The 56896-nt window shown below is 67.3% G+C and carries 55 protein-coding genes and 1 tRNA gene (2 of these 56 running past the window's edge); 21 read left to right on the forward strand and 35 right to left on the reverse strand.

All coding sequences use genetic code 11. The annotated features are described in order from the left end of the window. From AC5W7N_RS01880 to AC5W7N_RS01925, 10 genes are all read right to left on the reverse strand, one after another. Nucleotides 1-1212, reverse strand: the 5' portion of a protein-coding gene (locus AC5W7N_RS01880; RefSeq protein ID WP_495923139.1) for a dipeptidase. Its footprint begins 147 nt before the window's first position; only the first 1212 of its 1359 coding nucleotides appear in the window; its start codon is at nucleotides 1210-1212; the stop codon falls past the left edge of the window. A gap of 7 nt (nucleotides 1213-1219) precedes the next feature. Then, a complete protein-coding gene (locus AC5W7N_RS01885; protein WP_163814031.1) occupies nucleotides 1220-1666 on the reverse strand; it encodes a hypothetical protein in 447 nt (148 codons plus the stop codon). Then, entirely contained in the window at nucleotides 1663-3081 is a 1419-nt protein-coding gene (gene gadC / locus AC5W7N_RS01890) for a glutamate/gamma-aminobutyrate antiporter GadC (RefSeq protein WP_280212820.1), read from the reverse strand. Before gadC ends, AC5W7N_RS01885 begins: the two co-directional genes overlap by 4 nt. 196 nt (nucleotides 3082-3277) lie before the next feature. Then, complete coding sequence (locus AC5W7N_RS01895) at nucleotides 3278-3979, reverse strand: DUF2334 domain-containing protein (RefSeq protein WP_280213095.1); 702 nt, start codon at nucleotides 3977-3979, stop codon at nucleotides 3278-3280. Nucleotides 3980-4129: 150 nt separating this feature from the next. Then, a complete protein-coding gene (locus tag AC5W7N_RS01900; RefSeq protein WP_194990358.1) occupies nucleotides 4130-6316 on the reverse strand; it encodes a S9 family peptidase in 2187 nt (728 codons plus the stop codon). A 162-nt stretch (nucleotides 6317-6478) separates the two neighbouring features. After that, nucleotides 6479-7438 (reverse strand): alpha/beta hydrolase, encoded by a 960-nt coding sequence (locus AC5W7N_RS01905; RefSeq protein ID WP_163814027.1) that lies wholly within the window; start codon nucleotides 7436-7438, stop codon nucleotides 6479-6481. A gap of 144 nt (nucleotides 7439-7582) precedes the next feature. Further along, nucleotides 7583-8005 (reverse strand): HIT family protein, encoded by a 423-nt coding sequence (locus tag AC5W7N_RS01910; protein WP_163814055.1) that lies wholly within the window; start codon nucleotides 8003-8005, stop codon nucleotides 7583-7585. 93 nt (nucleotides 8006-8098) lie between these two features. Then, nucleotides 8099-9520: an adenylosuccinate lyase gene (purB, locus tag AC5W7N_RS01915; RefSeq protein ID WP_163814026.1), complete on the reverse strand. Its 1422-nt coding sequence runs from the start codon at nucleotides 9518-9520 to the stop codon at nucleotides 8099-8101. A gap of 6 nt (nucleotides 9521-9526) precedes the next feature. Further along, nucleotides 9527-10165, reverse strand: coding sequence for a TetR/AcrR family transcriptional regulator (locus AC5W7N_RS01920; protein WP_163814025.1), 639 nt, complete (start codon nucleotides 10163-10165; stop codon nucleotides 9527-9529). Between the two features lie 148 nt (nucleotides 10166-10313). After that, nucleotides 10314-11471: a pyridoxal phosphate-dependent aminotransferase gene (locus AC5W7N_RS01925; RefSeq protein ID WP_195006933.1), complete on the reverse strand. Its 1158-nt coding sequence runs from the start codon at nucleotides 11469-11471 to the stop codon at nucleotides 10314-10316. A gap of 54 nt (nucleotides 11472-11525) precedes the next feature. Here AC5W7N_RS01925 and AC5W7N_RS01930 point away from each other — a divergent pair, with 54 nt between their 5' ends. After that, on the forward strand, nucleotides 11526-12950 hold the full coding sequence (locus tag AC5W7N_RS01930; RefSeq protein WP_495923142.1) for a peptidoglycan DD-metalloendopeptidase family protein: 1425 nt from the start codon (nucleotides 11526-11528) through the stop codon (nucleotides 12948-12950). A gap of 223 nt (nucleotides 12951-13173) precedes the next feature. Here the strand turns inward: AC5W7N_RS01930 and purD are convergent, their stop codons facing one another. After that, on the reverse strand, nucleotides 13174-14445 hold the full coding sequence (purD, locus tag AC5W7N_RS01935) for a phosphoribosylamine--glycine ligase (protein ID WP_194990359.1): 1272 nt from the start codon (nucleotides 14443-14445) through the stop codon (nucleotides 13174-13176). A 213-nt stretch (nucleotides 14446-14658) separates the two neighbouring features. On the opposite strand from purD, the gene AC5W7N_RS01940 reads away from it, so the two are divergent. From AC5W7N_RS01940 to AC5W7N_RS01950, 3 genes are all read left to right on the forward strand, one after another. Continuing rightward, a complete protein-coding gene (locus AC5W7N_RS01940; RefSeq protein WP_163814053.1) occupies nucleotides 14659-15036 on the forward strand; it encodes a PH domain-containing protein in 378 nt (125 codons plus the stop codon). Nucleotides 15037-15098: 62 nt separating this feature from the next. Continuing rightward, a complete protein-coding gene (locus AC5W7N_RS01945; protein WP_163814022.1) occupies nucleotides 15099-15524 on the forward strand; it encodes an HIT family protein in 426 nt (141 codons plus the stop codon). A gap of 193 nt (nucleotides 15525-15717) precedes the next feature. Next, nucleotides 15718-16800, forward strand: coding sequence for a class I SAM-dependent methyltransferase (locus tag AC5W7N_RS01950; protein ID WP_195020553.1), 1083 nt, complete (start codon nucleotides 15718-15720; stop codon nucleotides 16798-16800). A gap of 67 nt (nucleotides 16801-16867) precedes the next feature. Here the strand turns inward: AC5W7N_RS01950 and AC5W7N_RS01955 are convergent. From AC5W7N_RS01955 to AC5W7N_RS01965, 3 genes are all read right to left on the reverse strand, one after another. Beyond that, nucleotides 16868-16939: transfer RNA gene (locus tag AC5W7N_RS01955), tRNA-Thr, on the reverse strand. Nucleotides 16940-17051: 112 nt separating this feature from the next. Continuing rightward, nucleotides 17052-17294 carry an MbtH family protein gene (locus AC5W7N_RS01960; RefSeq protein WP_011207082.1) on the reverse strand — a complete coding sequence of 81 codons (243 nt, stop codon included), beginning with the start codon at nucleotides 17292-17294 and terminating at the stop codon, nucleotides 17052-17054. A gap of 152 nt (nucleotides 17295-17446) precedes the next feature. Beyond that, nucleotides 17447-18280, reverse strand: coding sequence for an alpha/beta fold hydrolase (locus AC5W7N_RS01965; protein WP_014348852.1), 834 nt, complete (start codon nucleotides 18278-18280; stop codon nucleotides 17447-17449). Nucleotides 18281-18441: 161 nt separating this feature from the next. On the opposite strand from AC5W7N_RS01965, the gene AC5W7N_RS01970 reads away from it, so the two are divergent. The 4 genes from AC5W7N_RS01970 to AC5W7N_RS01985 all read left to right on the forward strand — a co-directional run bounded on the left by AC5W7N_RS01970 (nucleotide 18442) and on the right by AC5W7N_RS01985 (nucleotide 22801). Beyond that, nucleotides 18442-18612: a hypothetical protein gene (locus AC5W7N_RS01970; RefSeq protein WP_014348853.1), complete on the forward strand. Its 171-nt coding sequence runs from the start codon at nucleotides 18442-18444 to the stop codon at nucleotides 18610-18612. 162 nt (nucleotides 18613-18774) lie between these two features. Then, a complete protein-coding gene (locus AC5W7N_RS01975; protein ID WP_178127958.1) occupies nucleotides 18775-20424 on the forward strand; it encodes an alpha,alpha-trehalose-phosphate synthase (UDP-forming) in 1650 nt (549 codons plus the stop codon). A gap of 68 nt (nucleotides 20425-20492) precedes the next feature. Continuing rightward, a complete protein-coding gene (locus AC5W7N_RS01980; protein WP_194991931.1) occupies nucleotides 20493-21221 on the forward strand; it encodes a response regulator transcription factor in 729 nt (242 codons plus the stop codon). A gap of 59 nt (nucleotides 21222-21280) precedes the next feature. After that, on the forward strand, nucleotides 21281-22801 hold the full coding sequence (locus AC5W7N_RS01985; protein WP_195020923.1) for a sensor histidine kinase: 1521 nt from the start codon (nucleotides 21281-21283) through the stop codon (nucleotides 22799-22801). Here AC5W7N_RS01985 and AC5W7N_RS01990 read toward each other — a convergent pair. After that, nucleotides 22728-23045, reverse strand: a complete 318-nt coding sequence (locus tag AC5W7N_RS01990) for a hypothetical protein (protein ID WP_228806874.1) — start codon at nucleotides 23043-23045, stop codon at nucleotides 22728-22730. The genes AC5W7N_RS01985 and AC5W7N_RS01990 overlap by 74 nt on opposite strands. A gap of 136 nt (nucleotides 23046-23181) precedes the next feature. Between AC5W7N_RS01990 and AC5W7N_RS01995 the strand changes: the two genes are divergently transcribed. After that, nucleotides 23182-24369: a helix-turn-helix domain-containing protein gene (locus AC5W7N_RS01995; RefSeq protein ID WP_195020552.1), complete on the forward strand. Its 1188-nt coding sequence runs from the start codon at nucleotides 23182-23184 to the stop codon at nucleotides 24367-24369. A 70-nt stretch (nucleotides 24370-24439) separates the two neighbouring features. Here AC5W7N_RS01995 and AC5W7N_RS02000 read toward each other — a convergent pair whose 3' ends face one another. The 12 genes from AC5W7N_RS02000 to AC5W7N_RS02055 form a co-directional block, all read right to left on the reverse strand. Continuing rightward, a complete protein-coding gene (locus AC5W7N_RS02000; RefSeq protein ID WP_194991929.1) occupies nucleotides 24440-24934 on the reverse strand; it encodes a h domain protein in 495 nt (164 codons plus the stop codon). Next, a complete protein-coding gene (locus AC5W7N_RS02005; RefSeq protein WP_195020551.1) occupies nucleotides 24931-25860 on the reverse strand; it encodes an Rv1363c family protein in 930 nt (309 codons plus the stop codon). Before AC5W7N_RS02005 ends, AC5W7N_RS02000 begins: the two co-directional genes overlap by 4 nt. Next, nucleotides 25857-27293 (reverse strand): MCE family protein, encoded by a 1437-nt coding sequence (locus AC5W7N_RS02010; protein WP_495923145.1) that lies wholly within the window; start codon nucleotides 27291-27293, stop codon nucleotides 25857-25859. The genes AC5W7N_RS02005 and AC5W7N_RS02010 overlap by 4 nt, the downstream gene beginning before the upstream one ends. After that, the gene (locus tag AC5W7N_RS02015) at nucleotides 27290-28555 is read right to left on the reverse strand and encodes an MCE family protein (protein WP_228815950.1); all 1266 of its coding nucleotides are present in this window, start codon (nucleotides 28553-28555) and stop codon (nucleotides 27290-27292) included. Before AC5W7N_RS02015 ends, AC5W7N_RS02010 begins: the two co-directional genes overlap by 4 nt. Next, the gene (locus AC5W7N_RS02020) at nucleotides 28555-29826 is read right to left on the reverse strand and encodes an MCE family protein (protein ID WP_228806037.1); all 1272 of its coding nucleotides are present in this window, start codon (nucleotides 29824-29826) and stop codon (nucleotides 28555-28557) included. Before AC5W7N_RS02020 ends, AC5W7N_RS02015 begins: the two co-directional genes overlap by 1 nt. A gap of 17 nt (nucleotides 29827-29843) precedes the next feature. After that, the gene (locus AC5W7N_RS02025) at nucleotides 29844-30905 is read right to left on the reverse strand and encodes an MCE family protein (RefSeq protein WP_194989713.1); all 1062 of its coding nucleotides are present in this window, start codon (nucleotides 30903-30905) and stop codon (nucleotides 29844-29846) included. Beyond that, nucleotides 30902-31927, reverse strand: coding sequence for an MCE family protein (locus AC5W7N_RS02030; protein WP_495923146.1), 1026 nt, complete (start codon nucleotides 31925-31927; stop codon nucleotides 30902-30904). The genes AC5W7N_RS02025 and AC5W7N_RS02030 overlap by 4 nt, the downstream gene beginning before the upstream one ends. Beyond that, nucleotides 31924-33144, reverse strand: coding sequence for an MCE family protein (locus AC5W7N_RS02035; protein WP_495923148.1), 1221 nt, complete (start codon nucleotides 33142-33144; stop codon nucleotides 31924-31926). Before AC5W7N_RS02035 ends, AC5W7N_RS02030 begins: the two co-directional genes overlap by 4 nt. 4 nt (nucleotides 33145-33148) lie before the next feature. After that, nucleotides 33149-34000: an MlaE family ABC transporter permease gene (locus tag AC5W7N_RS02040; RefSeq protein WP_163814011.1), complete on the reverse strand. Its 852-nt coding sequence runs from the start codon at nucleotides 33998-34000 to the stop codon at nucleotides 33149-33151. 4 nt (nucleotides 34001-34004) lie between these two features. Further along, nucleotides 34005-34769: an MlaE family ABC transporter permease gene (locus AC5W7N_RS02045; protein WP_163814010.1), complete on the reverse strand. Its 765-nt coding sequence runs from the start codon at nucleotides 34767-34769 to the stop codon at nucleotides 34005-34007. 300 nt (nucleotides 34770-35069) lie between these two features. After that, nucleotides 35070-35975, reverse strand: a complete 906-nt coding sequence (locus AC5W7N_RS02050) for a 3-oxoacyl-ACP reductase (RefSeq protein WP_194989712.1) — start codon at nucleotides 35973-35975, stop codon at nucleotides 35070-35072. A 43-nt stretch (nucleotides 35976-36018) separates the two neighbouring features. After that, the gene (locus AC5W7N_RS02055; RefSeq protein ID WP_081597139.1) at nucleotides 36019-36207 is read right to left on the reverse strand and encodes a ferredoxin; all 189 of its coding nucleotides are present in this window, start codon (nucleotides 36205-36207) and stop codon (nucleotides 36019-36021) included. 181 nt (nucleotides 36208-36388) lie between these two features. Between AC5W7N_RS02055 and AC5W7N_RS02060 the strand changes: the two genes are divergently transcribed. The 4 genes from AC5W7N_RS02060 to AC5W7N_RS02075 all read left to right on the forward strand — a co-directional run bounded on the left by AC5W7N_RS02060 (nucleotide 36389) and on the right by AC5W7N_RS02075 (nucleotide 39669). Continuing rightward, nucleotides 36389-37582: an acyl-CoA dehydrogenase family protein gene (locus tag AC5W7N_RS02060; RefSeq protein WP_014348835.1), complete on the forward strand. Its 1194-nt coding sequence runs from the start codon at nucleotides 36389-36391 to the stop codon at nucleotides 37580-37582. 28 nt (nucleotides 37583-37610) lie between these two features. After that, on the forward strand, nucleotides 37611-38717 hold the full coding sequence (locus tag AC5W7N_RS02065; protein WP_495923150.1) for an acyl-CoA dehydrogenase family protein: 1107 nt from the start codon (nucleotides 37611-37613) through the stop codon (nucleotides 38715-38717). Nucleotides 38718-39049: 332 nt separating this feature from the next. Next, the gene (locus tag AC5W7N_RS02070; RefSeq protein WP_495923151.1) at nucleotides 39050-39274 is read left to right on the forward strand and encodes a type II toxin-antitoxin system prevent-host-death family antitoxin; all 225 of its coding nucleotides are present in this window, start codon (nucleotides 39050-39052) and stop codon (nucleotides 39272-39274) included. Continuing rightward, nucleotides 39271-39669, forward strand: a complete 399-nt coding sequence (locus tag AC5W7N_RS02075) for a type II toxin-antitoxin system death-on-curing family toxin (RefSeq protein ID WP_495923153.1) — start codon at nucleotides 39271-39273, stop codon at nucleotides 39667-39669. Before AC5W7N_RS02070 ends, AC5W7N_RS02075 begins: the two co-directional genes overlap by 4 nt. A 69-nt stretch (nucleotides 39670-39738) precedes the next feature. Here AC5W7N_RS02075 and AC5W7N_RS02080 read toward each other — a convergent pair whose 3' ends face one another. Further along, the gene (locus AC5W7N_RS02080) at nucleotides 39739-41388 is read right to left on the reverse strand and encodes an acyl-CoA synthetase (protein ID WP_163814006.1); all 1650 of its coding nucleotides are present in this window, start codon (nucleotides 41386-41388) and stop codon (nucleotides 39739-39741) included. Nucleotides 41389-41468: 80 nt separating this feature from the next. Here AC5W7N_RS02080 and AC5W7N_RS02085 point away from each other — a divergent pair, with 80 nt between their 5' ends. After that, complete coding sequence (locus AC5W7N_RS02085; RefSeq protein WP_051016139.1) at nucleotides 41469-42251, forward strand: crotonase/enoyl-CoA hydratase family protein; 783 nt, start codon at nucleotides 41469-41471, stop codon at nucleotides 42249-42251. 82 nt (nucleotides 42252-42333) lie between these two features. Here AC5W7N_RS02085 and AC5W7N_RS02090 read toward each other — a convergent pair whose 3' ends face one another. Next, nucleotides 42334-42753: a VOC family protein gene (locus tag AC5W7N_RS02090; protein ID WP_163814005.1), complete on the reverse strand. Its 420-nt coding sequence runs from the start codon at nucleotides 42751-42753 to the stop codon at nucleotides 42334-42336. Between the two features lie 218 nt (nucleotides 42754-42971). On the opposite strand from AC5W7N_RS02090, the gene AC5W7N_RS02095 reads away from it, so the two are divergent. After that, on the forward strand, nucleotides 42972-43961 hold the full coding sequence (locus AC5W7N_RS02095; RefSeq protein WP_163814004.1) for a sigma-70 family RNA polymerase sigma factor: 990 nt from the start codon (nucleotides 42972-42974) through the stop codon (nucleotides 43959-43961). Nucleotides 43962-43968: 7 nt separating this feature from the next. Here the strand turns inward: AC5W7N_RS02095 and AC5W7N_RS02100 are convergent, their stop codons facing one another. Then, nucleotides 43969-44949 (reverse strand): AMP-binding protein, encoded by a 981-nt coding sequence (locus tag AC5W7N_RS02100; RefSeq protein ID WP_228806035.1) that lies wholly within the window; start codon nucleotides 44947-44949, stop codon nucleotides 43969-43971. 119 nt (nucleotides 44950-45068) lie between these two features. Here AC5W7N_RS02100 and AC5W7N_RS02105 point away from each other — a divergent pair, with 119 nt between their 5' ends. Continuing rightward, a complete protein-coding gene (locus AC5W7N_RS02105; RefSeq protein ID WP_194989705.1) occupies nucleotides 45069-45929 on the forward strand; it encodes a hypothetical protein in 861 nt (286 codons plus the stop codon). Nucleotides 45930-45946: 17 nt separating this feature from the next. Here the strand turns inward: AC5W7N_RS02105 and AC5W7N_RS02110 are convergent, their stop codons facing one another. From AC5W7N_RS02110 to AC5W7N_RS02125, 4 genes are all read right to left on the reverse strand, one after another. Beyond that, entirely contained in the window at nucleotides 45947-47353 is a 1407-nt protein-coding gene (locus AC5W7N_RS02110; RefSeq protein ID WP_163814001.1) for a hypothetical protein, read from the reverse strand. Next, nucleotides 47354-48559 carry a YcaO-like family protein gene (locus tag AC5W7N_RS02115; protein ID WP_495923156.1) on the reverse strand — a complete coding sequence of 402 codons (1206 nt, stop codon included), beginning with the start codon at nucleotides 48557-48559 and terminating at the stop codon, nucleotides 47354-47356. Further along, the gene (locus AC5W7N_RS02120; RefSeq protein WP_163813999.1) at nucleotides 48534-49733 is read right to left on the reverse strand and encodes a TfuA-like protein; all 1200 of its coding nucleotides are present in this window, start codon (nucleotides 49731-49733) and stop codon (nucleotides 48534-48536) included. The genes AC5W7N_RS02115 and AC5W7N_RS02120 overlap by 26 nt, the downstream gene beginning before the upstream one ends. Before the next feature lie 129 nt (nucleotides 49734-49862). Next, complete coding sequence (locus AC5W7N_RS02125) at nucleotides 49863-49985, reverse strand: hypothetical protein (protein WP_256673307.1); 123 nt, start codon at nucleotides 49983-49985, stop codon at nucleotides 49863-49865. A gap of 437 nt (nucleotides 49986-50422) precedes the next feature. Here AC5W7N_RS02125 and AC5W7N_RS02130 point away from each other — a divergent pair, with 437 nt between their 5' ends. Both AC5W7N_RS02130 and AC5W7N_RS02135 read left to right on the forward strand, forming a co-directional pair. After that, entirely contained in the window at nucleotides 50423-51874 is a 1452-nt protein-coding gene (locus tag AC5W7N_RS02130) for a DUF4135 domain-containing protein (RefSeq protein ID WP_195020548.1), read from the forward strand. Next, on the forward strand, nucleotides 51874-53139 hold the full coding sequence (locus AC5W7N_RS02135; protein WP_163813997.1) for an MFS transporter: 1266 nt from the start codon (nucleotides 51874-51876) through the stop codon (nucleotides 53137-53139). Before AC5W7N_RS02130 ends, AC5W7N_RS02135 begins: the two co-directional genes overlap by 1 nt. Before the next feature lie 66 nt (nucleotides 53140-53205). Here the strand turns inward: AC5W7N_RS02135 and AC5W7N_RS02140 are convergent, their stop codons facing one another. Next, a complete protein-coding gene (locus tag AC5W7N_RS02140) occupies nucleotides 53206-54243 on the reverse strand; it encodes an LLM class F420-dependent oxidoreductase (RefSeq protein WP_195020547.1) in 1038 nt (345 codons plus the stop codon). 61 nt (nucleotides 54244-54304) lie between these two features. Between AC5W7N_RS02140 and AC5W7N_RS02145 the strand changes: the two genes are divergently transcribed. The 3 genes in view from AC5W7N_RS02145 to AC5W7N_RS02155 are tightly spaced (at most 12 nt apart) and all read left to right on the forward strand, a layout consistent with a single transcriptional unit that may run on beyond the window. Then, nucleotides 54305-55321, forward strand: a complete 1017-nt coding sequence (locus tag AC5W7N_RS02145; RefSeq protein ID WP_416383080.1) for a Zn-ribbon domain-containing OB-fold protein — start codon at nucleotides 54305-54307, stop codon at nucleotides 55319-55321. 12 nt (nucleotides 55322-55333) lie between these two features. Beyond that, complete coding sequence (locus tag AC5W7N_RS02150) at nucleotides 55334-56401, forward strand: thiolase family protein (RefSeq protein ID WP_175585903.1); 1068 nt, start codon at nucleotides 55334-55336, stop codon at nucleotides 56399-56401. After that, nucleotides 56398-56896: the start of a thiolase family protein gene (locus AC5W7N_RS02155; protein WP_163813995.1), read on the forward strand. Its footprint extends 671 nt past the window's final position; the window shows 499 of its 1170 coding nt (coding positions 1-499); its start codon is at nucleotides 56398-56400; its stop codon lies beyond the right edge, outside the window. The genes AC5W7N_RS02150 and AC5W7N_RS02155 overlap by 4 nt, the downstream gene beginning before the upstream one ends.

Below are 56896 nucleotides of genomic sequence, written 5' to 3' on the forward strand. Positions count from 1 at the left end.
GGCGAAGACGTTGCACAGCGGGATCGAACCGCCCTGGCCCTGGGTGGTGGCGGGGCGGCCGTAGGCGGCGGCGAGGGCGGATTCCATGGCGGTGCGGGCGGGCCCGCCGCTGCCGGAGCGGAACGGAGCACCGGTGGCTTCCAGCTCGACGGTGAGTTTCGCCTGCCACGGGATGTGCGCTTCGAGATGCGCGACCAGTGCCCGGTGGGCCTGATCCGGGTCGGTGCCCGGTGGGATGCGCAGGTTGAGGCGGGCGCGGGCGATGGGCTGGACGGCAGCCGAGGAGCCGACCACCTTGGGCGCGTCGATACCGAGCACCGTGAGCGCCGGGCGGGCCCAGAGCATGTCGGCCACCGTGCCGTCGCCGAGCAGGCCGACGCCGGAGAGCACGCCGGCATCGGTACGGAACTGATCCTCGGGATACTGCACGCCGGCCCAGGTTTCGTCATTGGGCAGACCGTCGACGGTGGTGTTGCCGTGTTCGTCGCGCAGTGAATCCAGCAGGCGGATCAATGCCGCCAGCGCATCCGGTGCCGGCCCGCCGAACATGCCCGAATGCACCGGCCCGGCCAGGGTTTCCACCGTCACCACCACGTTGACGTTGCCGCGCAGCGTTTCGGTGAACGTCGGCACTCCGACCGCGAAATTCCCGCTGTCGCACACCAGGATCGCATCCGCCCGCAGCAGCTCCGGATTCGCCTCCACGAACCGCTCCAGCCCGCCGGTCCCCTGTTCTTCCGAGCCCTCCGCGACCAGCGTGACCCCCACCGGCAGCTCGGTGCCCAGGGCCCGCAACGCCGTCAGGTGCATGACGATATTGCCCTTGCAGTCGGCGGCACCGCGCCCGTACCAGCGCCCGTCCTTCTCGGTGAGCTCCCACACCGGCGTGCGCCAGGCCGCATCGTCGAGCGGCGGCTGCACGTCGTAGTGGCAGTACAGCAGCACCGTCGGCGCACCGGGCGGGGCCGGCCGCGAGGCGATCACCGCCTTGCTGCCGTCGGGTGTTTCGTGCAGACCGACCCGGGTGAGCCCGGCCGCGGCGAACGCGTCGGCCACCCAGTGCGCGGCGCGGTCGCATTCCTCGGCCGGGAACTGCCGCGGATCGGCCACCGATTTGAACGCCACCAGCTGCGCGAGATCGGTGCGCGCCTGCGGCATCTGCTCGGCGACACGTTTACGCAGTTCGGTGACGCGGGCTTGGTCGGAAGTCATCGTCTTCTCACTTCGTTGTTTCGTCGAACTTCATGTCCCCCACGTGCTTTCGATACTCGTCGAGATGCTCTGGACAATAGGTGGCGATGGCGAGTTCGACCGCACGCACCACCTCGCCGGAACCGATCACCGGCCGCTGCCCGGGTCCACCCGCGCCAGTGCTGATGGCCTGCTGGTACCTGGCCCGGATCAGCGGCGAGGACGGGTCCTGGCAGACGATGCCGCCGTCGCGCCCGAGCGAATTCGCGATGACCTGCGGGTCGGGCGCGGGCAGGCCGGCGGCGACCAGTTCGTCGTGCAGCTGCCCGGCCAGCACGTCGGCCTGGTGATCGTCGCGAATCCGGTCGAACTGGGCGAGCCCGAACAGGGCGAACGTGCACAACAGCACCACCGCGGTGATGTAGATGATGCGGCGCTTGCGGTCGGGCGCGTCCCCGGTCTCCGGCCCGTTCATGCCGTCACCTCCGGCGCCGCGATCTTCCAGCTCTCCCGCCGGAATCGGTAGAACAGGTACGGGATCAGCAGGCCGACGATCCCGAGCCCGCCGGCGACGATCAGCACATAGACGAAGGTGTTACCGCCGCCGAACTGCGAGGGCGGCACGAACCCGATGACGAACGCCGCCACCGACGACACCGCCCCCAGCACGCACAGCCCGACCAGGCCCGGCGCGCGATACCCGCGCGGATGATCCGGCTGCGTGCGCCGCAATCGGACGGCTGCCGCGAACATCAGCACATACATGATCAGATACACCTGCGTGGTGATGACCGACAGAATCCAGTAGGCGCTCGACACATTAGGGATGAACGCGTACAGCAGCGCGATCAAGGTGGTGAACACGCCCTGCGCGACGAGCATGTTCTGTTGCACCCCATGAGCATTCGTTCTGGTGAGGATCGGCGGCAGATAGCCCTCGGACCGCCCGATGAGCAACAGTCCCTTCGACGGGCCGGCCAGCCACGTCAGCATCCCGCCGAGCGCCGCGGCCACCAGCGCGATGCCGACGATCGGGGTCAGGAAGTCGATCCCGAAATGCCCGAAGAATCCGTCGAAGGCCTGCATCACGCCGGCGGTCAGGCTCAGGTTCGCCGCGGGCACCACCCAGCTGATCGCCAGGGCGGGCAGGATGAAGATCAGCAGCACCAGCCCCGACGCCAGGAACATCGCCCGCGGGAATTCCCGTCCGGGATTGCGCAGGCTGGACACGTGCACCGCGTTCATTTCCATCCCGGCATAGCTGAGGAAGTTGTTCACGATCAGCACCAGGCTGGCCAGCCCCGCCCATGCGGGTAGCAGATGCCCGCCGTCCATCGGCGCGGCGGAAGCATTGCCCTGCGCGAGGAACACCAATCCCAGCAGCACGAGCACGGTCCCGGGAATCAGAGTCCCGATCACCAGGCCCATGCTCGACAGCCCCGCCACCGTTTTGGTGCCCTGCGAGGAGATGTAGACCCCGGCCCAGTACACGGTGATGATGACGATCGCGACGTACACACCGTTGGATGCCAGCGACGGATGGATGATGTAGGCGAAAGTGCTTGCCACATAGGCCAGCAGGCTCGGGTAGTAGAAGATCGTCATCGCGAACTGGCACCACACCGCGAGGAAGCCCAGCGGCTTGGACAGCCCGTCGCCGACCCAGCGGTACACCCCGCCCTGCCAGCCCGAGGCGAGTTCGGCCGCCACCAGCGAGGTCGGCAGTAGGAACAGCAGCGCGGGAACGAGATAGAGGAAAACGCAGGCCAGCCCGTAGACGGCCATGGTGGGCGCCGACCGCAGGCTGGCCACCGAGCTGGTGGTCATCAGCGCCAGGGTCACCCAGGTGATGTATTTGGTGGTGGTAGCGCCTGTGGTGGTAGCGGTCACCGCTCCCTCCTGCCTGCTCGGTACGTCCGATCCAGCAATCGAGAAGCGGCCGCCGGCTCGCCGCCGTGACCACTGTGGCATGAAACCGTGCGGCTATCGGTAGGTTTCGGGCTATCGACGCGCAACCATCACCCAAATCGTGACCAGGGGCGAAGACGTCGCCGCCCCTCGATCGCCGAACCGGGGCGGCGACGTCTCATGCCGCCCGCGCCGCGGTGAACGGTTGCCAGCGATACACCTCGCTGACCGCACCGTGGTACAGGGCGAGGTCGACGGCGTCGAGCATGGCCTGACGTGGACCCGGACGGCTCAGCTGCGCGCCCGAAACGGCCAGGCGCAGCACACCGCCGCGACGCGCGGTACGTGCGGCGCCCATCACCAGCGCCCGGCACCACCACGGTTCGGCCCGGAAACCCTCACCGATCCCGTACACCCTGGCCTTCTGCGCGATATCGCGTTCCAGGTCGAGCATGGTCGTCAGGCCGAGCGCGAGCCGGAAACCCACCTGCGGCAGCGCCGCGATGGCACCGGCCGAGGCATCCCAGCGCGGCGCGGCGAACAACCGGGTACGCAGGCCGACCTGCTCGAGCACCCGGTCGGCGGCGGTCAACCGCAGCAATGCCTCGTGTTTGGGCAGGGTCGCGAATTCCGCGCGCCTGCGTTTGGTGGCGGCCTGGTCGTACCCGTGCAGCACGATGGCATCGCCCTCGGCGCGCCTGCCACGCAGCCAGGCCTGCGTGGCCGGGTCGCTCACCAGGCGGTATTTGCCCTTCAACCGGGGCGCCACCAGCAGCGACAGCCGCACGTCACGCCGATCCATTTCCGCGGCGAACTCGATCGCCGCATCCCGGGTGGTGTCCCGGATACCGGAAACCGACACGATCAGCTCAGCGTTCATGAACCCACGGTGGCAGCCGCAGATGTATTCGGCGTGCTGTGCGGATGACCGCCCGACGAACTGTCTACCTGGTCATTCGGCTGTATCCGATCGCGACTGATCCGAGCCCTGCGTGGTGACGCTGCGCTACCGCCTCCGGGCCTGACCGGATCAGCCGCCCAAACCGACGGTGTCGAGCACCCAGGCGTACTCGAACGCCACTTCCTTCCACTTCTCGTACCGTCCGCTGACGCCGCCGTGGCCCGCGCTCATCTCCGTCTTGAGCAGGATCGGCGCGTCGCCGGTCGCCGTGGCACGCAGCTTGGCGACCCATTTCGCCGGCTCCACATACAGCACGCGGGTGTCGTTGATGCTGGTGATCGCCAGGATGGCCGGATAGTCCTTGGCCTCGACGTTCTCATACGGCGAGTAGGACTTCATGTAGTCGTAGACGTCCTTGTCGGCCAGCGGGTTGCCCCATTCGTCCCATTCGATGACGGTGAGCGGCAGCGACGGATCGAGGATCGAGGTCAGCGGGTCGACGAAGGGCACATTCGCGAGGATGCCCGCGAACAGCTCCGGCGCCAGATTCGCCACCGCGCCCACCAGCAGCCCGCCGGCGCTGCCGCCGTCGGCGATCATCCGATCGGCGGCGGTAACGCCCTTGTCGATGAGATGACGGGCGCAGGCCACGAAGTCGGTGAAGGTGTTCTTCTTGGTGAGGGTCTTGCCGTTCTCGTACCAGAGCCGGCCCATCTCGCCGCCGCCGCGCACATGCGCGACCGCGAACACCATGCCCCGGTCCAGCAGCGACAGCCGGGAGACCGAGAACGACGGATCCATGCTGGCCTCGTAGGAGCCGTAGCCGTACAGCAGCAGCGGCTTCGGCGCGGTGACGTCGAGATCCTTGCGCTTGATCACCGAGATCGGGATGCGGGTGCCGTCCTCGGCCACCGCCCAATCCCGGTGCTGCTCATAATCGTCCGGGTCGTAGCCGCCGAGCACCGGCTGCTCCTTGCGCAGCAGCAGCTCGCCGGTGGCGGGCACGTAGTCGAACACCTGCATCGGTGTGATGAACGAGGTGACGCCGAGGCGCAGCGTCGGCTGCGTCCACTCCGGGCTGGCGCCGACACCGGCGGCGAACAGTTCCAGCCCGAAGTCGAGCTCGCGCAGTTCGCCGTAGCCGTGGGGGCCGAGCGGCCAGACCGCGACCCGGCTCAGCGCCTCGCGCCGGTAGCTGAGCACGAGGTGCCCGGCGAAAGCATCGACGTCTTCCAGGCGCACATCGTCGCGGTGGTCGATGAGCACGGTCATCTCCGCCGGATCGTCCACCGGGGCCTCGGCGAGGACGAAGTTCTCGGCCTTGCGGCCCGCGCCCGGCTTGCCCTCAGGAATAACGTCGTTGTGCAGGATCAGGAACCGGTCGCGGCCCGCGATCACCGCATGTTCGGCGGAGTACTCCACGCCCTCACGACGCGGCAGCAGCACCCGGAATTCGCCCTCCGGGTCGTCCGATTCCAGCACCCAGCCCTCGGTGGTGATCTTGGAGCCGACCCAGATCATCAGGTACTTCTCCGAGCGGGTGGCCCCGACGCTGACCCAGTAGCGCTCGTCGGGCTCGTGGAAGACCTTCACATCGGCGTCGGTGGCGGTGCCGAGGCGGTGCCGCCAGACGGTGTCGGGGCGCCAGGATTCGTCGACGGTCTGATAGAAGACGTGCGTGCCGTCCAGCGACCAGGTGGCGCCGGGCGCGGTGCGCGGAATCTCGTCCCCGAGCAGCTCACCGGTGCGCAGATCCTTGATCCGCAGGGTGTAACGCTCGTCGCCCTGGGTGTCCACCGAGAACGCCAGCAGGTTGCCGTCGTAGCTGAGCGAGAAGGCGCCGAGGGCGAAGAAGTCGTGCCCTTCGGCGAGGGCGTTGCTGTCCAGCAACACCTGTTCGCCCTCGATCTCGGTGCCGGCCTCGAGCTTCGGCGGGGTCCAGGCGTCGATGCCCGTCGCGGCGGCGTCGATCGGACAGCGGCAGTGCACCCCGTACTGCTTGCCCTCGAAGCTGCGCGAGTAGTACCAGTAGTCGCCGACGCGGGTGGGCACCGACAGGTCGGTCTCCAGCGTTCTGGCCTTGATCTCGTCGAAGATCTTGTCCCGCAGCGGGCGCAGATGCGCCGTCTGGGCCTCGGTGTAGGCGTTCTCCGCCTCGAGATAGGCGATGACCTCGGGGTTGTCCTTGTCCCGCAGCCATTCGTAGTCGTCGACGAAGACGTCGCCGTGATGCACCCGCTCGGTGGGTACCGTCTTGGCGATCGGCGCCGCCACCGCCTGGTCGGTTGTCGATCCGCTACCACTGTCGAGAGCCATGCGCACCACCGTAGCCGGGACCGCCGGTGCACCGCCCGCCCGGATTCGGCGCGGACTCGGCGTCCGGCCCGGATCTCGGCTCCGAGCCCGGCGCGGATCGGCGCCCGTACATCAGACGACCGGCCCGCCACTCATGAGCAGCGGACCGGTCGGATGCGAGGCTCAGGCGCCGAGAGCGGGCCCGATCGTCGACCACGAGGCGTGCAGCGTGTCCTGCCAGTACGACCAGGAGTGTGTGCCGACGGGGCTGTAGTCGATGCGCGCCGGGATGCGCGCGGCACGCAACTTCTGTTCGAACGCGACCGTGCACAGGTTCACACCCAGCTCGACCGGGCCACCGAGGAAGATGTTCTCCGCCAGCTGCGGCTTGATCTCGGCTTCGTGCGGCCCGGGGATGCCGGTGCCGGTGGACAGGTAGAGCGTTTTGCCGCGCAGCCGCTCCAGCATCAGCGCGGGATCGTGTTCGGCCCAGGCCGGGCTGCCGGGCGGGCCCCACATGTTCAGCGGATTGCCGCCGCGATTGGCGATGGAGAACATCACCGCACCCTGCGCCATGGCGGTGTCGGGGCAGGCGCTGTACCCGGCAACGGCGCGATACAGCCCGGGATGACGCGCGGCGATGATGTAGGCGGCGTTACCGCCCATGGACAGGCCGCCGATACCGTTGACGCCGTTGCCGTTGAACTGGGCGTCGATGATCGGCGGCAGCTCCTGGGTCAGGAAGGTCTCCCACTTGTACCGGCCGAAACGCGGGTCGTCGGTGATCCAGTCGGTGTAGTAGCTGGCCTGCCCACCGACCGGAAGCACCACGTTGACGTTGCGGCCGGCGAAGAAGCGTTCGGCGTCGGTGGCATTGGTCCAGGTGCTCTGGCCGACGCCGGGGTCGAGCCCGTCGAGCAGGTAGTACGAGCCGCGCGAACCGCCACCGGCCGGGTGCAACACCTGCACCTGGATGGTGCGGCCCATCGCGGCGGAGTCGATGAAGATCGCCGATCGGGTGGGGCTCAGCTCGTCGACGCGGACCAGTCGGGCCGCCGACGCCGGCGCGGGCTGCACCACCGCCGGGCCGATCAGTGCCGCCGCGAACGCCAGCACCACGGCAGCAATTCTTGCTCTACGCACTTCCCCTCCTGCATCAGCGCATGACAATGGGCTTCTAAACTAACCCAGGGTCGAGTTGCGAGTGATCATTTGAAGATTCGGCGTTTCGACAGCAAACTGCCCGGTACGTAACTGCTGTCACGCACGTAACAGCGGATGCGCGGATCAGCGCCCGAGCACACCCCTGATCGACGCAGCGAGATAGTCCAGATCCTCCCGATGCGGAGAGGTGGGCCTGGCCTGCAAGCCGAAACCGTCGCCGATGGTGCGCGGGATGACGTGCAGATGCACATGGAACACCTCTTGACCAGCGGCGACACCATCGGCCAGGAAGAAGTTCACCCCTTCGCAGGCCACCTCGCTGGCCCGCAGCGCGGCCGCCAGCTTCTGCCCCACCTGGAACAGCTTGCCGCCGATCTCCGGATCGAGTTCCTCCAGGCTGCGCGCCACCACCTTGGGCACCACCAGCAGATGTCCCGGCGTCAGCGGGCGGATATCCATGAAGGCGATGACGTCATCGTCCTCGTAGACGCGGCTGGCGGGCTCCTTGCCCGCGATGATGTCGGCGAAGATCGTGTAGGGATTCACCCGCCCACTATCGCTGCCGCCCGCCATCGAAATCCACCGGAACGTCGGCAACAGCCGCGCGGTCGGCGCGATCACCGCACGGTCAGCGAGATCTCAGAGAATCGGCGACGGCGTGTACCGGGCGGCCTCGGGATAGGCGGCGACGAGCTTGTCCACCTGCGCCACCACATCGCCGACCTGTGCGCCGGCGGCCCCGATGAACGCCGACTTGTCCGCCAGTGCGGCATCGAGCGCCGCCCGGTCCAGCGGCAGCCGGGAGTCGGCGGCGAGACGGTCGAGCAGATCGGGTTCGCGGCCCTGTTCCCGCATGGCCAGCGCCACGGCCACCGCGTGTTCCTTGATCACCTCGTGCGCGGTCTCCCGGCCGACCCCGCTGCGCACGGCCGCCATCAGGATGCGGGTGGTGGCCAGGAACGGCAGGTAGCGGTCCAGTTCGCGGGAGATGACGGCCGGGTAGGCGCCGAATTCGGCGAGCACCGTCAGGAAGGTTTCCATCATGCCGTCGATGGCGAAGAAGGCGTCCGGCAGCGCGACCCGGCGCACCACCGAGCAGAACACGTCACCCTCGTTCCACTGCGCACCGGCGAGCTCGGCGGCCATCGACGCGTAACCGCGCAGCACCACCTGCAATCCGTTGACGCGCTCGCAGGAGCGGGTGTTCATCTTGTGCGGCATGGCCGAGGAGCCCACCTGGCCGGGCTGGAAGCCCTCGGTGACCAGCTCGTGGCCCGCCATCAGCCGGATGGTGTGCGCGAACGACGACGGCCCCGCACCCACCTGGACCAGCGCGGAGAGCACATCGTGGTCCAGCGAGCGCGGATACACCTGACCGACGCTGGTCAGCACGTTCGCGAAGCCGAGGTGGCGCGCCACCTGCTGTTCCAGCGTGGCCAGCTTGGCCGCGTCGCCGCCGAGTAGATCGAGCATGTCCTGGGCCGTCCCCATCGGGCCCTTGATGCCGCGCAGCGGGTAGCGGTCGATCAGTTCGCGCAGCCGGGTCAGCGCGATCAGCAGTTCGTCGGCGGCGGAGGCGAACCGCTTGCCCAGCGTGGTGGCCTGCGCGGCGACGTTGTGCGAGCGGCCCGCCATCACCAGCACCTGGTATTCGGCGGCACGTTCGGCCAGCCGGGCCGCGATGGCGACGCCGTGGGCGTGCACATGCTCGAGCGAGAGCCGGATCTGCAACTGCTCGACGTTCTCGGTGAGGTCGCGGCTGGTCATGCCCTTGTGCACGTGCTCGTGCCCGGCCAGCGCGTTGAACTCCTCGATCCTGGCCTTCACATCGTGGCGGGTGACGCGCTCACGCTCGGCGATGGAGGCCAGGTTCACCTGGTCGATGACGCGCTCGTAATCGGCGAGGACGCCGTCGGGCACGTCGATGCCGAGCTCGGACTGCGCCCGCAGCACCTCCAGCCACAGCCGCCGCTCGAGCACGATCTTGTTCTCGGGGGACCACAGGTGCACCAACTCGGGGCTGGCGTAGCGGGTGGCTAGGACGTTCGGGACGAGGCTCACGTCCGGTCAGTCTAGTGCTCGGAACCGGTCGACCTGCTGCGGCGTCGGCGGAGCGACGATGTCGATCACTTCGAGCAGCGCCCCGCGGGCCATCCGCCGCGGTTGCGGATCGCGTTCGGTGAGCGCCGCGACCACCGCGCCGTCGACCACCGCGACGACCCTGCGCAGCTGTTCGGTCCGCACCACCCGGTCGGAGCGGCGCAGCACGTCGGCGAGCAGTTCGTCGAGCTGGGCACGTAGTCGCTGTTGCACTTCCCGCAGTTCGGGGTGGCGCGCGGAGGCGACGGTGCGCTCGTAGCGGGCGATCAACTGCCCGCGCGCACCCTCGTCCTGACCGTCGGGGCCGATCAACAGGTCCAGTACCAGTTCGACGGTGGCTTCGGCGCCGCGCCTGCGGTGGCTCACCTCGCCGATCCGCCTGCGCATCGCTTCCAACTCGGCATTACCGCTGAACTCGACCGCCCGCGCGATCAGATCCTCCAGCGATTCGAAGTAGTAGGTGGTGGACGCCAGCGGCAGCTCTGCCCGGGTCGCGACGGAGCGATGCCGCACTGCATCGAACCCACCTTCGAGTAGGAGCTCGGCAGCGGCCGCTACCAGAGCTTGGCGACGCCGTTCGCCTTTCGGGGTCGTCGCGGTTATCACCGTGCCATCGTGCCAGTCATCATCAGTTCATCCGTGCGGAATCGGAAGGAATTAGCAGCCACCGATGTTTTTACCGCATCCGCGCGGCGATGGGGTCGTACTGTGCAAAGTTGTTGCCGGACACTATGTTCGACCGCCTGGTTAGTGCTCAGCGTCGCAGAAACCGGTCGAGCCGTTCCAGCGCGGCTTCGATGTCTGCGGTGGCTCCGGCGAACGAGAAGCGCACGGTGTGATTGCCGGCGACGGTGTCGAAATCCAGTCCGGGCGCCAGTGCGACCCCGGTATGTTCGAGCACCTCGGCGCACCAGGCGCGGGAATCGCCGGTGAGGTGGGCGATGTCGGCGTAGGCGTAGAAGGCGCCGTCGGCGGGCGCCAGATCGGTGATGCCCAGCTCGGCCAGGCCGTCCAGCAGCAGTTTTCGATTGGTCGCGTAGCGGCGGACGTGGCCGTCGAGTTCGGCTTTGGCCTCGGCGCCGAACGCGTGCAGTGCCGCGTACTGCGAGATGGCGGGCGGGCAGACGGTCATATTCGAGGCAAGTCGCTGCAAGGCGGGCCGCATATCCGTCGGCGCCAGCATCCAGCCCAGCCGCCAGCCGGTCATCGAGAAGTACTTCGAGACCGAGCCGATCACCACCGCTTCGCGGGAGGTCTCCCACGCCGACGCGGTGCGTTCGCCGCCGTAGGTGATGCCGTGATAGATCTCGTCGGAGATGAGCACGGTGCCGTTGGCCTCGCACCAGCGGGCGAGCGCGGCCAGCTCGTCGGGGTCGATCATGGTGCCGGTCGGGTTGGCCGGGCTGGCCACCACCAGGCCCTTCGGCGGCTGCGGCAGCGCCTCGAGCATGGCGACGGTGGGCTGGAAGCGGGTCTCGGCGCCGCAGTCGAGCTCCACCACCCGGCAGCCGAGCGCGGTCAAGGTGTTGCGGTAGGCCGGATAGCCGGGGCGGGCCACCACCACGGTGTCGCCGGGGTCGAAGGCGGCGAGGAAGACGAGGGTGAAGGCGCCGGAGGAACCGGTCGTCACCACTACGTCGTCGGGGTCGACCGGGTAGCCGTAGGTGCGGCGGTGGTGTTCGGCGATCGCGGCGCGCAGCGGGAGGATGCCGAAAGTTTCGGTGTAGCCGAGCAATTCGGCGTCGATGGCGATCTTGGTCGCGCGCAATACCGGCGCGGGCGCGGGCGTCGATGGCTGCCCGGCCGCGAGCACCAGCACATCACCGTGCGTCCTGGCTCGTTCCGCTGCGGCTTTCCAGACATCCATCACGTAAAAAGGTGGAATGGTCGACCGCCGAGATTCTGTGAACACCCGACAGACGGTAGAGCACACGCTCACCGCCGTCGGGCGATATGGTCGCACCTGATGCTCGAGAAGGCCCCCCGGTCGCCCCTCGACCAGGACTCCGCCGAAGAGCCCGCCACCGACGGCAACAAAGCCGGCGGCGCCGGGCTCGATGAACAGCGCCGAACGGACATCGCACCAGCAGCTCGGGAAGGCGCGCCCGCCGGCCGCACCTTCCGGCTCCCCCGATGGCGACGCCGGACTGCCGCGGCCACACCCGTCGCCGTGGCCGTGGACTCCCGAGGCGACGTCGAGACGCCCGCCGACGCACCCGTTGACACCGGGGCCACGGACGCACCCGCCGACGATGCGCCACCACGCGGCCCAGGCAACGCTGCGCCCGCCGACACCGCTGCTGTCGACGAACCCGCCGACAACCCGGCCGACAACGAACCCACCGACAACCCGGCCGACGAGGAGCACCCCGACGCGTCGGACCGTCTGCAAGACGTGCGCATGGTCGGCGGAGTCGTGCTCGCATCGGATTGGCGGACCCGCGAGAAAACGCAACGGCGCGGTCTGCGCGGCTTGTTCGCGTCGCGGATCGCACAGGCTCGGCAGCTGGCCGAGCGGTGGCCCTCCCGTGCGGATGTCGGGGCGCTGCTGGCCGAGCGCCCCACCCGCGAGGACCTGCGCGCACTGGCGGCGAAGCGCCCGACCGGCGACGAAGTACGCGCGACCTTACGCAAACACCGGGTGCTGATCGGCGGCGTCACCATCGTCGCATTGTTCGCCGCGGCCGATTCCAGCTTCACCGACCTGGTCTCCGACCGGGGGCCAGCACCGGGACAGGCGCAGCGGATCGCGGTGGCCTATCCCTGGCAGATGCAGACCACCACACCCTCGGTGCGGCGCTATCTCGATGCCGTCGACCACGGTGAACGCCTGCGCGAAGCGGCCGTGGTGGCCGCGGCGGCCCGCGCCACCCTGGAGCGCGCACGCACTGAGGCGGCGGCGGCCGCGGCGGGCGAACGTCAGCCGTGGATGGGCACGCCACCACCGCCTGCCATCACGATGACGCCGGGCGAGGTGCTGCCCGGCGGCATCGCACCCGGGGCGGGCGGTTACGTGCTCCCTGCGATCGGCGTGTTCACCTCCGGGTTCGGGCAGCGCTGGGGCACCTTCCACAACGGCATCGACGTGGCAGGGCCGATCGGTACCCCGATCTACGCCGTCGCCAACGGCACCGTCATCGACGCGGGCCCCGCGCAGGGTTTCGGCCTGTGGGTGCGCATCCGCCACGATGACGGCAGCATCTCCGTCTACGGCCACATGTACGACTTCTTCGTCTCCGTCGGCGAACGCGTCCCGGCCGGCATGCAGATCGCCCGCATGGGCAACCGCGGCGACTCCACCGGGCCGCACCTGCATTTCGAGGTGATCGTCGGCGGACAGCACGTCGACCCGCAGCGCTGGCTGGCATTGCACGGGCTCACCTACAGCTGAGCACGGCCGACCGAGCCTCGGCTCGAGGTCACCTCCTGCACGATGGCCACGAGTCCCGGCCGGCACGCTCGACGGCCACGCAAGCCGAGAATCCGGGGCACATCCCGCTTGGCGACGACGCGGCAAGCGATCCCGGCGTCCCGGCAAGCGACGGTCGCGATGCGATACGGCCCCGGCGAACCGACACCGCTCGACAGCGCGCATCGCGGGAACGTCGACGTCCCTACACGCTGATGCGGTCCTCGACGGCGGCCAGCCCGATATCGGTGCGGTAGTGGCTGCCGGGGAGCTTGATGCTCGCGATCCGCTCGTAGGCGGCGGAGCGCGCGGCGGCCAGATCGGCGCCGGTGCCGACGACGTTGAGCACCCGCCCACCGGCCGAAACCAGGGCGCCGTCCTCACGCTGCGCGGTGCCGGCGTGCAGCACGGTGGCCGCATCGTCGGCCGAGCCTTCGCCCGCACCGGTGATGACGTCGCCAAGCCTGGGCCGCCCCGGATAGTTCTCGGCCGCGAGCACCACCGTGATCGCCGACCCGTCCTTCCAGCGCGGCGGCTGCACCTGCGCGAGGGTGCCGGTGGCGGTGGCGTACAGCAGCTCGCCGAGCGGGCTGTCCAGCAGGGCGAGCACCGCCTGGGTTTCCGGGTCGCCGAAGCGGCAGTTGAACTCGACGACCGCAGGGCCGTCCGCGCCGATGGCCAGGCCGGCGTAGAGCAGGCCGGAGAAACCACAGCCGCGGCGCACCATCTCGGCGGCGACCGGCTCCACCACATCGGTGACGATCGCGCGCGCCGTCTCCTCCGGCAGCCAGGGCAGCGGGGTGTAGGCGCCCATGCCGCCGGTGTTCGGCCCGGTATCGCCGTCGCCGACGCGCTTGTGGTCCTGCGCGGGCAGCAGCGGCACCACGGTTTCGCCGTCCACCAGGCAGAACAGCGAAACTTCCGGCCCGTCGAGGAACGATTCGAACAGCACCGGATGGCCCTGCTCGAGCAGTTCGGCGCCGTGATCGCGGGCCGCGGAGCGGTCGGTGGTCACCACGACGCCCTTGCCCGCGGCCAGGCCGTCGTCCTTGACCACCCAGGTGGGGCCGAAGCGGTCCAGCGCGGCATCGAGCTCGGCCGGGGTGTCGACCACCTCGCTGTGCGCCGTGCGCACACCGGCCGCGGCCATCACATCCTTGGCGAACGCCTTGGAGCCTTCGATCCTGGCCGCGGCCGCGGACGGGCCGAAGCAGGCGATTCCCGCCGCGCGCACCGCATCGGCGACGCCGAGCACCAGCGGCACCTCGGGACCGATCACGACCAGGTCGGCGGCCAGCTCGGTGGCCAGCGCGACCACGGCCTCGGCGGAACTGGGATCGACCGGACGGATCTGCGCGTGCTGGGCAATGCCGGCATTGCCCGGTGCGGCCACCACGGCCTGCACCGCGGGGTCGCGACGCAGAGCGAGGACGAGGGCATGTTCACGGGCTCCGGAACCGATGACGAGTACGCGCACGGCAGACAGCTTATAGGTGCATCGGTCCCGCTCCGCGTGTCAGGTTCGCGGCTCGCGGCGCCCGCCGCCCACACCCGCGAACCCACGTTCATCACGAACGTCGCAGGTCCGGCCCACCGACCCGCCCGCACGCGGCCAACACGTGGATGATGGTTGCTGACAACCGAAGTGGGGGGCGCTCCCTCACCCGAGCACGCGGAGGATGTGCGGGCCATGGGTCTGATGGACGGAATCATGGGCAACGCCGGGCGAATCGATCCCGGCCAGGCCCAGCAGGAATACGCCAAACTCCTCGGCAACGGTGAGCAGATCTATGCCGCCTTTCTCCTCATCCGCGATGCCATCCTGTTCACCAACCGCCGGCTGATCCTGGTCGACAAGCAGGGCATGTCGGGCCGCAAGGTGAGCTACCACAGCGTGCCCTACCGCTCGATCACGCATTTCTCGGTGGAAACGGCGGGCACCTTCGATCTCGATGCCGAGCTCGCCATCTGGATCGCCGGTAGCCCCACGCCCTTGCACAAGAAGTTCAACCGTCAGGTCGATATCTACGAGGTGCAGGGCTTGCTGTCGCATTTCGTCGCGGTCTAGGCCGCAGCGCGCCCGGTGCCGGTGGTGGTCGCGATGCGGCGCCGGGCGCGTAATCTGCGGGCATGGCTTCTGTTTTCAGTGCGATCATCGCTGGTCAGCTCCCCGGTCGATTCGTGTGGGAGGACGACGAATTCGTCGGCTTCCTCACCATCGCACCGGTCACCCAGGGCCACACGCTGGTGGTCCCGCGCGCGGAGATCGACCAGTGGCAAGACGTCGACCCCGAGACCTTCGCCCGCCTCACCGGCGTCGCGCAGAAGGTCGGCCAGGCCGTGCGCACCGCCTTCGACGCGCCACGCGCCGGTCTGCTGATCGCGGGCCTGGAAGTCCCGCACCTGCACGTGCACGTCTTCCCGGCGTTCACCATGGGCAATTTCGACATCTCCGGCGCCGACCCGAACCCCTCCCCCGAATCCCTCGACGAGGCGCAGGCCAAGATCAAGCAGGCCCTGCGCGAGCTCGGTTACGGCGCCAACGTCCCGGACTGAACCGCTGTGCGGTGCGGAGGTAGCCGTCTCCGCACCGTGGCCGTTGCGGGTGTCCCGACGACCGTGCGCGGCCGCTCGTCGCCCCTCCATGAACCGATCCGGCGGCCTGCCCCGTAGTTCCTCACGCTGCCGCACCCCGGTAGCGACGACATTCCGGCCGCGAATCCCGCGGCGAGTCGACGAGGAGCGCATCATGACCACTGTCCATCCGGCATCGACCGAAACCGCCACCGAAGAGTTCGCCGCAAGGATGGTCGGTGTTCTCAACGACGGGTGTACCGCGATGATGACCAGCATCGGCCATCAGACCGGACTGTTCGACACCATGTCCACCCTGCCCGGTCCGGTGACCTGCGCCGAGCTCGCCGCCACCGCGGGCCTCGACGAACGGTATGTGCGGGAATGGCTCGGCGCGATGACCGTCTCCGGGATCGTCGAATTCGACGCTGCCGCACAGACTTACCGGCTTCCCGCCGAACACGCCGCGGTGCTCACCCGTGCGGCCGGCCCGAACAATCTCGCCCGATTCATGCAGGTCGTCTCGATGCTCGGTGAGGTGGAACCCGCTATCGCCGAATGCTTCCGGGCCGGCGGCGGTCTGTCCTACGACAACTATCCGCGTTTCCACCAGTTCATGGCCGAGTTCAGCGCGGGCACGCTCGACGCGGCGCTGATCGACAGCATCCTGCCGATGGCGCCGGGTCTGACCGAGCGGCTGCACGAGGGCATCGACCTCGCCGATATCGGCTGCGGCCGCGGCCACGCGATCAACCTGATGGCACAGGCGTTTCCGGCGAGCCGATTCATCGGATACGACTTCTCGGTCGAAGCGATCGAGGCCGCACGGGCCGAGGCCGCCCAACTCGGTGTGACCAATGCGAGATTCGAGGTGCTCGACGTGACCGAGCTCGACGTCACCGACGCCTTCGACGCGATCACCGTTTTCGACGCCATCCACGACCAGGCCCACCCCGCCACCGTCCTCGCGAATATCGCCCGGGCCCTGCGCGATGACGGCGTCTTCCTCATGGTCGACATCCAGGCCTCCAGCCACCTGGAAGACAACGCCGACCTCCCCTTCGGCCCCTTCCTCTACACCGTGTCGACCATGCACTGCATGACCGTCTCCCTCGGCCTCGACGGCGATGGCCTCGGCACCGTATGGGGCGAACAGAAAGCCCTCTCCATGCTCGCCGACGCCGGGTTCACCGACGTGCGGATCCACCATGAGGAGGCCGATCCGCTCAACAGCTACTACGTGGCCCAGAAGGGCTGAGGGAATCCGGCGGCCTACTCCGGACAGACGAAACGAGCGCGACGTAATGTCGCGCTCGTTCTGTTCGAGCCCCCTGTCAGGATTGAACTGACGACCTTCGCTTTACAAGAGCGGTGCTCTACCACTGAGCTAAGGAGGCGGAAAGCGGAGCAATCATAACCGGACGCGCGCACCGCGTGACACCGGGTTTTACGGTGCCATGCGGTACGCGGTCCGGTCGACGGTGTCCCGAGGCGCAGTATCGACCGCGGTCAGGACTGGGCGCCCTGGCGGGCCGCGTCGTCGGCAGCCATGGCGTCGCGCAGGCTCTTGGGACGCATGTCGGTCCAGTTCTTCTCGACGTACTCGACGCAGGCGGCGCGGCTGTCCTCGCCGAACACCACTCGCCATCCGGCCGGGACCTCCGCGAAGGCCGGCCACAGGGAGTGCTGTTCCTCGTCATTGACCAGAACGAAGAAGCGGCCGTCTTCGTCGTCGAAGGGATTGGTGCTCATTTCACCTCACTGGATACTGGCGCTGTGTACGGGATCGCTGCTGGGAAGACCGGCGCCGGGTTACGCGAACCGCGGGCGTCGGAAACCCCGAGCGTTGTGTCGACCCTAGCAAGGGATACGTTACCGCTGGGCGGTTACCTCGCCCCCCGTCATCAGGCGGCAAAGAAATCCAGCAGGATCTTGTTCACCGCTTCCGGTCGCTCCAGGTAGCCGTAGTGTCCGGCGTCCGGAATCTCCTGGTAGCGGGCCCCGGGGATGGCGTCGGCGACCTCGCGCGACAGGTAGGGCGGAATCATCCGGTCATCGGCGAACCCCACCGCGAGGCACGGCACCGTGATCGCGCGATAGGCCTGCACCCGGTCGAAATCGTGATCCATCCGCCGCTGAGCGCGGATGCCGGGCGTGACCGGCCCACCGGTGAACTCGAACAGGTCCAGCCAGTCACGGGCGGCATTGGGGTCGGCCATGGTGGCCGGTGACAGGTTCATCACCGCCGTCACCGCCGCTTCGTATTTCGGCGGCAGCGCGATGGCGCTCGCGTCCAGCTCGTGTTCGCCGAGCGAGAGCGTCTTCTGGAACTGGTCGAGGCGCCCGTGGCCGGCGAGGAATACCGCCTTGCGCACCAGGTCGGGGCGGGCCAGCGCCAGTTCCTGGGCGACCCGCGCGCCCATGGAGGTGCCCACGACCAGGGCCGGGCCCTCGTCGAGCAGTTCGATCAGGCCCGCGGTATCGGCGACCAGCTGATCGATGGTCATCCCATCGGCGGCCTCGTAGGACGGCGCGATACCGCGGTTGTCGAAGGTGCACACCCGGTAGCCGGCCGCCACCAGAGCGGGCACCTGATGCAGCTCCCACACCCGGCCGGGGCTACCGGTGCCCATGATCATCACGACCAGCGGGCCGCCGCCCTTGGTGTCGGTGCCCTTGGCTCGGTCGCCCTTGACCTGGTAGTTGAGTGAAATTCCGTTCACCGTGGCCAGTGGCATCCGCATACCCTTTCGTAAGGTTGGTACTGCGCTGCCCACGGTATCGGTACCGCGAGCGCCGGTACACGGGGTGGGCCTCCGGCACCGGGTATGCCCGGGCCGCGCGCCAGATACCATTGACTACTCGCACGTACGAGCGCAATTTGCCGGGAGGACTGAAGATGGCCGCGAAGAGCAGCGCGAACGGAATCGCCGACGAGGATCTGGAGCCGCTGGCCGACGAAACCGCTCGCCAGGCCCAGCGCGTCGTGGCCGCCTACGCGGCCGATGCGGACGAATGCCGGATGCTGCTGTCGATGCTCGGCATCGGCCCCGGCGCGCGCGGCGAATAGTCGCCGCACTTTCGGATCGGCGGCGCGCCCGGCGATCCTTTCGACAACTGAAACCGGGAACAGCGAAGCGCAGCGCGGCGTGAGCGACGGCCCGAAGGCGACAGCCGACGAGTGATGGGCAGTCGCACGCCGCCCTCAGACAAGGATGCGTGAGTGGACCAGATGACCGACCAGCCGTCCAACGACAACGACTCCTCCGACTACGCCCCATCGGACCCGTCCGGGCCCGCTTCGGCGGCCAACGGCTCCGTGCCCGACGGTTCGGTATCCAATGGCTCCGGGCCGATCGATACCGAGGTCGCCGAACCCGAACCGATCCAGGCCCAGCCCATCGGCGCGGGCGGCGGTAACTCCGGGTTCGTCGTGGTCGCCAACCGGCTCCCGGTCGATCTGGAAAAACTTCCCGATGGCAGCACCCGGTGGAAGCGCAGTCCCGGCGGGCTGGTCACCGCGCTGGAACCGGTGTTGCGCTCGAACAAGGGCGCCTGGGTGGGCTGGGCCGGTGTGCCCGACGTCGACGTCGACCCGATCATCGAAGACGGTCTCGAACTGCACCCGGTCCCGTTGACGGCGCAGGAGGTCGAGGACTACTACGAGGGCTTCTCCAACGGCACCCTGTGGCCGCTCTACCACGACGTCATCGTGCGCCCGGTCTACGACCGCAAATGGTGGGCTGCCTACGTTCAGGTGAATCGCCGCTTCGCCGAGGCCACCGCGAAGGTCGCCGCCGAGGGCGCGACGGTCTGGGTGCAGGACTATCAGCTCCAGTTGGTGCCGAAGATGCTTCGGATGCTGCGCCCGGACCTGACCATCGGGTTCTTCCTGCACATCCCCTTCCCGCCGGTGGAACTGTTCATGCAGATGCCCTGGCGGACCGAGATCATCGAGGGCCTGCTCGGCGCCGATCTGATCGGTTTCCACCTGCCCGGCGGCGCGCAGAACTTCCTCTACCTGGCTCGCAGGCTGGCCGGTCAGCCCACTTCGCGCGGCAACGTCGGGGTGCGGTCGAAGCTGGGCGTGGTGCAGGTCGGCTTCCGTAACGTGCGCGTGGGCGCCTTCCCGATCTCGATCGCCTCGGCCGAGCTCGACGAGCACTCGCGGCGCCGCTCGGTGCGCGAACGGGCGGCCAAGATCCGCGCCGAACTGGGCAATCCGAAGAACATCCTGCTCGGTGTCGATCGGCTCGACTACACCAAGGGCATCGACATCCGGCTCAACGCGCTGGAAGAGCTGCTGATGGAGGGCCGGGTCGACCCGTCGGACACGGTCATGGTGCAGCTGGCCACCCCGAGCCGTGAGCGGGTGCAGAGCTACATCAAGATGCGCGGCGATATCGAACGCCAGGTCGGCCGGATCAACGGCGAGTTCGCCCGGGTCGGCTACCCGGTGGTGCACTATCTGCACCGGCCGATCCCGCGCGAGGAACTGATCGCCTTCTTCGTCGCCGCCGACGCCATGCTGGTGACGCCGCTGCGGGACGGGATGAACCTGGTGGCCAAGGAGTACGTGGCCTGCCACAGCGGCCTCAACGGTGCCCTGGTGCTGAGCGAATTCACCGGTGCGGCAGCGGAATTGCGGCAGTCGTATCTGTGCAATCCGCATGACCTGGATTCGGTGAAGGATGCCATCGCCTCGGCGCTGACCGACGATCGCGACACCAAGCGGCGCCGGATGCGGTCGCTGCGCAGGCAGGTGCTCACCCACGACGTCGACCGCTGGGCCCGCGCGTTCCTGGACGCGCTGGCGCACGATCAGGTCGCAGGCAGCGCCCTGCTCTCCGATGAGGACATCTACTCCGAGCCGCAGCGCTGACCCAGGTTCACAGCAACCACACAGCGAGTCCGCAGCCCGATCCCAGCGGCGCGGGCCAGCATGGATCCATGACCGCAACGCCGCGACAGGCACCCGAGGCACGGGTGCTGGTGGTCGACGACGAGCCGATGATCGTCGAACTGCTCGACGTCAGCCTGCGCTTCCAGGGCTTCGAGGTGGCCACCGCCGCCGACGGCGCCCAAGCGCTCGATCTGGCCCGGACCTTCCGGCCGCAGGCACTCATCGTCGATGTGATGATGCCCGGCATGGACGGGTTCGGGCTGCTGCGCCGGCTGCGCGCCGACGGGATCGACGCACCGGTGCTGTTCCTCACCGCCCGCGACGATGTGCACGACAAGGTGACCGGGTTGACCCTCGGCGCCGACGATTACGTCACCAAACCGTTCAGCCTGGAAGAGGTGGTCGCGCGGCTGCGGGTGATCCTGCGCCGCGCTGGTCAGGTGAATCCGCAGCCGGAGCGTGCCCGGTTGCGGTTCGCCGATATCGAGCTCGACGACGACACCCATGAGGTGTGGAAAGCCGGTGAGCCGGTGGCGTTGTCGCCCACCGAATTCACCCTGCTGCGGTACTTCCTGGTCAACGCGGGCACGGTGCTGAGCAAGCCACGAATCCTGGATCACGTGTGGCGCTACGACTTCGGCGGCGAGGTCGGAGTGGTGGAGACGTATGTGTCGTACCTTCGCAAGAAGGTCGACACCGGTGAACGGCGGCTGATCCACACCTTGCGTGGGGTGGGTTATGTGATGCGGGAGCCGGAGGACGGCCGGGCACGGTGAGCGCCGACAGGGGAGCAACCGAGGTCGCGGACGGGCGCGCGACGGGTCCGCTACGGCAGCTGGAGCGCACGCTCGGAAACAGACTCGCGGCCGTTCCGCTGCGCGTGACGCTGGTGCTGGCACTGGTCACGCTGGCGGGGGCCGGACTACTCGCCTCCGGCGTTGCGGTCACCTCCGCGCTGCGCACAGCCCTGGTCGATCGCCTCGACCAGCAGCTGGTCGAAGCCGCGCACACGTGGGCGAGCCCGGGCGGGCCTGCCTTGCACCGGCTGCCGGGGCGGCCGGGGTTCGAGCGCCCGCCGGTGCTGTTCTACGCGCGGGTGCAGGATTCGTCCGGCCGAGTGCTACAACTCGATGACCAGGCCGCCGGTGCGCCGGATGTGCCCGCCGACGCCGGGACCGGCCCGTTCACCACCGGCTCCACCGACGGCGATTCGTCGAACTGGCGTGTCCTGAATCTACGGACTCCGCAGGGCTCGAGTCTGGTCGCGCTGCGGATGGACGAAACCGAGGCCATCATCGACCGCCTCATCGCGCTGGAACTGGTGATCGGCGCGGTGGTGTTGGCGGCGCTGGCGGTGGCCGCGTACTTCGTCATCCGGCGCAGTCTGCGGCGGCTGGTCGAGGTCGAGGAGATCGCCGCGGAGATCGCCGCCGGTGATCTGCATCGGCGAGTTCCGGTGCGCGGCACCAACACCGAGGTCGACAGCCTCGCCACCTCACTCAATGCCATGCTCAGCCAGATCCAGACCGGTTTCGCCGCGGCCGAGGCCTCCGAGGAGGCGGCGCGGCGCTCCGAGACCAAGATGCGCCGCTTCATCGCCGACGCCAGCCACGAACTGCGCACCCCGCTCACCACGATTCGCGGTTTCGCCGAGCTCTACCGCCAGGGCGCGGCCACCGACGCGGGCCTGTTCATGGAGCGCATCGAGAGCGAAGCCAACCGGATGAGCGTGCTGGTCGGTGACCTGCTGATGCTGGCCCGGCTCGACGCCCAACGCCCACTCGAACGGGAACAGGTCGATCTGCTCGCCCTGGCCAGCGACGCCGTGCACAGTGCGCGCGCCGCGGCCGCCGCCCGTCACCCCGAGCTGGCGCCGCGCCGCATCGACCTCGACGCGCGGCCGGGAACCGGAACCTACGAGGTGGCCGGAGACGCCGCCCGCCTGCGTCAGGTGCTGGCCAACCTGCTGAACAACGCCCTCGTGCACACCCCGCCGGACGCGGCGATCACCGTCACACTGACCCCGGGCGCCGAGGAGGTCCTGCTCGAAGTAGCCGACACCGGTCCGGGCCTGCCCGCCGAGGAAGCCGCCCGGATCTTCGAGCGCTTCTACCGCACCGACACCTCACGCAGCCGCGACAGCGGAGGGACGGGGCTCGGACTGTCCATCGTGCAGGCCTTGGTCGCCGCACACGGTGGAACCGTTGATGTGCGCAGCACCGTTGGTGCAGGAACCACCTTCATCGTCCGCCTGCCGCGCGACCAGGCGACCGAATCCCGCGTCACCGGCGCTCGGGCCAGCTGTGACCGCGCGGATAGCGCTGGACCGGCGTCAGCAGATCCGCGAATTCGGTGATCAGCACCCGATACGGCTCGGCGTGTTCAAAGGTCGGTACGGCGACCGCCGAGGCCGCGTGGTCGCCGAGGTGCTGGGCGATCACCATCGCCGCCACCAGCGGCCGCACATCCAGCGTGACCGTATAGACCAAGTCGTAGCCGTGCCGGTCCGCCACGGCGGGCAGATCGGCCGCCTGACCGCCGTTCGCCCCGCGCCGGACCAACCCGATGGCCCGGTGCCGCCTGTTCTCCGCACACCCCATGTACCGCCCCTGTCTGATCGCCGAATGGTCTGCACCCGCCGCCGAGGACTCGACGTCGACCCGGCGGCGGGGCGTGCGTCGAGCTTTGTCCGCCTGACCTGGTGCGAAGTGGCACAACGTGTGTCACCGTTGAGGTATGGACGACGCCGGGATCGGGGCACGCACCGCCAGGGCTCGTAAACTGGCGCGGCTCACGCAACCACAGCTCGCATACAAGGCGAACGTTTCACTCTCTCTGCTACGCAAGGTCGAGCAGGGCTCGAGAGCGGCCTCGCCTGCGTTTATCGCGACTGTGGCGCGCACTCTCGGAGTGAATATCGAAGACCTCACCGGCCAGCCCTACTCTCCCGTCCGTGACGACAATGCCGCACACGCGACCATCCGGGAACTGCGTCGCAGGATTCTGGCGTTCAACGACGAACCCCTCACCGAACCAATCACATTGGACGAGCTGACGGCGGCGCTCGACCGTGTTCGGGAGGGCATGCGGCGGGCACGCTACAGCGACCTCACCGCGGAGCTCCCCGACGTGATCCACGGTCTGCACGTACTCGCCGAGGACGAGAATTCTGACGACCGCCTAGAGCTGATTCACTCCACCCTCGCGTACGCCTACAGCAAAGCCATGCTATTCGCTTACCAGTACGGCTATCTCGATCTCGCCGGGCTGGCCGCAGAACGTTGCATGTGGGCAGCCGATCGTAGCGGCGACCCGATCTGGCCGATTGCCGCGAACTACAACCGAGCGCTGATCTTGCTGTATTCGGGCGCTTACCCGAGCGGTCTGCGCATCATCGAGCGCGCGCACGCCGCCAGCGAAGAGCTACCGACGACACCCGACCTGTTGGCCGTCCGCGGCGCGCTGCACTTACGTGGCTCGATACTTGCTGCACGCGCCTTGGACGGTGATGCTGCTGAAACACATTTGACCGAGGCCCGTGGCATCGCTGCGGCCGTCGCCGGACAGCGATACAGCAACTATGGAACCGGATTCCGCCGATCGAACGTCGATATCCATTCCGTCGCCGTCCCCGTCGAATTATCCGACGGCACAACAGCTGTCTCCCGTGCCGAACAAATCCATCTGCCGAAATCGGTGGCACCGTCTCGCGCCGGCCACCACTGGATCGACGTATCCCGAGCCTGGCTACTCCACGGTGACAAACAGCGCGCCCTCACCAGCCTCGACCAGGCCCGCCGCATCGCCCCCGAACTGACCCGCAACCACCCGCAGGTCCACGAAACCATCCGCGTCCTCGCCCACTCCCGCCGCAGCGCCGACGCGTTATCGACCTTCGCCCGCTGGGCCAACGTCAAGATCTGAGGCAGCCGGAACAACGGCTGGCCACCGCGGTGGGCCAGCGGCTCGAGATCTCGTTGAGCGGGTAGCTGGTTCAGATCGGGGTTACCGAGGCCACCAGCCACCGATCGTCGGACTTGTCCATCTCGACCCGCACCCGGCTGCCCGAGGTGGTGCCCTGGGGGCTGTCTTTGCTGGTGGTGACCTGGTTCAGGTACAGCATCACCACGGCGTGGGCGCGGTCGGCGGAGACGACGCCGGCGGCCTGGGTGGTGGCCGCGACGGTGAGCTGCTTTTCCTTGGCGCCGGGGACGATCGCCTTCTCGATCAGCGTCAGATAGTCCTTGCGGAACGGGTCGGCGAGGTTGTCGGCAGCCTTCGGCAGTTCGGTTTCGACGGTGGTGTGTTCGTAGCTGAACATGGCCGAGACGGTGCGGCTCGCGGCTTCCACGGCCGCGGCGCGTGAATCCTCGGACCGCTGATCGTCCCAGTAACGGTAGCCGTTGATACCGAGGATGATCGCCGACGCGGCAACGACGACCGCCGTCACGCCGAGCAGGATCTTGGTGCGCAAACGCAAAGCACTCATGCCACGAACTCCACATCAGAGGCGGTCATCCCGGCATCACTGTTGGTCACGGTGATCCGGAATCGGTAGTACCGCAGTTGCGGACCTTCCTGGCCCGCGTTGGTCACGGTCTGTTTGGCGGCCACCAGCACCCGCGCGGAGTCGTCGTCCGAGCTCTCCAGGGCGGCCTCGACGACCTCACCGGTGGACTGCACCTTGGCCTGCTTGACCACCTCGGTGAAGGGGTCGACCCGGCCGTTGAACTCGTCCTTGAACTCGCCCGACGCCATGGTGAGGATGCGGTCGATGTCCTCCTTGGCCGTATCCGCGCGGATCGTGGTCAGGTTCAGCACGGTCTGCCGGGCGGTCTGGATGTACTCGGCGCGCAGGGCATCGCGCTCGTCGGCCGAGCGGACCGCGAAGACCGAGATCACCGCACCGGCCACCAGAGCGAGGGCAACGATCGCCGACGCGGCGACGGCGAGGATGCGCAGGGCCGAGCGGCCGGGACGCTCGTCCTCGGCACTGTCATCACCCTTGTCCGGGGAGGCTTTGTCGAGTTTCACCGTGTCGGCATCCGGATTCGCCGTCGCGGTGCTCAGCTTCACCGTGTCCGCATCGGCCGCGCCCGCACTCAGCTCGACAGTGTCGGCCTCGGCCGCGCCCGTCTTCACCGTGTCCGCATCCGCGTCGACGCGGTCCGCCTCGGACGCCGCAGTATCGCCCCGGCCCTCGGCTGCCTCCGACGCCGCAACCATCCCCGTGTCCGGCTTGTCCGGTTCCTGCCCCCGAACATGGGCAGAGCCCGGTACGGCAGTACCGGGCTCGACCGCGTCGCTGCGGTCCGGGTCCGAGGCAGGTAGGGCCTCGGCGCGTACCTCGTCGACCGGCGGGCCCGCGGAACGGCTCGCGCGCCGACGAGTCCGGCTGTTGTTCTTTTCGCTCATCGTTGCTGCTCCTCGAACATCGCTTGCCAACTCGACGGAACCGTTCCCGATCCGCCAGGATCGATATTTCCCTGCCGGTAGGTGCGGCCGTCGGTGCCGATATAGACGCCCGTGGCCGGATCGTAGGACCTGGCGGCGGCGGGCGTGGTCATTGCGCCAGATCCCGCCGACGGCGCACCGGCCGGGGCCGAGCCCGGGATCAACGGCGCGGACGCGGGGGCGACGGGCTGCGGCGGGCCGAAGGGCGGGTTGTTGCCCTCCGGAACGTACCCGGTGCGGCACAGCTCCGGCGAGGGCGCCCGCCGTCCGGGGAACTCCGCGCAGGGAGTGTTGCGGATGCCGCGCACCGCGACCGGCGAATCCTGCGGAACCTTGCAGTACAGGCCGGACGGGGTATCGATGGTGTCGAGTTCGCTGGGTGCGCGGCGCTGATCCGGCGGCAGGAATCCGGTGGTGCACGGCGGCGGATCGTTCAGGGTGGTCATGAAGTCGACCAGCGCGCCGTACTCGAGCGGCCCGCGGATCGAGGTCAGCAGGGCCGCGACCAGCGGCGGGTAGACGACAAGGATCTGTTCGACACCCGCGTTGTAGGTGACCGCGACCTGGCCCAGGCTCACCAGATTGGCCAGCAGCAGCGGCAGCGTCGGACGCAGCGAGTCGAACTGATTGGTGACGGTCTCCAGCGCGGCCGGTCCGTCGCGCAGGATATTGCGCAGGGCCGGATCGTGTTCGCGCAGTTGATCGGTCACCGTGGCCAGATCGGCGGTCCAAGAACGGATGGCGTCCTCGGAGCGGACCTGGGTGTCCAGCAGCGGCCCGATCTGTTCGATCAGCTGCTTGGTCGGCTCGGCGCTGTCCTTGGCTTCCTGCACCAGCAGGGCCGCCGAATCGATGAAGCGTTGCAGGTCGGGGCCTGCGCCGTTGAACGCGCGGAACGCCTCGTCGATCACCTGCCGCAGCCGAGTGTCGGCGACACTGGACAACAGCCGGTCGGTCTGGTCGAGTAGCGCACCCACGTCCTGCGGAAGCTTGGTCCGCTCCACCGGAATCACGCTGCCGTCGTAGAGGTTTCCGTCGCCGCCGTCTTCGACCGGCACCAGGTCGACGTACTGTTCGCCGATCGCGGACACGCTGCGCACCCAGGCCTCGGAGTCACCGGGGATCTTGTAGTCGCTGTCGATGGACAGATCCGCCTCCACCCCTTCGGGTGTCAGCCGGACCTCGGTCACCTTGCCGACGTTCGTGCCGCGGTAAGCCACGTTCGCCTGCTGGTACAGCCCGCCGGTCGCCTCCAGCTGCACCGTGACCTTATAGCGGCCGATGCCGAGCATCGCGGGCACACCGATGTAGGTGCCACCCATGACCACCAGGCCGATCACGGTGAGTACGGAGAAGATCACCAGCTGGATCTTGACGAATTTGGTGAGCGTCACCGCCCCTGTCCCCCTTCCGGCGCGGGTGCCGGGGCGGCCGCGCCGGGCAGCGGCACGGTCAGCCCGGGAATGGCGGGCAGGCCGGGAATCGGCGGCAGCCCGGGGATGGTGGGCGCGGGCGCGCCGGGTTGACCGGCCGGCGGCTGCATCGGCGTGGTCAGCGGATTACCTTGCTGCCCGGCGGTTTCCGGCGCGAAGGTGCCGAGGACGCCTTCCACACCGCCGAACCGGCCGCCGAGCGGGGTTCCGGTGAGGAAGTTGGAATCCAGGCGTTTGCCGGTCATATCCACGGTCATGAACAGGTTGAGGTAATCGCCCTTGATGGCGTTGCCGAGGTTCTTCATCGGGAACGGGAAGCTCAACGCGATCTTCAGGGCCTCGGTGAGGTTGTTGCCGGTGTCGGCCAGGGTTTGCAGGACCGGCCCGAGTGCCGCGAGATTGGCCTTCAGGTTGTCGCCGGCGTTGTCGATGATCCGCTGGGTGACGTCACTGAGGTCGCCGAGCGCGGTGAGCGTATGGGTGATGTTCTCCCGGCGATCGGCCAGCACCGTGAGCGCGGGATGGATCTGCTCGATCGCCCGGCCCACCAGATCACGCTGCTGGTTCAGCTGCCCGCCGAGCCGGTCCAGCCCCGCCATCGCGGCGATGATGTCGTTGGTCTGCGATTGCAGATTGGTGGTCAGGTCGTTGAGCTGCGGCAGCAGATCGCGGATCTCGTCCTCGTTGCCGACGAAGGCCGCGTTCAGCTCGCGCGTGATGGTCTCCAGCTGCGAGATGCCGCCGCCGTTGAGCACCACCGACAGCGACGACAGCACCTGCTCGGTGGTCGGGTAGGCCCCGGCGCGGTCGAGCGGGATCACATCGCCGTCGCTGAGCCTGCCCTGCGGCTGCATGTTCGTCGGCGGCGCCAGTTCCACATGATTGCTGCCGAGCAGACTGGTCTGCCCGATCTTGGCGACCGCGTTGGCGGGCAGCACCACATCGGGATTGAGCGAGACGGTGACCAGCGCGTGCCAGCCCTCCACCTCGATCCCGGTGACGGTGCCGACCGCGACGTCGTCGACGCGGACCGGCGAATTGCGGGTCAGCGTGGTGACATTCGGCATCTGGATGCGCACCTGGTACGCGCCCTCGCCGGTGCCCTCGTTACCGGGCATCGGTAGCGAGTTCAGCCCGTCCCACTGACACCCGGTGACGCCGAGCGCCAGGGTGAGTCCGACCGCGACGGCCGCGGTGCGGCGCATCGCCTTTGGTTTGCGCATCATCGCCCTCCTCCCGGCGCCGGCGGCGCGGGCAATCCCGGAATGGCAAGCCCGGCGATACCGCTGGGCACCGTCACCGGCGCGGCACCGCGAGCCGGGGCAGGCCCCTGGGTCTGCTGGGTGCCCGCCAGCGACTCCGGGCTGAACACCAGCTGGTCCGGGAACGCGGTGACACCGGTCGCCGGATTGGCCAGCAGCGGCGGGTAGTTCATCGCGAGCGATTTCAGCACCGGCGCCAGGAACTCCGCGCACAGGGCCGCACTCTGATCGGAGTTGTATCCCTCGCGCGCCTGCACCGATCCGCACAGGAAGCTGAGCGGATCCGCGGTGTTGTTCAACGCGATGGCACCGGTCAGCGTGCCCTGTGCGGGCTTGTAGATCTGATAGAAGTTCACCAGCGCGGTCGGGCCGGAGTGCAGCACCTGTTCCAGCTCGGGGCGCTTGTCGACCAAAATCTGAGTGGCGTCGGCGAGCTTCTGCACGCCCTCGGTGAGTTCGGCGCCGCTGCTGTCGAGGAAGCGTTTGACGTCGGCGACGGCGATATCCAGGTTGTCCAGACCCGCGCCGAGATCATTCGATACACCGGCCAGCACCGACGACACCGAGGCGAGCCTGCCGCCGAACTGCACGATCTGCTCATTGCTCGCCGAGAGCACCTCGACGAAATGCTGCAGGTTGCGGATGGTGCCGAACAGGTCGGTGCGGCCGTCGGAGAGGGTGGTCAGCGTCGCCGACAGCTCGCGCAGCGTCTCCCGGAATCGGTCGCCGTTGCCGTCGAGGTTCTCCGCGGCGGTATCGACGAACCGGCCGAACGAACCCTGCTGGTCTTCCCCGACCGGCCCGAGTGCCGTTGCCAGCTTGGACAATTCGGCCTTGATGTCATCCCACTCCACTGGAACGGCAGTGCGTTCGATGCCGATCGTGGCGCCGTCTTCCAGCTTCGGGCCCTCGGTGTAGGCGGGGGCGATCTGGATGAAACGGGCCGCGACCAGCGACGGCGCGATGATCACCGCGCGGGAGTCGGCGGGCAGGTCGATGCCGCGGTCGATGGTCATCTCGACCTTCACCTGATCGGCGCTCGGCTCGATCGAGTCGATGCTGCCGACCTTGACCCCGAGCACCCGCACATCGTCACCGGCGTAGAGGCCGCTGGTGGAGGTGAAGTAGGCGGTGATGTTCGTCTTGCCGATCCGGTTCAGCGCGGTGTAGCCGGCGAACACCACCAGCGCGGCGACCAGCACCGCGGCGGCGATGAACACCCATCGGGGCATACTGCGAATTCTCGATGTCATCGCGGCGGCTCCTGGATCGCGGGTCCGATGGACGGCATCGGGTCGAAGTACCCGCGCAACGATTCGGGCAGGTTCTGCGGCCAGACCAGCGAATCCACCAGGATCTGCAAGCCGGGGCTGGTCGCGTTGACGACGTAGGCCTGGAAGTACGGACCACTGCCGACCTGCTCACCGAGCGCGGCCGCGAACGGGCCGAGGCCGTCGAGCGCCTGGGAGATGTTGTCCCGGTTGCGCTGGAGCAGGTCGAGTACCGAGTTCAGCTTGTCCAGCGCCGGTTGCAGCTGCGCCTCGTTATCGGCCACCAGGCCGGACAGCTGCTGGGCCAGCCCGTTGACGTAGACGATCAGCTGGCTGATCGCGGTGCGCCGTCGATCCAGCTCGCCGAGCAGCTCGTTGCCGTCCAGCAGCAGCGCGTTGAGCTGGGTCGCGCGGTCGGACAGGATCTTCGTGACGTTCTGCGCGCGCGTCAGCAGATCCGACAGCGCCTGGTCACGGGTATTGATGGTGCGGGAGAGCGCGGTGATGCCGTCGAGGGCGTTGCGCAGCGGTTCCGGCGTATCGGCGAAGGTGGCCGACAGGGCGTCGAGGGTCTGGTCCACCCGGTCCATGTCCAGGCCGCCCACGGTGTCGGCCAGATCGCCGAGCGCCTCGTTCAGCGAGTACGGCGAGGTGGTCCGGTCCAGCGGGATGGTGTCGTCGACGCGCAGCGCGCCGGGGCCGTCCGGGGTGACCTCGAGCGATTTGCGGCCGAGCACGGTATTGGTCTTGATCGCGGCCGAGGTCTTGTCGCCGAGCACGATGGATTCGTTCAGGGTGAAGGTGACCAGCACCTTCGCCCCGTCCAGCTCGACGTCCTCGACCTGCCCGGACCGCACACCGGCCACCTGCACGTCGTCGCCGGGTACCAGCCCGCCCGCGTCGGCGAAGAATGCGGTGAAGGTGGCGCCGGAGCGGATGAAGGGCAGCCGGTCGAACTGGAGCGCCGACAAGGCGACCGTCACCGCGAGCACAAGACCGACGACGCCGATCGTTGTTGCGGGCGTTGACTTCTCACTCATTCGCTCGCACACCTTCCGGTATCTTGCCCGCCCGGGAAGACCACGCTCATGGGCTTGCCGTCCGGACCGTCGACGAGGAAGTTGGTCTCGCAGACATACAGCTGCAGGAACGATCCGTAGGAACCGATGCGGATCAACTGCCGATAGGTCTCGGGCAGCCGCTCGAGCACCCACTGCACGGTGTCGGAACCGTTGTTGACGTTGGTGGCGACCCGGTCGATCTGCGCGACGGTGTTCTTCAGATCCGGACGCGCCTGCGTGAGCAGATCGGTGAGGTCACCGGTGGCGCCGGCGATCCGGGGCAGCGCGGCGCCGATCGGATCACGGTCGGCGGCCAATCCGCTGACCAGCCGCTGCAATTCGTTGATCGTGGTGGTGAACTGCTCGTCGCGCTCGTCGATGGTGGCCAGCACGGCATTGAGGTTGTCGATCACGCTGCCGATCAGGGCGTCGCGGTCGGCCAGCGTCTTGGCGAAGGAGCCGCCGCTGTTGAGCAGCGACACCAGCGTGCCGCCCTGGCCTTGGAACACCTGGAGCAGGGCGTTGGTCAAGTCGTTGACCTGCGCGGGATCCAGGCCGCGCAGCAGCGGTTTGAATCCGCCGAGCAGCATGTCCAGATCCAGTGCCGGCGCGGTCTGCTCCAGGCCGATGGTGCTGCCCTCGGGCAGGATGTCGGCCGACCCCGGGCCCTCGAGCAGTTCCAGGTAGCGGTCGCCGACCAGGTTCTCGTACCGGATGGTGGCGCGAGTGCTGCTGTACAGCTTGAACTTCCGGTCGACGTCGAACTCGACGTGGGCCAGATGGTCCTTGCCGACTTCCACCGACGTCACCGAACCCACCGGGACGCCCGCGATGCGCACCTTGTCGCCGGGCAGCATGCCCGAGGCGCTGGTGAACACGGCGTTATAGCCGTTTTCCCTGGCGAAGCGCACCTCGCTGAACACGATCACCAGGCCGGTGAAGATCAGCGTCATCACCAGCGTGAAGATGCCAAGCTTGACTTTCGTTGCGGTATTCCTCACGGCTGGCGCACCCCCGGAAGCCCGGCGAACAGAATCTGGAAAACCTTGGGCGCGTTGATCGCCAGCTGTGTCGACGGCGCGTACGGCGCGCCCTCAGAGGTATCGGTGACGACGTAGTCCGCGTGCGTGCCCGGCTCCCGGTCCACGGTGCCCGCGCAGTGCGGCCCGCCGGTGGCATTCACCTTCGGCAGATCCTCCGGATAGGTGTAGGCGGGGTGGCCGTACATGAAGCTCGCGTTCAGCGCGACGCCGGGCTGGAGCCCACCGAAGACCGCCTCACCCAGCGGTAGCGCCTTGCCGAGCCCGAGGATCAGGCACGACAACGCGGGCCGGTACTCGTAGAGCAGTTCGCTCGTGGGCCGCAGCAGGTCCAGCGCGGTGACCAGCGGCTGTTCGTTGTCGCGCAACACCGAGCCTGCGGTATCGGCCAGGCCGGTCAGGTTCGCCAGCAGCGCGTCCACCCCCGCGGTCTCGTCGACGATGGTGCCGCTGGTGACGATCGCGTTGTCGACCGTGCGCAGCAGATCGCCGACGGTATCGGCGTAGATATCGGTGACCTGCGCGGTGGTGGCCAGATCTCGTTGCAGCGTGGGCAGACTCGGGTTGATGTCGCGCAGGAAGGCCTCGCTGTTGACGAGCAGATCGCCGAGCTTCTCGCCGCGGCCCTGCAGCGCGGTGCCGAGGGCGGCCAGGGTGGCATTGAGCTTTTCCGGCTCGACCTGGGCCAGCACATCGGACAGATGCTGGAACAGCGTGTTGAACTCGACGGTCACCTTGCTCGCCGCCACCGTCGCACCGGGTTTCAGCGACTCGGCCGACGGCTCCTCGGGAACGGTGAAGTTCACGTACTTGGCACCGAACACGGTAGTCGAGCGGATGTCGACGCCGGCGTTGGCGGGCACCAGCTTCAGCTGATCCGGGTTCAACGCCAGATTGATCGTCGCGCCGTCGTCGCCGAGCTCGATATCGGAGACCCGGCCGATCTCGACCCCGCGCACCTTGACCTTGGCGTCCGGGTCGAGCACCAGGCCGCTGCGCGGCGCCTTGACCGCCACCGCGACGGTCTGGGTGAATCCGCCGACGAACATGATCATCGACACGGTCACCACCGCGACCATGAACAGCACGAGCCCGAGCCCGGCCAGTTTCAGTCCGAGCGGGCCGCGCAGCCGTGCCGCCAGACCCGAGGACCGCCCCGAAGTTTTCGTGTTCACCATGCCGCTATCCGGAGAGGTTGAAGTTGCCGGAAGTGCCGTAGATGGCCAGCGAGACCAGCAGCGTCACCGTGACCACCGCGACCAGGGAGGCGCGCACCGCGTTGCCCACCGCGACGCCGACGCCCACCGGACCGCCCGCGGCGTGGAAGCCGTAGTAGGTGTGGATCATCATCACCGCGACCGCCATCAAGATCGCCTGCACGAACGACCACAGGATGTCGCTCGGGATCAAGAAGGTGGAGAAGTAGTGGTCGTAGACGCCGGCGGACTGCCCATAGATCACCACCGTCGCGAACCGGCTGGCGACGAACGAGGCGATCACCGCGAGCGAGTACAGCGGGATGATCGCGATCATCCCGGCCAGCACCCGGGTACCCACCAGGTACGGCACCGGCCGGATGCCCATGGATTCGAGCGCGTCGATTTCCTCGGCCACCCGCATCGCACCCAGCTGCGCGGTCGAACCGGCGCCGATGGTGGCGGCTAGGCCGATACCGGAGATCACCGGCGCCGCGATACGCACATTGATGAAGGCGGCGAAGAAGCCGGTGAGTGCCTCGACGCCGATATTGCCGAGCGAGCTGTAGCCCTGTACCGCGATGGTGCCGCCGGTGAACAGCGTCAGGAACCCGACGATCACCACGGTGCCGCCGATGACGGCGAGCGCACCGGTGCCCATGCTGATCTCGGCGATGAGCCGGATGGTCTCGGTGCGGTAGTGCACCAGCGCCTTCGGCATCGAACCGATCGCGCGGCCGTAGAACACGGCCTGTTTGCCGAGTTCGTCTATCGAATTCGACATCCGGCGCACCCGCCGCACCATGCGGGGGAACCGGGACTGGATCACGAAGGCCATCGGATCACCGCACCGCGAACTTGATGCCGACGGCGGTGACGACGACGTTCACCACGAACAGCGCCATGAACGCGAACACCACGGTCTGGTTCACCGCATCACCGACACTCTTGGGGCCGCCTTTGACGTTGAGCCCGAGATAGCAGGCCACCAGGCCGGCGATCAGGCCGAACAGGCCCGCCTTGACCTCGGAGATGACCAGCTCGGGCAGGTTGGTGAGCAGGGTGATCCCGTTGACGAAGGCGCCCGGATTCACATCCTGGAGCAGCACCGAGAACAGGAATCCGCCCAGGATGCCGATGGTGCACACCAGGCCGTTGAGCAACAGCGCGACGAACATCGATGCGAGCACCCGCGGGACCACGAGTCGTTGGATCGGGTCGATGCCGAGCACCTTCATCGCGTCGATTTCCTCGCGAATGGTGCGTGCGCCGAGGTCGGCGCAGATGGCGGTGGCGCCGGCGCCGGCCACGATGAGCACCGTGACGATCGGGCCGACCTGGGTCACCGCGCCGAAGGCCGCGCCCGCGCCGCTGAGGTCGGCCGCGCCGATCTCGCGCAGCAGGATGTTCAGCGTGAAGCTCACCAGCACGGTGAAAGGTATGGCTACCAGCAGGGTCGGCACGATCGAGACTCGCGCGATGAACCAGGACTGGTCGACGAACTCGCGTGCCTGGAAGGGCCGGCGCATGCTGGCACGCGCCACCTCCGCCGTGAGGTCGAAGAACCCGCCGACCGCCCGCAATGGCACGGCAAGGACCTCGTTCATCGGCGATCCTCCTTGCCTGACTACTGGTCCTGCTGACGGACGCGGCGGCCGCAACCGCCCCGCGCCCCGGACAAGTAGAACACGTTCACTAAGACTCTGTGGGGCTTTTGACCCTATTTGAACTGCTATTTCGATCCAATCTCAGACAGCAAGATTGGAACCTGGTTCATACGTGTTGAGCATCACTGTTGTGAGCCCTGGCACATACGATCCCCATGTCTACCAACTACTGGACGGCCGATCAACTCTTGGACGGCCGTTCAGGAAGCGGTCGAGCGGACGGACGGGCAACGGGGCTGGTCAGCCCAGTGCGTGTAGCGACGTTGCAGAAAAGGTACGACCTTCCGGGCGCTGGGCGAAGTACCCGCTCAGCGTGGCGGCCAGATCACCGGTCGACCACTGTTCACCCGTCGCGTCGAAGCGCTGCTCGACCTCCGGCGCGGCCATCAGCGCGACCATCGGGCCGTACACCACGAAGACCTGACCGCTCACCGCGTCGGCCGCGGGCGAGGACAGATAGGCCACCAGCCGCGCGACATGGTCCGGCGAGAGCGGGTCGACCGCACCCTCTGGGGCGTCCGCGAAGACCGCCTCGGTCATCGCGGTCCTGGCCCGGGGGCAGATCGCGTTGGCCCGCACGCCGAAACGCGCGAGGGCGCGCGCCGCCGACAAGGTCAGCGCGGTGATGCCGGCCTTGGCCGCACCGTAGTTCGCCTGCCCTTCCGGACCGAGCAACCCGGCCTCGGACGAGGTGTTGACGATGCGGCCGTAGACCGGACCGCCCGCCGCTTTGGACTTGCCGCGCCAGTAGGCGCCCGCATTGCGGCTGAGTAGGAAATGGCCGCGCAGGTGCACCGCGATCACGGCGTCCCAGTCCTCGTCGGACATATTGAACAGCATCCGGTCCCGCGTGATGCCCGCGTTGTTGACCACGATGTCGAGCCCACCGAAGGCCTCGGTGGCGGTGCGGATCAGTTCGTCGGCGGTGGACCGCTCGGCGACGCTGCCCGCGACGAACTCCGCTTTCGCGCCGAGCGCGCGAATATCGGCCATGGTCTGCGCCACGGCTTCGGAATCGGCCAGATCATTGACGACGACCGAGGCGCCGGCACCGGCGAGGGCCAGCGCCTCGGCGCGACCGAGGCCGGCACCCGCCCCGGTCACGATCGCAACACGTCCGGCAAGGCTCACATCGTTATCGTTCACCGGGCCGACTTTAGAACGTGTTCCAGTTCACGGCAAGAGCCGATTACAACAATTTCAGCGCTGCTTTCGGGCATTGCGCGACCGCGTCCTCCACCTCGGCGACGCGATCGGCGGGCACTTCACCCTCGGCAATGTGCAGCACGTCTTCATCGTCGAGTTCGAACACGTCGGGGGCGATTCCGACACAGATTCCGTTCGCTTCGCACTGGTCGAGATCAACAACGACCTTCATCAGAACTCCTTCACCGCGGCTGTCGCCGAAGAGTAACAAGCCGATGCCGCCGCGCGGGCGGACATCGAGTGGATCCACTATCAATACTGGAACATGTTTCAGTCGATATGCAATGATCGGAACGCCGGTTTCCTATCCGGGTGTGTCCCTATTCGATGAATGAAGGCCCGAGGTAACGCCCATGCGCATCGCCTACACGCCGCAGCAGCAACAGCTACGAGCGGAGCTGCGCGACTACTTCGCCACGCTGATCACCCCCGAACGCCGCGCTGCGCTCAGCGCGCAGACCGGTGAATACGGGCAGGGCAACGTCTACCGCGAGGTCGTGCGGGAGATGGGCCGCGACGGCTGGCTGGCGCTGGGCTGGCCGAAAGAGTTCGGCGGCCAGGACCGGCCGATGCTCGATCAGCTGATCTTCACCGACGAGGCCGCCATCGCGGGCGCGCCGGTGCCTTTCCTGACCATCAACTCCGTCGCGCCGACGATCATGCATTACGGCAGCGAGGAGCAGAAGAAATTCTTCCTGCCCAAGATCGCCGCCGGTGAGCTGCACTTCTCCATCGGTTACTCCGAGCCCGGCGCAGGCACCGACCTGGCCTCGCTGCGCACCACCGCGGTGCGCGACGGCGATGAATACGTCATCAACGGGCAGAAGATGTGGACCAGCCTCATCGCCTACGCCGATTACGTCTGGCTGGCCTGCCGCACCGATCCGACGGCCAAGAAGCACAAGGGCATCAGCATGCTGATCGTGCCCACCGACGCCGAGGGCTTCTCCTGGACGCCGGTGCACACCATGGCCGGGCCCGACACCAGCGCCACCTACTACCAGGACGTGCGCGTGCCGGTCACCGCGCTGGTGGGCAAGGAGAACGGCGGCTGGCCACTGGTCACCAACCAGCTCAACCATGAGCGGGTCGCACTCACCTCCTCCGCGCCGCTGGCGCTGGCGCTGCGCCAGACCGTCGAGTGGGCGCGCGAGACCAAATCCTCGGACGGCTCACGGGTGATCGACCGCGAATGGGTGCGGTTGAACCTGGCCAAGGTGCACGCCAAGGTCGAATACCTGAAGCTGCTGAACTGGGAGATCGCCAGCCGCGCCGACGCGGGCGGTGACGCGGCGCCGCGGCCGTGGGACGCCTCGGCGTGCAAGGTGTACGGCACCGAACTGGCCACCGAGGCCTACCGGCTGCTGATGGAGGTGCTCGGACCGCAGGCCTACCTGCGCCAGGACTCCCCCGGCTCGGTGCTGCGCGGACGGCTCGAGCGGATGCACCGGGCCGCGCTGATCCTGACCTTCGGTGGCGGCACCAACGAGGTCCAGCGCGACATCATCGCCATGACCGCGCTGAAGCAGCCCGCCGCCGCCCGCTGAGACCGGATTTCGAAAGCAGGAACTCACCATGGATTTCACCCCAACCGAGGCCCAGGGCGATCTGGCCCGGCTGACCGGCGAGGTATGCGCCAAGCTGGTCACCGATGACCGGCTGCGCGAACTCGACACCGCCGAGGTGCGGTTCGATGAACCGCTGTGGCAATCGCTGGCCGAGACCGGTGTGCTCGCCGCCGCCCTGCCGGAGGCCGTCGGCGGCAATGACTTCGGCGTACTCGAACAGACCTCGATCCTGCGCGAACTCGGCCGGTACGTGGCGGCTGTCCCGTATCTATCGTCGATCGTGCTCGGCGCGGGTGCACTCGCCCGGTACGGCGATGACGAACAGCGTGAGCTCGCCCGGCGGGCCGGTGCTGGCGAGTTGATCCTCACCGCCGCGCTGACCGAGGAACACAACTGGGACACCGCGACCCCGGACACCACCGCCACCGACACCGCCGACGGCTGGCGGATCACCGGCACCAAGACCACCGTTCCGGTTGCCGACCGGGCGCACCGGATCCTGGTGCCCGCCACCGTGTCCGGGCAGACCGCCGTGTTCCTGGTCGATCCGTCGCACTCCTCGGTGCGGGTGACCGCCCAGCAGGTGGTCGACCGCAGCGCGGAGTTCCTGGTGGAGTTCACCGACTCCCCGGCCCAGCTGCTCGGCACCGTGGACGCCGGCGCCGAGATCCTGGACTGGCTGCTGCTGCGCGCCTGGCTCGGGCTCAGCGCCCAGCAACTCGGCACCCTCGAACGCGCCCTGGAACTCGTGGCCGAGTACGCCCGCGAGCGCGAACAGTTCGGCAAGGCCATCGGCAGCTTCCAGGCCGTCGCCCAGCGCCTGGCCGACGCCTACATCGACCTCGGCGGCCTGCGCCTGACCGTCACCCAGGCCGCCTGGCAGCTGTCGGAAGACCTACCCGCAGCCCCGGCCGTGCACACCGCCAAGTTCTGGGCCGCCGAAGCCGGCCACCGCATCGCCCACACCGTCGTCCACGTGCACGGCGGCGTCGGCATCGACCGCGACCACATCGTGCAGAACTACTTCACCGCCGCCAAACACAACGAATTCGCCCTCGGCCCCGCCCCGGACCACCTGCTCCCGATCGCGGAGCACCTGGCCGAATCGGCCTGAACCACCGGTGAATAATCGGTGATTGATATGAGTGGTGCGCACTATCGTGGTGTGCGTGGCAACCGACGGTAGCGACCATCCGCGCAGCGGCGACGATCCGATGATCACAGCCGACGATACTGGGCAACGGCCCAGTTCGTCCCTTGCTTCGGCCAGTCGTGGCCGACGTATCGTCCGCCGCCTGCGTGGGACGGCGAGCAGCACGGCCATAGCAGGCATGTCCACGGACGAGATCATGGTTCTGATCCGCGAGCCCTAGCCCAACTCAGCCTGCTGGTATTTGTACAAAACTTTCGCAATTTCGTACGATTACCACCATGACCGCCTTACCCATGCCCGATGAGTCGGACATCCCTGTCAGCGAAGCCAGGGAACGACTGGCCGAGGTGATCGCCGCCGCCGAAGCCGGCAATGTCATTCACCTCACTCGCCACGGTCGCCGTGTCGCCGCTGTGGTCCCGGAGGCAATGACAGAGAGGGCGAGCAGCCGAGTTCGCGCATCGGCAGAGCGAATCGCCGAACGTCACCGCAAGCTGCTCGACCGGCTGGCCGAATGACCGGCGAGCCGGTCTACTACCTGACGGTCGCGGATCTACATGCGATCGCAGAAGTCAGCGTTGGCCAGCAGTACATCGTGCGCGACCACGGGCTGCTGGCATCGGCTGCGGCCCGTCCACAAGCTACCGTTTTCGGCGCGGACGCCTATCCGACCCTGTGGGAGAAGGCTGCCGCCCTCGTGCAGTCACTCGCGAGGAACCATCCGCTTGTCGATGGCAACAAGAGAATCGCGTTCACGGCAGGAATGGTGTTCCTCGACCTGAACGGTATCGACATCACAGGTCTTGACGAGGGCCTTGCATATGACCTGATGATCTCGATTGCCAGCGGCGAGACCGACGAAGTCCCCGAGATCGCGGATCAACTCACGAAAGTGCTCGGCCTGCACCCCTAGGCCAGACCACGGCTGTAGAAAACCACAGGGCCACCGCGAAGCTCGCGGTGGCCCTTGCCGCGGTACGGCCTACTTGCTGCTCACCTCGGCGTGCTCATCGGCCGGGCGGGCTTCGGTTTGCGCCTTGGCCCAGCGGTAATCCGGCTTACCGGCGGGAGAACGCTTGATCTCGTCGACGAACCAGAGGCTGCGCGGCAGCTTGTAGGACGAGACTTCCTTGGTGAGGATCGGGCGCAGTTCATCGAGGCTGGGGCGCTTGTCGCCGCGACACTGGACGACGGCGGCGACCCGCTGCCCCCAGCGCTCGTCCGGCACACCGACGACGAGAGCGTCGAAGATCTCCGGATGGGTCTTGAGGGCGCCCTCGACCTCCTCCGGGTAGATCTTCTCGCCGCCGCTGTTGATGCTCACCGAACCGCGGCCGAGCATGGTGACGGTGCCGTCCTCCTCGACGCGGGCGTAATCACCCGGGATCGAGTAGCGAACACCGTTGAACTCCTTGAACGTCGCGGCCGTCTTGACCGGGTCGTTGTAGTAGCCGAGCGGGATGTGGCCCTTGCGGGCGAGCATGCCGACCTTGCCCGAACCGGGCTCGACCGGATTGCCGTCCTCGTCGAGCACCTCGGTGGAGGCGTCGATCTTCACCCGGGGGCCGCCGGTGTGGGTGGCGCCCTTGGCCGCGATGGCCAAGCCGCCGAACCCGGTCTCCGAGGAGCCGATCGAATCGGTGATGACGGTGGTCGGCAGCAGCTCCAGGTACTGATCCTTGAGCGTCGGGGAGAACAGCGCGGCACTGCTGGCCATCGCCCACAGATTCGAATGCTTGTACGGCTCACCGGTTTCCGGGTTGCCCTCGCGCAGCGCGTCCAGCATCGGGCGGGCCATCGCGTCGCCGGTGATGAAGATCATGTTCACGCCGTGCCGATCGATCGCCTGCCACACGCTGTGGCCGCTGAACTCCGGCAGCATGACGGTCTTACCGCCGTCGAACAGCCCGTGGAAGGTGGCGGCCTGCGAGCCGCCGTGGATCATCGGCGGGATCGGATAGCGCACCATCGCCGCACCGGCGGCGCCGGCCTTGGCCTGCGTCCATTCGTCTTCGATCTTCTCGCCGGTACCGAAGTTGGTGCCGCCGCCGAGCACCCGCCACCAGTCTTCCTGGCGCCACATCACGCCCTTCGGCATGCCGGTGGTGCCGCCGGTGTAGAGCATGAAGATGTCGTCGGGGGAACGTTCGCCGAAATCGCGCTCGCCCGAGGAGGCGGCGAGTGCGGCCTCGTATTCGACCGAATCCGCCGCGAGGGGCACCTGGTCGACGGTATCGTCGTCGACCACGATCACGGTCTTCAACTTCGGTACGTTCGGCCGCACGGCGGTCACCTTGTCGGTGTAGCGGCGCTCGTGGATCAACGCGACCATGTCCGAATCATCGAAGATATATTGCAACTCGTTCTCGACGTAACGGAAGTTCACGTTGACCATCACCGCGCGCGCCTTGAACACCGCGACCATCGACTCGACGGCCTCGATCGTGTTGCGCGAGTAGATGCCCACCTTGTCACCCGGCTGGACACCCTGTTCTCGCAGGTAATGGGCTAGCTTGTTGGTCCGCTCCTCCAACTGCGCATAGGTGACCTCGCGAACGTCGTCGACCAGTGCGACGCGATCGGGCATGAGGTCGATGGTGTGCTCGATGAGGTCCGCTATGTTGTAGCTCACAGACCTAAAAATAGAACGTGTTACTGTTCCTGACAAGGGTGCCTTTTCACACCACGTCCTCGAGCCAGGAGATTTCCGCGATGCCGCACTGCCTCGTCGAGAAGCGCGACCACGTTCTCATCGTCACCATGAACCGGCCGGAAGCGAAGAACGCCCTGTCGGGCGAGATGATGGCGATCATGCGCGACGCCTGGGACCAGGTCGACAACGATCCCGATATCCGGGTCGCGATCCTCACCGGCGCGGGCGGCGCCTTCTGCGCCGGCGCGGATCTGAAGGCGATGACCTCGCAGCATCCCGGCGATTCCTTCTCCGGCGGCGGCTGGGACCTGTCGAAGATCGAAGCGCTGCTCAAGGGCCGCAGGCTCACCAAGCCGCTGATCGCCGCGGTCGAGGGCCCTGCCATCGCAGGCGGTACCGAGATCCTGCAGGGCACCGATATCCGGGTGGCCGGCGAGAGCGCGAAATTCGGTGTGTCCGAGGCACGTTGGGGCCTGTTCCCACTGGGCGGCTCGGCCGTGCGGCTGGTGCGCCAGATTCCCTACACCGTCGCCGCCGACATCCTGCTCACCGGACGCCACGTCACCGCGGCCGAGGCCAAGGAGATCGGCCTCATCGGGCACGTGGTGCCGGACGGGACAGCGCTCGACAAGGCATTGGAGCTGGCCGGACTGATCGCGGCCAACGGCCCGCTCGCGGTGCAGGCCATCCTGAAGACCATCCGCGACACCGAGGCCATGCCGGAGAACGACGCGTTCAAGATCGACGCCGAACTCGGCATGGCGGTCTTCAAGTCGGCCGACGCCAAGGAGGGGCCGAAGGCCTTCGCCGAGAAGCGCAAGCCCACTTTCACCGGCAAGTAGCAAGCGGCGCGAACGTCACAACGTCCCCGGCGGGCTCGACGCGCCGGGGACGTTGTGCTGTCTGCGCTGTGGGCGTCCGCGCTCAGTTGGCGCCGGGGTAGTCCATCCAGAACGGCTCCCACTGGTGGCCGTCGGGGTCGAGGAAGGTGCGCCCGTGCATGCCCACCTCGGCTTCCTGGGCGCGCTTGTCCTCGTTGACTTCTTCCCGCCCGCCGGCGGCCACGGCGGCGTCGGTCAGCTGGTCCACTTCCTGCGCGCTGCCGAGCGAGAGCGCGTAGCCCGCGGCTGCGGTCGCGTTGGTGTCCGCGATCGGCCGCTTGGTGAAGGTGGCGAAGTATTCCCTGGTCAGCAGCATCAGGCAGATGTTGTCGTCGATCACGATGCAGGCGGCGTTCTGATCGGTGAAGTCCTGGTTGACCTTCCAGCCGAGCGCCTCGTAGAAGCCCTTGGACCGCTCGAGGTCGGTCACGGGGAGGTTGATGAAGATCATCTTGCTGCTCATTGTCTTTTCGGCCTCTCGGTCGGTGTGTGCTTCTCGCTTCACCGATAGAGACGTGGCCGGTTCCGGAAACTCATCGCAGCCGCTGAAAACAACCCGCCCCGCCGTTACCCGTTACTGGGGGTACTGGTGCGATTTCTGTGGCTGACGTGGTCTTTCCATCGGCAAACGATCATCGCGATGCCTGTTTGTTGTCGGTGGCTTGTGCCACAGTGGCATCCATGAGCGAGATGACGGGCACCGCCACGGCGGAAGTCATGGATTCCTTCGAGGTACACCGCCGCGAGTTGTGCGCCTACGCCTACCGCATGCTCGGTTCCTCGTTCGAGGCCGAAGACGCGGTCCAAGAAACCTTCACCCGCGCCTGGAAGGCCTACGACAGCTTCGAGGGCCGGGCCAGCTTGCGGTCGTGGCTGTACCGGATCGCCACCAACGTCTGCCTGGACATGCTCGACGGTCCGCAGCGCCGGGCCCGGCCGATGGATCTGTCCGGGCCGTCGAGCCCGGAGTCGCCGCTGTCGGCGCCGCAGCCGGATTACGTCTGGGTCGAGCCGATCCCCAACGCGCTCGCCTTCGGCGCCGATCCGGCCGAACACGCCACCGCAAAGGACACGCTGCGGCTGGCCTTCGTCGCCGCCTGTCAGCACCTGCCCGCCACCCAGCGCGCCATCCTGATCATGCGCGAGGTGCTGCGCTTTTCCGCCAGCGAGACGGCCGAGGCGCTCACCATGTCGCCGGCCTCGGTCAACAGCGCGCTGCAACGCGCCCGCGCCACCATGTCCAAGGTCCAGCCCGCGGTCACCGACACCTACGACGAGACCGATGAGGAGCAGCGCAGGCTCGTCGACGATTTCGTCAAGGCCTTCGAGTCCTACGATATGGACACCCTCACCACCCTGCTGAAAACCGATGTGGCGCTGTCCATGCCGCCGCTCGAGTTCTGGGTGTCCGGCCCGGCGAATGTCGCGGAGTTCATGCTCGGCCACGGAGCGGCCTGCCGCGATTCACGCCTGGTGCGGCTCGAGGGCGCCAACGGCCTGCCCGCCTTCGGCCACTACAAGCCGAGTGGCGAGCCGGGCGTGTGGGTGCCGTGGTCGATCACCGTCCTCGAACTCACCGACGGGGAGATCTCCGGGCTCAACTTCTTCCTCGACACCGAGAAGTTGTTCCCGCTGTTCGGCCTGGAGCCGGAGCTGCGCGAAGCCGTCTGAGTCCCGCTCAGCCGGGAATCAGATCCGAGTGGCGGTCACGGCCGGCCGCGTCGTCGACGCTGACGGCGCCGTCGATCGGGCCGCCCTCGGTCTGGCTCCGGTAATCGGTGAACACCGGGCCCCACCAGTCGGTCATCCGCTGTTCGAGGTCTGGTGAGCACGGCTCCGGTCCGTGCACGATCCGCCGTAGCGACGACAGGTCGTAGCGGGATCGGATCGCCTCCGGCAGTGCGAGGAGCCGGTCGAACAGGGCCGGTGACAAACGGCTGTGGGTCACGCGATGTCGTTCGATCAACCGCAGCGCCTCGGCCGCGTCCCAACCGTCCATCAGGACTACCCGGTGCCCCGATTGCACCGCAGCGGTAAGGGAATCGAGCGCCTCGAACCGGTACAGCGGCAGCCCGGCCAGATGCACATGGATGCCGTGCGGCGCCGGCCCGAACGAGCCGGTGTTGTGCGGTGCGACCACATCGGGATCGGTGCGCTCCCCCGGCCGCCGGATCCCCGCCGCACCGAGCCAGGCCACCGATTTGAAGCCCTCGATCGCGCCCACCGAAAACCGCGCGGCGGCAGGCAGATCCGCGGCGTCGGCAGCCAGCCGGGCCGACTCGGCGAACCGCCTGCCGGCAACGAACGCCTTGGCCTCGCTGTCGATGAGCACGTGGGCGATGTCCGGCACCGCCAGGTGCCAGTCCACCGTCACCAGGTACAGCCCGCTCCGATGGGCCGCGAACGAGAACGCGACCGCCTCCACGCCATTCGGCAGCAGGCTCACCACGGCGTCGCCGGCGCGCAGCCCGAGCGCCCGCAGCCCACCGGCATACCGGTCGGCGAGACCGGCCAGTTCCCGGTAGCTCACCTCCCGGCCGGTCGGTGCGATCAGCGCAATGCGCTCCGGCTGGGCCGCGGCGATATTCCACAGCCCGAGAACTTCGGCCGACTCCTGCGTCACCCCATCGAATTTAGAACGCGTTCTAGATATCGACAAGGGCGTCGCCCCCCCCCGGGCACGAATCAGCGGCTCTGGCCGAGCCGTCCGCGCCAGTCGACAGATATGCTGAGGATGCCCGGATTGCTCACCGGAGCGGTTGGTTTCATGGGGGAATCATGACCGAACACGACGGCTACATCCTGCCATCGGGCCCGGGCGCCCGAGCCCGATATGCGCGGGTCGAGCGCGGAACCCTCACTGACGGGCCGCAGGGCAGCGAACTACATCGCGTCCTCGACTTCGCCGTCGCCTACCCTGCGCTGCGCCGCAAGCCCTATCTTCTGGTCAACTTTCACGGGATGGTGACGCGGCCCAAGTACCAGCCGCCGATCTTTGGCCGCTTCACATCGTCGGCACAGCTGGGCGCGATCACCATCTTCGTCTCCGACCCGGTGTTACGAATGCACCCGGAATCCCGCATTGGCTGGTTCCTCCAGGCCGAGCCTGTTGCTCACGAGCTGATCGCTCTGACGATCGACATCGCTCGGCGGAACGATCTCGACGGCATTGTCTGGAACGGTTGGTCGGCCGGCGGCTACGCCGCCATTCGTTTCGCGTGGCGAGCAGCATCGCCGTCGATGCCGTCAATGGCCTTCGCCTATGCGCCCCAGAATTACCCGCCAGACCTCTCCTGGTGGGAGAACTATCGCTCATCGCTCCCTCTCGGGCTGGCCGTCGACCCGTATTGCGAACCAACCGCAGCCGGTCCGCGGCGGCTGCCCCACCGGGTCTGCACGCTGTTCGAAGAAGAGTTCCGCAACGACAATTTCTGTGCCGCGGTCCGCGCCAACGACCGTGATACCTCCCATATCGTCGAGCATCTTCGTCCGATCGTCACCTCGGCGGGTCGATCGGGCCGGCTGGATTGGGCGGTGTTACGCAACGGCCTCGGGCACGGCGAAGAATCCAACGAAATCTTCTGGGAGGAATTCGAGATCGCGACGGCGCGATGGTGGCGCAGGATTCGATCGAACTGACCTACCGACACATCGGATCAGCCGACGACAGGGTCGGAAAGATCAGCCGGGATCAACGGAGGAAACAGCAGGCAACGCTGTCGATCGGCGGACAGATCGCTCCAGGCTGCGGGATCGTCCGGCGCCGCGGGCACCATCCTGCCGCGGTTCACATCCGCGAGCGCTCGGCAGGCAACCAGAGTTGCTCCATGGTCGCGGAACACGCGGGCCAGCCGGATAGCAGTCGCCTGGTGCACGGCCATCTCGCCGGAAGTCGCCGCCTTGAGAAATGTGGGTGGCACTTCGCCCAGTACTGACACCGGGATCCGCTGGGGAAGCTTCAGAAAGTAATACGAAGGTTTGCCCTGCGGGCGCGGCAAGAAATAGATCCACTCGGTCCCGTACGGGCGCAAATTGGACAGCATCGCGAAGGAAAATTCCAGACGGGCGCCGATTCCCACCGCGCCTATCGTCGCGCCGAGCATCAGCAGCAAGGGAACGACCCCCACAGTCACCGTCACGGCAGCGTCAACCGTAACCAGCGCGATCCAGGCCAGCGTGCCGAAGCACGACGCCGCGAACAGTTCGTTCACCAGGCCGGCGCGCCGGTCGAGGTACTGCCAGGTGCACTGCCAAGCACTGGTCGCTACCAGCAGCGTCACCAGGTATGCGGCGAATCCAGGGCCTGATGACACGATGCGTTCGACTATCTGTCCCATCGACACCGGCTGCGACAGCACCACCAACGCCAACCACACTGCGGCCGCCACCATGGAGAATTCGAAGTTGCCGCTGATCCCGAAGGCGAAGTGCAGCAACAGGCCGACGAGCAGACACCACAGCAACGGCGCGCCACCGATCATCGCCAGGGCGAGAAGTATTTCTGCGCCGGGCACGACCACCATGGCGCCGAAGCTCAGCAACCGCCGCAGGTTATCCGGCGTACGGGCGAGCAAGGCTGAATTGTTGTTCAGGTTCAGCTCGACAACGCGTCGGCCGAGGCTGCGATCACCCCGGAGGTAGCCGCGGTTGAGCTTGGCGATCCCGGCCGCCGCGTACATCGCCGCAAGTATCGCCGCCGTCGCGGTCGCGGCTCCTCCCCGATCGCCGCCGCTCAGCGACAGCACGACAATCGTGACGACCGCCAGGAACGAGTGGTTCGACACCCGGAGGTTCTTGCAGAGCAACCAGAACCCGAACAACCCGATGACGACGACGTTGCGGAGGAGGTCACGCTCCTGCAGCGCCAGCAGAGCCATGCTGAGGCACGGCGGAGCAGCGACGTTTCCGATCAGCACCAGTCGATGCGGCAGCGCTACCCCGAAGACTGGCGAGAAGTTCCAGCTCAAGGCCCGACGGCCGAGCATCAGGCACTTTGTGATCGCGAAGGTATTGACCGGCAAAGACACGATGAAAGCGGCCTGCACCGCGCTGATCATCGCCATTCAACCGGCTCGCTGTGCCTGCATCTCGGATGGACCCGGTATGCCGCCACGGCGGTCGGCCACCGCACCGGGCAACAGAACCTTGACCACCGCCAGGTCCGACCGCATCCCCGCAGCGGTCAGATCCAGAACGACCGGCTCGAACCCGGTAACCAACAGTGCGCGCCGTGCCGCTTCCTGGAGATCGTCGGTGATGGTGGCGCCATCGATGGAACGGAACCCGCATTCCGCCTCGGCTTCCTGCACCGACCGCGTCTCGACGACGTTCATCTGACGCGGGCCGACGGCCAAAAGCTCCCATACCGGCACCACCGGCAGATCGTCGCGGGTACCCGATATTCCGGTAAGCCGCGTCTGCGCGGCCTCGGTGAGGGCGCGGCTCATCGCGATTGCGCTGTCTCCGTGCGTCCCTGCCCCGGCGCATTCGAGCGGATACTCGTGCGAGAAGACGCTCGCGATGAATGTCGGTACACCGAAGCGAGAAGGTACCGCATCGAGAGTGAGGTCCCACCCGGCTTCCATCATGCGCTCGATCAGGAAAGCGCAGTGGGTGTCCCGCACCGATCGCGGGTCGATCGGGATCCGATCCCCGGGAGCGCCGAGCCGGGCTGTGCTGTCACGTTCGAAGATCTCGTAGAGCCCGTGCAGTGCGGCTTCATCCGGCTCGTTACCCGATGCGAGTCCCGAACTCGTCTCTCGAAAGGGATTCATCTGGAAGTCGCACCGCGCGAAGCTGATGTCCACCAGACCACGCGGAACAGCGATCGGCTCGCCGGAGATCATGGTCGTTGCCGCGTAGTACTCGAGCACCTCGTCCATCAGCAGCGGACGGCAGAGATGGCTCCCGAAATGCGCTGTCAGGTCGTAGCCCAGATCGTCGCTGGAATGCTCCGCGCGCACCGTGGGAAGGCCGATATTCTCCGCATGCCAGGTTTCGAGGGATTCCATCGCGGCCGATATCTTCGCCAGCTGTCTGCTGGCGCCTTTGCCCTGCGAAACCGACAGCGATTCCGACAGCGGCCGGACCGCCATCGCCACAGGAATCCGTACGTAGTCGAGATCGGTGACGTCGGCGACCCTGGTGATGCCCGCAGTCTCGAGGTGCGGTTCTATCCGGAGCCAGGTGTGGTCCGCGGTGCGTGCTCGCGCGGTGCCGTCAAGCCGAATCTTCGGCGCTAGTTCACGGTCGTCGATCAGAGTGCCCATCAGAGATCCCCCGGACTATGTCGTGATGACTGAAGATGAAGCGGCGCAATGCGCGCCGTGCGGGCCCGACACCAGCGAACCCGCGGCGACGACACTCCTCTTCGAGCGGGTACCGGGATGGCCACAGCTCACGCAGCAGGCCGTCGGCGACGTCGGCCTTGAGCTGTCTGGATCCTGGAATTCTACGTTCCGATTCCGCAACATGCGCCTGGCAGACACGGGATACATCCGCTGCCGTTTCCGCCGATAGCAGGATCGATACCGTCCGCTCATCGGCAAGTCTGTATCGAGGCAGGAAGACCTGAGGTATCCGGTCCAGCGATGCGGTCGAGGTCATTGATCCGAACCGCTCGCCGATACTACGTCCCGGTGAGGAATCGTAGGGGTTTTCGGATACGTAATCCAGGTACTTCAGCCATATCGCAGGGAATTCTGTGCGGTAAAGCTGCTGATATTCGACCCTGGCTATCAGCCGGCCCGACTCGATCGCATTGTTCTGCCACTGATAGAAGTACGGGGTTCGCCAATCCGCCGCCGCCATCAGCTGCGCCCCATCGTCCTCCGATGCCGCTCCAGCGAAATGTGCCCGTCGTAGCGCGGCGAGCGCATCGAGCTTCTTGACATCATGTTCCGTCCGAAGCTTCCGCTCCGGCAGGACAGCTGCTGCTACATCCGCACCGAGCTCGCCTTCGATCGCGTTGGCCAGTGCTGCCTCGGAACGTTCGGCGTAGAAGATTTCGCGGGCGATCGCAACAGTTCTCTCGGCAATGGGAATATCCAGGCCGCTGCGTTGCGCGGCATACCGAACATTCACCAACGGAACGCTCAAGGGCCGCCACCCGTGTTCCTCGTCGAGGTGCGCGACTGCGACGTCTGCGTCCGAATCGATATCGCCCTGCTGGTACCACCGGCCGACCACTCCGACGACCTCCATGCCGAAGCGGGACAGCTCAGCGCCCCTGATCGCACCGATGCTGCTCGCACCGATCAGCCGGGCACCGATAGCCAACGCATGCAGGTATTCCTTGTGTCGCAGGGCCGGATTCTGGTGATAGAGGCCGTCGATGACGACAATGGTCTCCTCGGCCCCCAGTGTCGACCCGAAAAGATCCCCGTGCTTGATCGGCGGCCGGAACACCGTCGTCGTACCGTTCTTCAAGTCGAATTCGGCCACATCATCCGGAGTCAGCGTCGGACCCGCGTAAACCGTGACGTTTCCCCCCACTATTTTTCCCTCTCTTGACCCCGACCCCCGATGCATTGCGGGCAGGCAACCGAAACGCCTGCCCGCAATGAATGTCGCCTAGTCGGCCTCGGCCGTGGCGGCGTCGTTGGTCCGAACTACCGCAGTCGGATCCTCGAAGATCTTGTCGAATTCCTCGACAGTTATGTACTTCCCAATGGTGGTAGTAAGCGAAGTGCTCATGATTTCCCTCCCTTCAGTTCTCGACTGAGTGATCAGCGATCACCCTTCGGACATTAGCAAGACTTGCAGACCACGACCAGTGGCACTTTCCGTGGGGACGAGCGACGGTCGGTGACCTTTCTGCTCAGCAACCGGACGGATGCGGATCGCTGCGATCAGAGTTCCGGAAACCATTCCGAGACGATCTTCCCCCTAGCTGGGCACTCGCTGCTCGATGACTCTAAATAGAAGACTCACAATGCGGTTCACACGCCGAGACCAACCGATTGAGCTTGCGAGGAAGCATCATCCATCGGCCGGTTTGTGATCCATATCACTGATAGTCGCGGCAGGCGCGCGAACGTCCGCAATGAGCACCTCCACGGCTACCATCGGAATCCGGGAGCACGGTCGATCTCCGCTTCGCGGGTCGGCCGGCGAGAAACGGGGAGGTTCTCATGCGATATTCCGACTATGACCTGGTGGTTCTCGATGCACTCGACAACTACCTCCATGAGGCGCACCGCGTCCCCGAATACCTCGACCTCACCCGGATGCGGCACGGATGGCTGCGGTACCTGATTCTGCGGATCGCGGTCGTGTCCGAGGAGACCCATACCCCGGTCCACATCGGCAATGCCGATCGGCTGCTGCCCGAACTCGCTTATCGCGTATTCGACGATGACCCCACCATCTGGGGCGGCGTGGTGGAGCCGCAGATATCGCACTGTCTCGACGAAGCCGCGCGTCTGCACGAAGCGCTGACTACGAGCGGCGCCGAACCAGTCCGCATCCAACCCGGCCTCGGCGACCCCCACCGTGGCGGTCGAACGACCACGAAAGTCTCCAGCGCAGAGGTGGTTCAGTACTACAAACCCGGCCGGTACTCGCGCGGCGACATGCTCACCGCGTTCTTCGATGCGGCCGAGCTCTCCGCGTCCGTTCACATCCCACCTGATATCTCGGTACTCGACGGGTACCTCCAGAGCGCGGTCCCGGTTCCATCCCCTGCCACCATGCCAGGCGAGGAATTCTGGTACCGGGCAGGGCTTTTCGCGGCCGGGACCGACTGCCTGGGGACCGTCGATCTACACTATGGCAATATCGCGCCCGCCGGCAACGCCATCGCCATCATCGATGATGAGACCGTACTCGCCCCCAGTCCCTTCGACCGCGAGCGGAACGTGCTGACCACCTTGCTACTTCAAGATCCCGCGAGCGCTCGGACGGAAGTATCTGCGGGCTTCATGGCGACCAACACACCCGGCGTCTCGAGAAACTTCCCGTCTCTGCAGGCGTCGGAGCCGGACAGCGGCCTCACCGTTCGCATGACTACCAGGCTCGCCAGCAAGCCGACCCGCATCGGCAGCCACGTCCAGAACCTGTCTGGTTACCTCGAGGAGTTCCGCGCGGGCCTGTCACACGGTTACGCGACTATTCGCCGGAACCGGCATGCGTTGGTGGACGTGCTCCGATCCTGTCCCCGAGAATCGCTGTCCCGGGCGATCGTTTACTCGACGCCCGGATACGCGCGGCTGTCGGCGATGGTCGCCCTTTCGCCATCCACCGCTTCCCAACGCGAGATCTTCGATCGATTGGTCGAGCAGCTGGGTCGGTTTTCACGGACGACCGTAGGCCCCGAGATCATCGCATCAGAAGCCCGGCAACTGCTCGGCGGCGATATCCCGTTGTTCTGGATCGACCCGCACACCGACCATATCGTCGACGGCACAGGCCGAGTAGGTCGGGTTCGACATCCGCCGATCGACGAATGCTGTCACCGACTATCGACTCTCGACCACAACTACTCGATCGCGCAGGCCCGGATAGTGACGCAGTGCGGCTCGGGCCTGCATCTCGCCGCGCCGGGCAGCACGGGATCGGCAGTTGCGAAGGAGGTGTCGGCGTGATGACGGTGGCCGAAGAAGACCGGACGGAGGTATTGAAGGTCGCCGATTTCCGTAACCTATGGCTGGCGAACGGGTTTCGCGACGCATCGGGTGAAATCGCGCGTTTCGCGCTACCGATCAGCGCGGTGATCCTACTGGGCGCGTCACCCGTGCAGATGGCCTTCATCGCGATGTGTGCCAACATCGGCTATCTACTGTTCGGGCTCCCGGCGGGGGTATGGGTCGATCGGCTGCCCAAACGCACCGTACTGTCGGCGGCCGAACTGGCATATGTCATCGCGCTCGCGAGTATCCCCCTCGCCTATTTCGCCGGTGCGCTGACTGTGGTTCAGCTCATGCTGGTGGCGGTGATCCTGAGCGTCGCGGGGGTGTTCTTCGGGATCGCGCACCTGAGCGTGCTACCGCTGATCCTGCCCAAGAAGCGGGTATCCGACGCCAAGGCGCGACTTACGACGTCGTCTACCTCCATCAGCGTCATCGCCCCTGCGGCGGCGGGCGCCGCGGCCCAATCCATCGCCGCGCCCGTCCTCTATGGTGTCGCGGCAATGTGCCAGCTCGCTTCCGCGATCCTGGTCCGCCGCATTCATCCAGTCGAACCGCCTGTGCCGGAGCAAGCGCAGCGCAACTTCCGTGCCGAGATCGCCGACGGCGTCCGGATCGTCTTCCGCCAGCCCCTGCTCAGGCTGCTGCTCGGGCAGACAGCGGTGAACAACCTCGGTGCGGGCATCCTCATGGCGGTGATGGCCTATTTCCTGCTCGACACCCTCGCCATCGCACCATGGTTGTTCGGTGCGTTGTCCACGGTCGGCGCGATCGCCGGGCTCGGCGCCTCGCTGGTATGCCCGTGGCTGCGACGACGGTTCGGCGAGATCCGGATGACGATGGTCTTCTCGGGCCTGGCACCGGTCGCGATGGTATTTCTGCCGTTGGCCGGACTGCTGACTGATCAGGCGATCATCCTGATCACAGTCAGCCAGGTGCTTCTCGGAACGGCCCTGGTCGGCCGTTCGGTGGCGGTCGCGGGACTACGAGCACGCGTCACACCGAATCGATACCTGAGCCGCGTCACCGCTGCGGCCGCGGTCGTGACACAGGGCGCGACGCCTCTCGGCACCATGCTCGGCGGGTTCGTCGCCGGCGTATGGTCAGCGCAGACAGCCTTATGGGCCGGCGTCGCAGTCATGGCCATCCCTATCGTGCTGCTGCTCCGGTCGCCGTTACGTACGCACCGAACCCTGCCTGCGGAGTGGGAGGTCGACGACTGAGCTCCGATATCGTCGGCCGAAGTGCGGGCGGCAGCACATTAACCGCCCGCACTTCTGCAACATGTTCTACGAGCGGACGAGTGGTGCCAGTCGACGCAGCTGAACGAGATCGGCCACCGACACCAGCAGCATGGTGACCCCGGCCGCCTCCCAGACGCCGATCTGCTTGCGCACCTCGTCCTCGTTGCCGATGATCGTGGTGTCGAGCACCATCTCGTCGGGCACGGCGGCCGCCGCCTCGGCCTTGCGGCCGGCCTGGAACAGCGTGCCGATCTCCTCGACCTCGCGCTCGTATCCCATCCGGCGGTAGACCTGGGCGTGGAAGTTGAGTTCGGGCGCGCCCATGCCGCCGATGTAGAGCGACATCACCCAGCGCAGTCGTTCGATCTCACTCGCCGGGTCGTCGGTGATGATCACCTGGGCGCTGGCGGCGACCTCGAAGGTCTCTCTGGTGCGGCGCGCACCCGCGCGGGCGAAGCCTTCGTCGAGCCATTCGTTATACATCCCGGCCAGTCGCGGGGCGTAGTAGATGGCCAGCCAGCCGTCGGCGATCTCGGCGGTGAGCGCGACATTCTTCGGCCCCTCGGCGCCCAGCCAGATCGGCAAATCCGCACGTAGCGGATGCACGATCGGCTTGAGCGGCTTACCGAGACCGGTGGCGCCCGGACCAGCGTAGGGCAGCGTGTAGTGCGGCCCCTCGCTGACCACCGGTGCCTCGCGCGCGAGCACCTTGCGGACGATGTCGACGTACTCCCTCGTCCGCTGTAGCGGCTTGGCGAACGGCTGCCCGTACCAGCCCTCCACCACCTGCGGGCCGGAGACGCCGAGGCCGAGGATGGCGCGGCCGCCGCTGAGGTGATCCAGGGTCAGCGCGTGCATCGCGGTCGCCGCTGGCGTGCGCGCCGAGAGCTGCGCGACCGAGGTGCCCAGCCGCACCCGGCTGGTGGACGAACCCCACCAGGCCAGCGGACCGAAGGCGTCCGAGCCCCACGACTCGGCCGCGAACACCGCGTCGAAGCCCGCCGCCTCCGCGGCCGCGACCAGTTCACCGACATGCGGCGGCGGTGCCGCACCCCAATAGCCGAGCTGCAATCCGAACCGCATGCCGGTCCCCTTTCTCATTGACTGCTTGCCAGCAGAATAAGAACCTGTTCTACTCGATATCGTGACTCATGGGAATACTGCACCCACGGCAATCACGCAGGATCGCCCGCCGGGATTGAAACCGAGCGACGTACTCAGCGCGCCGCTGCGAATGACATTCGACTACACCCGATCGGTGGGACCGACCATCGGAAAGTTCCTGACCGGTCTGCGCCAACGCCGCGTTGTCGGCGTGCGCGGTTCCGACGGCCGGGTCCTGGTGCCGCCGGCCGAATACGATCCGGTGACCGCCGATCCGCTCAGCGAGTTCGTCGACGTCGCCGACGTGGGCACGGTCGTCTCCTGGAGCTGGGTGCGTGATCCACTGCCGGGTCAGCCCTTCGACCGGCCGTTCGCCTACGCGCTGATCAAGCTCGACGGCGCCGACACCGCCCTGCTGCACGCGGTGGACGTGGCGAGCCCGGACCAGATGAGCACCGGTATGCGGGTTCGCGCGCGCTGGGCCGCCGAGACCACCGGCACCATCCATGACATCGCCTGCTTCGAACCCGGCGAAACCTCCACCGCCGGTGCACGAACCGGCGATCCGGCGGCCGAGCCGGTCACCATGCTGGTGACGCCGGTGGACATGAGCTACAAGCACACCGCCTCTCCGCAGGAGACGGTGTATCTGCGCGGGCTGAAGGAAGGCAAGCTGATCGGCGGCCGCACCGACGCGGGCGGCAAGGTGTACTTCCCGCCGCGTGGCGCCAACCCCACCGACGGCAGGCCCACCGACGACATGGTCGAGCTGGCCGATACCGGTACCGTCACCACCTTCTGCATCGTCAACGTGCCGTTCCTCGGGCAGCGGATCAAACCGCCCTATGTGGCCGCCTATGTGCTGCTCGACGGCGCCGACATTCCGGTGCTGCACCTGGTGCTCGGCTGCGCGGCCGAGGAGGTCCGGATGGGCATGCGGGTGCGCGCGGTGTGGAAGCCGCGCGAGGAGTGGGGCTACGGGCTGGAGAACGTCGACCACTTCGAGCCCTCCGGCGAGCCGGATGCCGATTACGACACCTACAAGCATCACCTGTGAGAGGGCTCCCGAGTGACCATCACCGAGCGTTCGACCGATAACGCCACCGACATCGCCGTCGTCGGCTTCGCGCACGCACCCCATGTGCGGGAGACCTTCGGCACCACCAATGGCGTGGAGATGCTGCAACCGTGTTTCCAGCAGATCTACGACCAGCTCGGCATCACCAAGTCCGATATCGACTTCTGGTGCTCGGGCTCCTCCGATTACCTTGCCGGACGGGCCTTCTCGTTCATCTCGGCGGTCGACTCGATCGGCGCGGTGCCACCGATCAATGAATCGCATGTCGAGATGGACGCGGCCTGGGCCCTGTACGAGGCGTGGGTGAAGCTGCGTTCCGGGCAGGCCCGCACCGCGCTGGTGTACGGCTTCGGCAAGTCCTCCGCAGGCACCTTGCGCCAGATCCTGTCGATGCAGCTGGATCCGTATCTGGTGACGCCGCTGTGGCCGGATTCGCTGTCCATCGCGGGCTTGCAGGCCAGGGCCGGATTGGACGCCGGTCGCTGGAGCGAGCGGGATATGGCCGCGGTCTCGCAGGCGCGCCGGGCCGACGGCGCCTCCATCGACGACCTGCTGGCCGCGCCGTACGTCGCCGACCCGCTGCGCGAGCACGATTGCGCCCCCATCACCGACGGCGCCGCGGCCATCGTGCTCGCGGTGGGTGACCGGGCCCGCGAACTGTGCGAGCGCCCGGCCTGGATCACCGGCATGGCGCATCGGATCGACTCGTCGATGCTCGGCGGGCGTGATCTGACCGTCTCGCCATCGACGCAGGCCGCCGCCGAGGCGGTGACCGGCGGCGACACCAGCGGTTTCGATATCGCTGAGCTGCACGCTCCGTTCAGTCATCAGGAATTGATCCTGGCCGAGGCGATCGGCCTGGACAAGCGCACCAGGATCAATCCCTCCGGTGGCGCACTCGCCGGTAATCCGATGTTCGCCGCCGGACTCGAGCGCATCGGCTTCGCGGCGCGCGAAATCATGGCTGGCACCGCCGAGCGCGCGCTGGCCCACGCCACCAGCGGGCCCGCGCTGCAACAAAACCTTGTGACCGTTCTGGATTCGGAGGCTGGCCGATGAGTTTCCCGGCTGCGGTGCTCGGCACCGGACAAACGCATCATGTGACGAAACGCAGCGATGTGTCGATGGCCGGCATGGTCCGCGAGGCCATCGACCGCGCACTGGCCGACGCCGACCTCACCATGGCCGATATCGACGCGATCGTCATCGGCAAGGCGCCGGACCTGTTCGAGGGCGTCATGATGCCCGAGCTCTACATGGCCGACGCCCTCGGCGCCCCGGGCAAACCGCTGCTGCGGGTGCACACCGCGGGTTCGGTGGGCGGCTCGACCGGCGTGGTGGCGGCCAACCTGGTGCAGGCCGGCGTGCACGAGCGGGTGCTCGCGGTGGCGTGGGAGAAGCAGTCGGAGTCGAATGCCATGTGGGCGTTGTCGATTCCGGTGCCGTTCACCATGCCCGTCGGCGCGGGCGCGGGCGGCTACTTCGCGCCGCACGTGCGTTCCTACATCCGCCGCTCCAACGCCCCCGGCCATATCGGCGCGATGGTGGCGGCCA

Source organism: Nocardia sp. CDC519 (genome assembly GCF_059509835.1).

Bases quoted from the DNA above. Each gene is read 5' to 3' on its own strand.
- AC5W7N_RS01885 (WP_163814031.1), bottom strand. From the start codon at position 1,666: ATGAACGGGCCGGAGACCGGGGACGCGCCCGACCGCAAGCGCCGCATC.
- AC5W7N_RS01895 (WP_280213095.1), bottom strand. From the start codon at position 3,979: ATGAACGCTGAGCTGATCGTGTCGGTTTCCGGTATCCGGGACACCACC.
- AC5W7N_RS01900 (WP_194990358.1), bottom strand. From the start codon at position 6,316: ATGGCTCTCGACAGTGGTAGCGGATCGACAACCGACCAGGCGGTGGCG.
- AC5W7N_RS01930 (WP_495923142.1), top strand. From the start codon at position 11,526: ATGCTCGAGAAGGCCCCCCGGTCGCCCCTCGACCAGGACTCCGCCGAA.
- AC5W7N_RS01940 (WP_163814053.1), top strand. From the start codon at position 14,659: ATGGGTCTGATGGACGGAATCATGGGCAACGCCGGGCGAATCGATCCC.
- AC5W7N_RS01945 (WP_163814022.1), top strand. From the start codon at position 15,099: ATGGCTTCTGTTTTCAGTGCGATCATCGCTGGTCAGCTCCCCGGTCGA.
- AC5W7N_RS01950 (WP_195020553.1), top strand. From the start codon at position 15,718: ATGACCACTGTCCATCCGGCATCGACCGAAACCGCCACCGAAGAGTTC.
- AC5W7N_RS01960 (WP_011207082.1), bottom strand. From the start codon at position 17,294: ATGAGCACCAATCCCTTCGACGACGAAGACGGCCGCTTCTTCGTTCTG.
- AC5W7N_RS01965 (WP_014348852.1), bottom strand. From the start codon at position 18,280: ATGCCACTGGCCACGGTGAACGGAATTTCACTCAACTACCAGGTCAAG.
- AC5W7N_RS01970 (WP_014348853.1), top strand. From the start codon at position 18,442: ATGGCCGCGAAGAGCAGCGCGAACGGAATCGCCGACGAGGATCTGGAG.
- AC5W7N_RS01975 (WP_178127958.1), top strand. From the start codon at position 18,775: ATGACCGACCAGCCGTCCAACGACAACGACTCCTCCGACTACGCCCCA.
- AC5W7N_RS01980 (WP_194991931.1), top strand. From the start codon at position 20,493: ATGACCGCAACGCCGCGACAGGCACCCGAGGCACGGGTGCTGGTGGTC.
- AC5W7N_RS01990 (WP_228806874.1), bottom strand. From the start codon at position 23,045: ATGGGGTGTGCGGAGAACAGGCGGCACCGGGCCATCGGGTTGGTCCGG.
- AC5W7N_RS01995 (WP_195020552.1), top strand. From the start codon at position 23,182: ATGGACGACGCCGGGATCGGGGCACGCACCGCCAGGGCTCGTAAACTG.
- AC5W7N_RS02000 (WP_194991929.1), bottom strand. From the start codon at position 24,934: ATGAGTGCTTTGCGTTTGCGCACCAAGATCCTGCTCGGCGTGACGGCG.
- AC5W7N_RS02005 (WP_195020551.1), bottom strand. From the start codon at position 25,860: ATGAGCGAAAAGAACAACAGCCGGACTCGTCGGCGCGCGAGCCGTTCC.
- AC5W7N_RS02015 (WP_228815950.1), bottom strand. From the start codon at position 28,555: ATGCGCAAACCAAAGGCGATGCGCCGCACCGCGGCCGTCGCGGTCGGA.
- AC5W7N_RS02020 (WP_228806037.1), bottom strand. From the start codon at position 29,826: ATGCCCCGATGGGTGTTCATCGCCGCCGCGGTGCTGGTCGCCGCGCTG.
- AC5W7N_RS02025 (WP_194989713.1), bottom strand. From the start codon at position 30,905: ATGAGTGAGAAGTCAACGCCCGCAACAACGATCGGCGTCGTCGGTCTT.
- AC5W7N_RS02035 (WP_495923148.1), bottom strand. From the start codon at position 33,144: ATGGTGAACACGAAAACTTCGGGGCGGTCCTCGGGTCTGGCGGCACGG.
- AC5W7N_RS02040 (WP_163814011.1), bottom strand. From the start codon at position 34,000: ATGGCCTTCGTGATCCAGTCCCGGTTCCCCCGCATGGTGCGGCGGGTG.
- AC5W7N_RS02045 (WP_163814010.1), bottom strand. From the start codon at position 34,769: ATGAACGAGGTCCTTGCCGTGCCATTGCGGGCGGTCGGCGGGTTCTTC.
- AC5W7N_RS02055 (WP_081597139.1), bottom strand. From the start codon at position 36,207: ATGAAGGTCGTTGTTGATCTCGACCAGTGCGAAGCGAACGGAATCTGT.
- AC5W7N_RS02060 (WP_014348835.1), top strand. From the start codon at position 36,389: ATGCGCATCGCCTACACGCCGCAGCAGCAACAGCTACGAGCGGAGCTG.
- AC5W7N_RS02065 (WP_495923150.1), top strand. From the start codon at position 37,611: ATGGATTTCACCCCAACCGAGGCCCAGGGCGATCTGGCCCGGCTGACC.
- AC5W7N_RS02070 (WP_495923151.1), top strand. From the start codon at position 39,050: ATGCCCGATGAGTCGGACATCCCTGTCAGCGAAGCCAGGGAACGACTG.
- AC5W7N_RS02075 (WP_495923153.1), top strand. From the start codon at position 39,271: ATGACCGGCGAGCCGGTCTACTACCTGACGGTCGCGGATCTACATGCG.
- AC5W7N_RS02085 (WP_051016139.1), top strand. From the start codon at position 41,469: ATGCCGCACTGCCTCGTCGAGAAGCGCGACCACGTTCTCATCGTCACC.
- AC5W7N_RS02090 (WP_163814005.1), bottom strand. From the start codon at position 42,753: ATGAGCAGCAAGATGATCTTCATCAACCTCCCCGTGACCGACCTCGAG.
- AC5W7N_RS02095 (WP_163814004.1), top strand. From the start codon at position 42,972: ATGAGCGAGATGACGGGCACCGCCACGGCGGAAGTCATGGATTCCTTC.
- AC5W7N_RS02105 (WP_194989705.1), top strand. From the start codon at position 45,069: ATGACCGAACACGACGGCTACATCCTGCCATCGGGCCCGGGCGCCCGA.
- AC5W7N_RS02110 (WP_163814001.1), bottom strand. From the start codon at position 47,353: ATGGCGATGATCAGCGCGGTGCAGGCCGCTTTCATCGTGTCTTTGCCG.
- AC5W7N_RS02115 (WP_495923156.1), bottom strand. From the start codon at position 48,559: ATGGGCACTCTGATCGACGACCGTGAACTAGCGCCGAAGATTCGGCTT.
- AC5W7N_RS02125 (WP_256673307.1), bottom strand. From the start codon at position 49,985: ATGAGCACTTCGCTTACTACCACCATTGGGAAGTACATAACTGTCGAG.
- AC5W7N_RS02130 (WP_195020548.1), top strand. From the start codon at position 50,423: ATGCGATATTCCGACTATGACCTGGTGGTTCTCGATGCACTCGACAAC.
- AC5W7N_RS02135 (WP_163813997.1), top strand. From the start codon at position 51,874: ATGACGGTGGCCGAAGAAGACCGGACGGAGGTATTGAAGGTCGCCGAT.
- AC5W7N_RS02140 (WP_195020547.1), bottom strand. From the start codon at position 54,243: ATGCGGTTCGGATTGCAGCTCGGCTATTGGGGTGCGGCACCGCCGCCG.